General features: G+C 60.2%; 38 protein-coding genes and 1 tRNA gene (1 of these 39 only partly in view). 20 read left to right on the top strand and 19 right to left on the bottom strand.

All coding sequences use genetic code 11. From position 1 onward, the window contains the following. From fdnG to AACY19_RS22590, 7 genes are all read left to right on the top strand, one after another. Positions 1-1,555, top strand: partial view of a formate dehydrogenase-N subunit alpha gene (gene fdnG, locus AACY19_RS22620; protein WP_339453829.1) — the 3' portion only. 1,511 nt of this gene lie to the left of the window's left edge; the window shows 1,555 of its 3,066 coding nt (coding positions 1,512-3,066); the start codon falls outside the window, past its left edge; it ends in the stop codon at positions 1,553-1,555. Beyond that, positions 1,556-2,491, top strand: a complete 936-nt coding sequence (gene fdxH / locus AACY19_RS22615; protein WP_339453828.1) for a formate dehydrogenase subunit beta — start codon at positions 1,556-1,558, stop codon at positions 2,489-2,491. Next, a complete protein-coding gene (locus AACY19_RS22610) occupies positions 2,488-3,153 on the top strand; it encodes a formate dehydrogenase subunit gamma (RefSeq protein ID WP_339453827.1) in 666 nt (221 codons plus the stop codon). Before fdxH ends, AACY19_RS22610 begins: the two co-directional genes overlap by 4 nt. A gap of 3 nt (positions 3,154-3,156) precedes the next feature. Continuing rightward, positions 3,157-4,083, top strand: coding sequence for a formate dehydrogenase accessory protein FdhE (fdhE, locus tag AACY19_RS22605; protein ID WP_339453826.1), 927 nt, complete (start codon positions 3,157-3,159; stop codon positions 4,081-4,083). Positions 4,084-4,131: 48 nt separating this feature from the next. Next, positions 4,132-5,535, top strand: coding sequence for an L-seryl-tRNA(Sec) selenium transferase (gene selA, locus AACY19_RS22600; protein WP_339453841.1), 1,404 nt, complete (start codon positions 4,132-4,134; stop codon positions 5,533-5,535). After that, complete coding sequence (gene selB, locus AACY19_RS22595; protein ID WP_339453840.1) at positions 5,532-7,448, top strand: selenocysteine-specific translation elongation factor; 1,917 nt, start codon at positions 5,532-5,534, stop codon at positions 7,446-7,448. Before selA ends, selB begins: the two co-directional genes overlap by 4 nt. Before the next feature lie 6 nt (positions 7,449-7,454). Then, positions 7,455-7,550, top strand: a tRNA-Sec gene (locus AACY19_RS22590). A gap of 170 nt (positions 7,551-7,720) precedes the next feature. On the opposite strand, the gene AACY19_RS22585 is transcribed toward AACY19_RS22590, so the two are convergent. From AACY19_RS22585 to AACY19_RS22575, 3 genes are all read right to left on the bottom strand, one after another. Then, complete coding sequence (locus AACY19_RS22585) at positions 7,721-8,080, bottom strand: DUF6124 family protein (RefSeq protein WP_339453825.1); 360 nt, start codon at positions 8,078-8,080, stop codon at positions 7,721-7,723. 548 nt (positions 8,081-8,628) lie between these two features. Then, positions 8,629-9,924, bottom strand: coding sequence for an OprD family porin (locus AACY19_RS22580; protein WP_339453824.1), 1,296 nt, complete (start codon positions 9,922-9,924; stop codon positions 8,629-8,631). A 261-nt stretch (positions 9,925-10,185) separates the two neighbouring features. Beyond that, the gene (locus AACY19_RS22575; protein ID WP_339453823.1) at positions 10,186-11,568 is read right to left on the bottom strand and encodes an aspartate aminotransferase family protein; all 1,383 of its coding nucleotides are present in this window, start codon (positions 11,566-11,568) and stop codon (positions 10,186-10,188) included. 157 nt (positions 11,569-11,725) lie between these two features. Here AACY19_RS22575 and AACY19_RS22570 point away from each other — a divergent pair, with 157 nt between their 5' ends. Continuing rightward, complete coding sequence (locus AACY19_RS22570; RefSeq protein WP_339453822.1) at positions 11,726-12,331, top strand: TetR/AcrR family transcriptional regulator; 606 nt, start codon at positions 11,726-11,728, stop codon at positions 12,329-12,331. Positions 12,332-12,349: 18 nt separating this feature from the next. On the opposite strand, the gene AACY19_RS22565 is transcribed toward AACY19_RS22570, so the two are convergent. Continuing rightward, entirely contained in the window at positions 12,350-13,627 is a 1,278-nt protein-coding gene (locus AACY19_RS22565) for an OmpP1/FadL family transporter (RefSeq protein ID WP_339453821.1), read from the bottom strand. Positions 13,628-13,865: 238 nt separating this feature from the next. Here AACY19_RS22565 and AACY19_RS22560 point away from each other — a divergent pair, with 238 nt between their 5' ends. From AACY19_RS22560 to aspT, 3 genes are all read left to right on the top strand, one after another. Beyond that, entirely contained in the window at positions 13,866-14,981 is a 1,116-nt protein-coding gene (locus tag AACY19_RS22560) for an AI-2E family transporter (protein ID WP_339453820.1), read from the top strand. Positions 14,982-15,057: 76 nt separating this feature from the next. Continuing rightward, complete coding sequence (locus tag AACY19_RS22555) at positions 15,058-16,671, top strand: mechanosensitive ion channel family protein (RefSeq protein ID WP_339453819.1); 1,614 nt, start codon at positions 15,058-15,060, stop codon at positions 16,669-16,671. A gap of 24 nt (positions 16,672-16,695) precedes the next feature. After that, a complete protein-coding gene (gene aspT / locus AACY19_RS22550) occupies positions 16,696-18,387 on the top strand; it encodes an aspartate-alanine antiporter (protein WP_339453818.1) in 1,692 nt (563 codons plus the stop codon). A gap of 10 nt (positions 18,388-18,397) precedes the next feature. Here the strand turns inward: aspT and AACY19_RS22545 are convergent, their stop codons facing one another. Genes AACY19_RS22545 through AACY19_RS22525 form a run of 5 tightly spaced genes read right to left on the bottom strand, consistent with a single transcriptional unit; the run spans position 18,398 to position 35,488 of the window. Then, entirely contained in the window at positions 18,398-20,494 is a 2,097-nt protein-coding gene (locus AACY19_RS22545; protein ID WP_339453817.1) for an HlyD family efflux transporter periplasmic adaptor subunit, read from the bottom strand. Next, positions 20,494-21,840, bottom strand: coding sequence for an efflux RND transporter periplasmic adaptor subunit (locus tag AACY19_RS22540; RefSeq protein WP_339453816.1), 1,347 nt, complete (start codon positions 21,838-21,840; stop codon positions 20,494-20,496). Before AACY19_RS22540 ends, AACY19_RS22545 begins: the two co-directional genes overlap by 1 nt. Beyond that, positions 21,837-22,610, bottom strand: coding sequence for an efflux RND transporter periplasmic adaptor subunit (locus AACY19_RS22535; protein ID WP_339453815.1), 774 nt, complete (start codon positions 22,608-22,610; stop codon positions 21,837-21,839). The genes AACY19_RS22540 and AACY19_RS22535 overlap by 4 nt, the downstream gene beginning before the upstream one ends. Next, positions 22,591-24,129, bottom strand: a complete 1,539-nt coding sequence (locus tag AACY19_RS22530) for a TolC family protein (protein ID WP_339453814.1) — start codon at positions 24,127-24,129, stop codon at positions 22,591-22,593. Before AACY19_RS22530 ends, AACY19_RS22535 begins: the two co-directional genes overlap by 20 nt. A 43-nt stretch (positions 24,130-24,172) precedes the next feature. After that, positions 24,173-35,488, bottom strand: coding sequence for a VCBS domain-containing protein (locus AACY19_RS22525; protein ID WP_339453813.1), 11,316 nt, complete (start codon positions 35,486-35,488; stop codon positions 24,173-24,175). Between the two features lie 263 nt (positions 35,489-35,751). On the opposite strand from AACY19_RS22525, the gene AACY19_RS22520 reads away from it, so the two are divergent. Together AACY19_RS22520 and AACY19_RS22515 are read left to right on the top strand one after the other, a co-directional pair. Next, positions 35,752-36,549, top strand: a complete 798-nt coding sequence (locus AACY19_RS22520) for a DUF2092 domain-containing protein (protein ID WP_339453812.1) — start codon at positions 35,752-35,754, stop codon at positions 36,547-36,549. Position 36,550: 1 nt separating this feature from the next. Further along, entirely contained in the window at positions 36,551-37,129 is a 579-nt protein-coding gene (locus AACY19_RS22515; protein WP_339453811.1) for a hypothetical protein, read from the top strand. On the opposite strand, the gene AACY19_RS22510 is transcribed toward AACY19_RS22515, so the two are convergent. Continuing rightward, entirely contained in the window at positions 37,130-37,723 is a 594-nt protein-coding gene (locus AACY19_RS22510; protein WP_339453810.1) for a hypothetical protein, read from the bottom strand. Between the two features lie 60 nt (positions 37,724-37,783). Then, positions 37,784-39,286: a glycine betaine/L-proline transporter ProP gene (proP, locus tag AACY19_RS22505; protein ID WP_339453809.1), complete on the bottom strand. Its 1,503-nt coding sequence runs from the start codon at positions 39,284-39,286 to the stop codon at positions 37,784-37,786. A gap of 239 nt (positions 39,287-39,525) precedes the next feature. On the opposite strand from proP, the gene AACY19_RS22500 reads away from it, so the two are divergent. The 5 genes from AACY19_RS22500 (at position 39,526) to AACY19_RS22480 (ending at position 46,670) form a co-directional block, all read left to right on the top strand. After that, the gene (locus AACY19_RS22500) at positions 39,526-40,815 is read left to right on the top strand and encodes an NAD(P)/FAD-dependent oxidoreductase (RefSeq protein WP_339453808.1); all 1,290 of its coding nucleotides are present in this window, start codon (positions 39,526-39,528) and stop codon (positions 40,813-40,815) included. Between the two features lie 13 nt (positions 40,816-40,828). Continuing rightward, a complete protein-coding gene (locus tag AACY19_RS22495; protein ID WP_339453807.1) occupies positions 40,829-41,386 on the top strand; it encodes a helix-turn-helix domain-containing protein in 558 nt (185 codons plus the stop codon). Positions 41,387-41,407: 21 nt separating this feature from the next. Further along, the gene (locus AACY19_RS22490; protein WP_339453806.1) at positions 41,408-42,754 is read left to right on the top strand and encodes a glutamine synthetase family protein; all 1,347 of its coding nucleotides are present in this window, start codon (positions 41,408-41,410) and stop codon (positions 42,752-42,754) included. A 1,001-nt stretch (positions 42,755-43,755) separates the two neighbouring features. Beyond that, complete coding sequence (locus AACY19_RS22485; RefSeq protein WP_339453839.1) at positions 43,756-45,339, top strand: AAA family ATPase; 1,584 nt, start codon at positions 43,756-43,758, stop codon at positions 45,337-45,339. After that, a complete protein-coding gene (locus tag AACY19_RS22480) occupies positions 45,336-46,670 on the top strand; it encodes an McrC family protein (RefSeq protein WP_339453805.1) in 1,335 nt (444 codons plus the stop codon). The genes AACY19_RS22485 and AACY19_RS22480 overlap by 4 nt, the downstream gene beginning before the upstream one ends. A gap of 39 nt (positions 46,671-46,709) precedes the next feature. On the opposite strand, the gene AACY19_RS22475 is transcribed toward AACY19_RS22480, so the two are convergent. Beyond that, positions 46,710-47,606: an EamA family transporter gene (locus AACY19_RS22475; protein ID WP_339453804.1), complete on the bottom strand. Its 897-nt coding sequence runs from the start codon at positions 47,604-47,606 to the stop codon at positions 46,710-46,712. Then, complete coding sequence (locus AACY19_RS22470; RefSeq protein ID WP_339453803.1) at positions 47,603-48,886, bottom strand: MFS transporter; 1,284 nt, start codon at positions 48,884-48,886, stop codon at positions 47,603-47,605. Before AACY19_RS22470 ends, AACY19_RS22475 begins: the two co-directional genes overlap by 4 nt. Before the next feature lie 132 nt (positions 48,887-49,018). On the opposite strand from AACY19_RS22470, the gene AACY19_RS22465 reads away from it, so the two are divergent. Both AACY19_RS22465 and AACY19_RS22460 read left to right on the top strand, forming a co-directional pair. After that, a complete protein-coding gene (locus tag AACY19_RS22465; protein WP_339453802.1) occupies positions 49,019-49,477 on the top strand; it encodes a winged helix-turn-helix transcriptional regulator in 459 nt (152 codons plus the stop codon). A 321-nt stretch (positions 49,478-49,798) separates the two neighbouring features. Next, positions 49,799-51,658 carry an ABC transporter ATP-binding protein gene (locus tag AACY19_RS22460; protein ID WP_339453801.1) on the top strand — a complete coding sequence of 620 codons (1,860 nt, stop codon included), beginning with the start codon at positions 49,799-49,801 and terminating at the stop codon, positions 51,656-51,658. 61 nt (positions 51,659-51,719) lie between these two features. Here the strand turns inward: AACY19_RS22460 and AACY19_RS22455 are convergent, their stop codons facing one another. The 6 genes from AACY19_RS22455 to folE all read right to left on the bottom strand — a co-directional run bounded on the left by AACY19_RS22455 (position 51,720) and on the right by folE (position 57,532). Continuing rightward, a complete protein-coding gene (locus AACY19_RS22455) occupies positions 51,720-53,018 on the bottom strand; it encodes a carbohydrate porin (RefSeq protein ID WP_339453800.1) in 1,299 nt (432 codons plus the stop codon). A 104-nt stretch (positions 53,019-53,122) separates the two neighbouring features. Then, positions 53,123-55,528, bottom strand: coding sequence for a glucose/quinate/shikimate family membrane-bound PQQ-dependent dehydrogenase (locus tag AACY19_RS22450; RefSeq protein ID WP_339453799.1), 2,406 nt, complete (start codon positions 55,526-55,528; stop codon positions 53,123-53,125). A gap of 329 nt (positions 55,529-55,857) precedes the next feature. Then, positions 55,858-56,160: a DUF6482 family protein gene (locus AACY19_RS22445; protein WP_339453798.1), complete on the bottom strand. Its 303-nt coding sequence runs from the start codon at positions 56,158-56,160 to the stop codon at positions 55,858-55,860. A 14-nt stretch (positions 56,161-56,174) separates the two neighbouring features. Further along, on the bottom strand, positions 56,175-56,354 hold the full coding sequence (locus AACY19_RS22440; RefSeq protein WP_339453797.1) for a hypothetical protein: 180 nt from the start codon (positions 56,352-56,354) through the stop codon (positions 56,175-56,177). After that, positions 56,351-56,893: a DUF3833 domain-containing protein gene (locus tag AACY19_RS22435; protein ID WP_339453796.1), complete on the bottom strand. Its 543-nt coding sequence runs from the start codon at positions 56,891-56,893 to the stop codon at positions 56,351-56,353. Before AACY19_RS22435 ends, AACY19_RS22440 begins: the two co-directional genes overlap by 4 nt. An 81-nt stretch (positions 56,894-56,974) precedes the next feature. Further along, positions 56,975-57,532 (bottom strand): GTP cyclohydrolase I FolE, encoded by a 558-nt coding sequence (gene folE / locus AACY19_RS22430; protein ID WP_339453795.1) that lies wholly within the window; start codon positions 57,530-57,532, stop codon positions 56,975-56,977. Positions 57,533-57,671: the final 139 nt, after the last annotated feature.

Genomic DNA, 57,671 nt, shown 5'->3' with positions numbered 1-57,671 from the left:
CAAATTCCACGTCAGCCTGATGAAATCCTGGTACGGCGCCAACGCCACCGCCGAGAACAATTGGTGCTACGACCATTTGCCGAAACTCGACATCCCCAACTACGACGTCCTGAAAATGTTCGACCTGATGAGCCAGGGCAAGGTCAACGGCTACATGTGCCAGGGCTTCAACCCGATTGCGGCGCTGCCGGACAAGAACCGCGTGATGGGCGCACTCGCCAAGCTGAAATGGCTGGTGGTGATGGACCCGCTGGCCACCGAAACCTCGGAGTTCTGGCAGAACGTCGGGCCGTACAACGATGTGAAAACCGCCGACATCCAGACCGAAGTCATTCGCCTGCCGACCACCTGTTTTGCCGAAGAGGACGGCTCGCTGGTCAACAGCAGCCGGTGGCTGCAATGGCACTGGAAAGGCGCTGACGGCCCCGGCGAAGCGCAGACCGATATTCGCATCATGAGTGAATTGTTCCTGCGCCTGCGCAAGCGCTATCAGGCCGAGGGCGGTAAGTTTCCCGATCCGCTGTTGAAGCTGTCGTGGCCGTACAAAATTCCCGACGAGCCTTCGCCGGAGGAGTTGGCCAAGGAAATCAACGGCAGCGCCGTGGCGGATTTCACCGATGCCACGGGCGTCACGATCAAGGCCGGCTCGCAACTGGCCGGGTTCGGTTTGCTCAAGGACGACGGCAGCACGGCATCCGGTTGCTGGATCTTCGCCGGCAGTTGGACCGAAGCCGGCAACCAGATGGCCCGGCGCGACAACAGCGATCCGTTCGGCATGCACCAGCATCAAGGCTGGGCATGGGCCTGGCCGGCCAATCGGCGGATTCTCTACAACCGCGCCTCGGCGGATGTCGCCGGTAAACCGTGGGATGCGAAAAAACGCCTGGTGTGGTGGAACGGCAAGACCTGGGGCGGCACCGATGTGCCGGACTACAAGGCTGACGTAGCGCCAGAAGCGGGGATGAACCCGTTCATCATGAACCCCGAAGGCGTCGCGCGATTCTTCGCCGTCGACAAGATGAACGAAGGCCCGTTCCCCGAGCATTACGAGCCGTTCGAAACGCCGATTGGCATCAATCCTCTGCACCCGCAGAACAAGAAAGCCACCAGCAATCCGGCGGCGCGGATCTTCGATTCGGTCTGGGAAACCCTCGGCGAGGCCAAAGACTTCCCCTACGCGGGCACCAGTTACCGGCTGACCGAGCATTTCCACTTCTGGAGCAAGCACTGCAAGTTGAACGCAATCGCCCAGCCAGAGCAGTTCGTGGAAATCGGCGAAGTGCTGGCGAAAGAGAAGGGCATCGCTGCCGGGGATCGCGTGCGGGTCAGTTGCAAGCGCGGTTTCATCGAAGCGGTGGCGGTGGTGACCAAACGCATCCGGCCGTTGCAGGTCAACGGCCAGGTCGTGCATCAGATCGGTATCCCGCTGCATTGGGGGTTCACCGGCCTGACGCGTCACGGTTACCTGACCAACACCCTGGTGCCGTTCCTCGGCGATGGCAACACCCAGACCCCGGAATCCAAGTCATTCCTGGTCAACGTGGAGAAACTGTAAATGGCCAGCCAAGACATTATTGCCCGCTCGGCCACCACGACTGTGCCGCCGTCGGTGAGAAATCAAGAAGCGGTGGCCAAGCTGATCGACACCACCAAATGCATCGGCTGCAAGGCCTGCCAGGTCGCCTGCTCGGAATGGAACGAGTTGCGCGACGAGGTCGGCCACAATCACGGCACCTACGACAATCCTCAGGATCTGAGCGCGGAAACCTGGACGTTGATGCGCTTCACCGAGCACGAAACCGACGCCGGCAACCTTGAATGGCTGATCCGCAAGGACGGCTGCATGCATTGCGCCGAGCCCGGTTGCCTGGCGGCGTGCCCGAGTCCAGGCGCGATCATCAAGCACGCCAATGGCATCGTCGATTTCGATCAGGACCATTGCATCGGTTGCGGTTACTGCATCACCGGTTGCCCCTTCAACATTCCGCGCATCTCGCAGAAGGATCACAAAGCCTACAAGTGCACCTTGTGTTCGGATCGCGTCGCGGTCGGGCTCGAGCCGGCCTGCGTGAAAACCTGTCCGACCGGCGCCATCGTCTTCGGCACCAAGGAAGACATGAAGGAGCACGCCGCCGAACGCATCGTCGATCTGAAGAGCCGGGGTTTCGAAAATGCCGGTCTGTATGACCCGGCAGGCGTCGGCGGCACCCACGTCATGTATGTGCTGCATCACGCCGACACACCGACGATCTACGCTCATTTGCCGCAAGATCCGGCCATCAGTCCGCTGGTGGGGCTGTGGAAAGGCATCAGCAAACCGCTGGGCTTGCTGGCGATGGGCGCGGCCGTGCTGGCCGGGTTCTTCCACTACGTGCGCATCGGGCCGAACCGGGTTGAAGAAGATGAGCATCCGAGCACGCCTGACACCTCGGTGCACGTCGTCGATCCGGCGGTGCACACCTATGACCCACGCGGGGAGGACCGGCCATGAGGAACAAGACGATCCTGCGTTACACCGCCAACCAGCGCACCAATCACTGGCTGGTGGCGATCCTCTTTTTCATGGCCGGCCTGTCCGGGCTGGCGTTGTTTCATCCATCACTGTTCTGGCTGAGCAACCTGTTTGGCGGCGGGCCGTGGACGCGGATTCTGCACCCGTACATGGGCATCGTCATGTTCGTGCTGTTCCTTGGCCTGGTGTTCAGCTTCTGGCGCAGCAATTTTTTCATCGCCAATGACCGGCAGTGGCTGCGGCGGATCAATCGGGTGATGGTCAACGACGAAGAAAGCGTTCCGCCGGTAGGCAAATACAACGCCGGGCAGAAGCTGCTGTTCTGGACTTTACTGCTGTGCATGCTCGCGTTGCTGTTCACCGGGCTGGTGATCTGGCGTGCCTGGTTCAGTGCGTATTTCGGCATCACCGTGATTCGCTGGGCAATGCTGCTGCACGCGCTGGCCGGGTTCATTCTGGTGCTGAGCATCATCATTCACATCTACGCCGGCCTGTGGATCAAGGGGTCGGTGGACGCCATGATGCATGGCTGGGTCAGCCGCGCCTGGGCGAAAAAACACCATGAACTCTGGTATCGCGACATCACCCGCGATGAACGTCAACCGGACGTGCCGGAGCGACCGATCACCAAAAAGGGCTGACTTTTGCCGACCATTCTTGAACCAGGGGAAATTGAAGCGGCGGCCAGTTCGCCGCCGTTTCTGCATCTGCCGCCGCTTGACCTGTTCACCTTGCGTGCGCAACGGCTGGAGCAATTGGCCGAAGGGCATCCGCTCGCTGAGTATCTGCGCTTGATCGCTCAATTGTGCCGGGTTCAGCAGCAGGTATTCGACGATCCGCCGCTGACGGCGCCGGTCGATCAACAGCGAATCGAGGCCTGTCAGCAGCATGGTTTGCCGCCGTTCGCGGCTGATACCCTGGTGCGGGAAGAAGACTGGCAGGCGTATCTCGGCGCTTTTCTTCAGCGTTACGAGCCTTTGGGGCAACCTGCTGTGGTTGAAGCGGTGGACACGCTGCGCGCCGCCAATCCCGGCCAATTGCGTTCGTGGGCGGTGGCGTTGGTCAGCGGTCAATATTCGATGGTGCCGGCGCAACTGGTGCCGTTTCTCGGCGCAGCGCTGCAAACGGCGTGGAGTCACTGGTTGCTCAGCGCGCCAGACCTGAAGCTCAAACCCGGCGACAGCCTCAGTCAATGCCCGGCCTGCGGTTCTCCGGCGATGGCCGGGGTGATCCGCCATCGCGGCAAGCACAACGGTTTGCGCTATCTGGTGTGTTCGTTGTGTGCTTGTGAATGGCATGTGGTGCGGGTCAAGTGCGTGTATTGCGAGTCGAGCAAAGGTCTGGATTATCTGAGTGTCGAGGATGATCGCCACGCGGCGAATCAGGCACCGTTAAGGGCGGAAGTTTGTCCGGGCTGCAACAGTTATCTGAAACTGGTGTATCTGGAAAATGATGCCGAGGCCGAGGCGTTGTCGGCAGATTTGGGCAGTTTGTTGCTCGATATGCGCTTGGCTCAGGATGGTTTTCAGCGACTGGCACCGAATCTGTTGCTGGCGCCGGGAGACGAATGACCGGCAGCGTCTACACTCTTGGGCGATAGCGGTTGTCTCCAGGAGTGACTGATGTCCCTGCGGTTACCTTCCATTGATGGTTTGTTGCGTCACCCGGCGTGCGTGCCTTTGCTCGAACGTCACGGGCGTGAGTCGCTGCTGGCGAGTTTGCGGTGGTTGCTGGATGAACTGCGGCCCGGCGTGGTGAACGGGCAATTGTCTGCGATAGAAATCAGTCCCGAAGTGTTGGCCGGGCGTGTCGGTGAACGCTTGGCCCAGCATCAGCGCAGCCACGTTCGCCGGGTTTTCAACCTGACGGGCACCGTGCTGCACACCAACCTCGGTCGCGCGCTTTTACCCGATGAAGCCATCGACGCCGTGCAAATGGCCGCGCGTTATCCGCTCAACCTGGAATTCGATCTGGCCAGCGGCAAACGCGGGGATCGCGATGATCTGATCGAAGGCCTGATCCGCGAACTGACCGGCGCCGAAGCCGTCACCGTGGTCAACAACAATGCCGCCGCCGTGCTGCTGACGCTCAACAGTCTGGGCGCGCGCAAAGAAGGCATCATTTCCCGAGGAGAACTCATCGAGATCGGCGGCGCGTTCCGCATTCCCGACATCATGGCCCGCGCCGGCGTGCGTCTGCACGAGGTCGGTACGACCAATCGTACCCACGCTCGCGACTACGAAGCGGCGATCAGCCCACGCAGCGGTTTGATCATGCGTGTGCATGCGAGCAACTACAGCATCGAAGGTTTCACCGCTCGCGTGCCGACTGCGGAGTTGGCCGAACTGGCCCATCGGCATGGTTTGCCGCTGCTGGAGGATCTGGGCAGCGGCAGTCTGCTCGACCTGACTCGCTGGGGCTTGCCGGCGGAACCGACGGTGCGTCAGGCGCTGCTCGACGGTGCGGACATCGTCACGTTCAGCGGCGACAAATTGCTCGGCGGCCCGCAGGCCGGGTTGATCGTCGGGCGCAAAGAGCTGATCGCGAAGATCAAGAAGAATCCGTTGAAACGTGCACTGCGCGTGGACAAGCTGACCTTGGCGGCGCTGGAGGCGGTGCTGGGTTTGTATCGCGATCCGGATCGTCTCGCTGAGCGCTTGCCGAGTTTGCGCCTGCTGACGCGCCCGCAAGCTGACATCTTCGCGCAGGCCCTACGTTTGCGGCCCTTGATGACTGAGTTGTTGGGTGAGCGCTGGCAGGTCAGTGCGGTCGAAGCCTTGGGCATGATCGGCAGCGGCAGCCAACCGGTGGCGCGACTGCCGAGTGCGGCGTTGTGCTGTCGCCCGCAAGTTTCAAAGCGACTGCGCGGGCGTTGTCTGTTGAATCTCGAAGCGGCGCTGCGCGGATTGCGGATCCCGGTGCTCGGTCGTATTGACGACGACGCGCTATGGCTCGATCTGCGCCAACTCGACGACGAACCCGCGTGGCTCGCGCAATTGCCGCTGTTGCAGGTCGATCAGTGATTGTCGGCACGGCGGGGCACATCGACCACGGCAAGACGTCGCTGTTGCAAGCCCTGACCGGGCAAACCGGCGACCGTCGCCCGCAGGAACGAGAACGCGGGATGACCATCGACCTTGGTTATCTGTATGCCGAACTTGAACCGGGCGCCGGTTTGACCGGATTTATCGATGTACCGGGGCATGAGAAATTCACCCACAACATGCTTGCCGGAGCGCAGGGCATTGATCTGGTGTTGCTCGTGGTCGCCGCAGATGACGGCGTGATGCCGCAGACGCGCGAGCATCTGGCGATTGTCGAATTGCTCGGCATTCCGCGAGCACTGGTGGCGATCAGCAAATGTGATCGGGTCGAGGCGGGCAGGGTGGAGGAGGTACAGCGGCAGGTTCTCGATTTGCTGGAACCCGGGCCGTTTGCCGAGGTGCCGGTCATAGTGGTCTCCAGCGTGAGCGGGCAGGGTATCGATGGGTTGCGCGAGGCGTTGTTGCAGACGCAACGTGAAGTGCTGGAACGCAACCGCGACGGCGGTTTTCGTTTGGCAATTGATCGGGCCTTCAGCGTGGCCGGCGCGGGGATTGTGGTCACCGGGACGGCGTTGTCCGGGGTGGTTTCTGTTGCAGACAAACTCACCCTCGGGCCTTCCGGAAACTCGGTCCGGGTTCGCGGCTTGCACGCGCAGAATCAACCTGCCGAACAGGCTTTCGCCGGACAACGAGTGGCGCTGAATATCAGCGGTGAACGTCTTGAACTGGCGCAGATTCATCGCGGCCAGTGGTTGCTGGCGCAATGGCTGAATGCACCGACCCAGCGCATCGACATCGACTTTCGACTGTTACCCGGCGAGCGTACCTTCGAGCACTTTCACCCGGTGCATGTGCACCTTGGCACACAGGATGTGATTGCCCGCGTCGCGTTGCTCGAAGGCCCACGTTTGAGCCCCGGTGAACGCATGTTCGCGCAATTGCTGATCAATGCGCCGGTACATGCAGTGAAGGGCGATCGCTTGATCCTGCGCGACTCAAGCGCCCAACGTTCTCTCGGCGGCGGGCGCGTACTCGATCCCTTCGCCCCGGCGCGCCAACGCCGCAGCCCCGAGCGTCTGGCGCAACTGGCAGCGCTGGCGCGTAGCGAGAGTCTGGAACAAGCGCTGCCCGTGCTCCTCAATCACAGCGCCGGGGGCCTCGACCCGCAGCGACTGGAACGCCAATTCAATCGCCCGCGCTCGAGCTGGTCGTTGCCAGAAAACGTAAGGTTGATCGACACCCGTCAAGGGCCGGTGCTGTTCAACCTGCAGCGCTGGGGCCAGCTGAAATTCACTTTGCTGGAGCAACTGGCGAAGTTTCACGAACTGGAACCCGACCAGATGGGCCCGGATCGTGATCGACTGCGGCGCTTCAGCGGTCTGGCGCTGGAGCGTTCGATATTTGCCAGCCTGCTCGACGAATTACGCGAAGCGGGTGTGATCACCAGCACTGGCCCGTGGCTGCATCTGCCCGATCATCAGGTGCGCCTGAATACGCAAGACGAAAGCCTGTGGTTACAGATACAGCCGTTGTTTGAAAACGCAGGATTCGACCCGCCGTGGCTACGCGATGTGGCGAAAATGCTCGGTCAGGACGATGCCGTTGTGCGCCTGCTGTTGCGCAAATTGGCGCGACTGGGATTGATGCACCAGGTTGTGCGCGACCTGTTTGTCAGCGACACGGTGTTGCGGCAGATGGCCGCCGTCTTGTTGAAACTGGCCAAGGAAAATCCGCCGATCCAGGTGACAACCTTCCGCGATGCGCTAGGCTTGGGACGCAAACGCTGTATTCAGTATCTGGAATACTTCGACCGCATCGGCCTGACCCGACGCCTCGGCGAATCCCGCCAGATCCGCCCCGACAACGCGCTGGCGAACGCCTGCGCACACTGAGTTCAAGGAAGGCAATCGCGCCCGGTGGCGCGGCCGGGCTTCAAACCCGGTTGGGGACGGCATCCGTTCCCGGGCAGGTTCGACTCCGGCTGCCTTCCGCCATTTCTTCTACACGACGACCGCGATCCATTGTGGGAGCGAGCCTGCTCGCTCCCACAAAATCGGCGGTGGAACCGCAGCCTCGTGAGCGACACGAATCCCTGTGGGAGCGAGCCTGCTCGCGAAGGCGTCGGCACTGCCAGCGCCTTACTCAGAGTCCGTCGCGAGGCCCGCTACTGCGGCAACTCCAGATTATCCATCACCCGATTCACCGCCAGTTCGCCGAGCATGATCAACTGCGCGATACCCAACAACGTTCTGCGCTGCGACGCGGGGATGAGATGAGCAAAGTCATGGGCGATGGTTCTGGCCGAAGCGAGTGTTTCGCAGGCATCGACCAGCAGTTCCTCGTTTTTGAAGTCGGCGGTGACGGCGTACATTCGGCGGGTTTTACGCGGCGGTGGCGTGGATCCGGGTGGGCAGAGATAGTGATCGAGCGCGCGTTCAGCGGCGTCGTTGAGCTTTTTTGAATCTAGGGATTCGTAGGGGGAGGCGAGGTCGGATTCGGGTGGGTTGGGTGTTGGTTTGATCATCGGTAAAGCCTCTAGAGTAGTGAAGCTGACACCGTTCGCTGCTAACGAAGGGGGTGGCGGCTGTACGCGGGTTAGCAGACCAGGACTCTAGAACCCGGCGCACCGAAGTGCCCCACGCAAAGCCGCCATAACGGCAACGGACTTTGTGCGTCTAGAGTTAACCCGGGCTGCTAAACCCGATCGCTGAAGTAATCAGCGACCGACCCACAATAGAACCCGACCCCAAGGCGCACAAGCCGGCGGATTCTGGCGTAGCTGTAGGCAATGGCGCAAGGATGTGTAGCCTTGAAGGCGTGTCTGGAGGTGTCTTTTAAACACCTGAGTTTAAAAGGCGATTTGCGCTGATCTCACTGGCCCCTTCGCGAGCAGGCTCGCTCCCACAGGTTCGGCGGTGTAAACACAGCCTGATGATCGACGCAGAAACCTGTAGGAGCGAGCCTGCTCGCGATAACGGTGTTTCAGTCAGCGTGAATGTTGCTGAAAAGACGCTATCGCGAGCAGGCTCACTCCTACAGGGGATAGCGTTTCAAATCGGGATGGGCGGTGGGTTAGAGACCCAACGGGTACTGGATCACCACGTAGATCCGGTCAATGTCATCGCCGGCCTGCGCCTCATTCGCCCGGTGTGAAACATGCGAGAGCTGCACCGTCAGATCCTTCGCCGCGCCCGATTGCACGACGTATTTCAAATCGACATCGCGTTCCCAATGCTTGCCGCCGTCGCCTTGCTGCGGCTGGTAACGGCCGCTGTCAGGATCGAACGGGTTGTAAGCGCCGCCCTTGGGCGCGTGGGTGCCGTCGATGTGGCTGCCGGTGACGTAGCGGGTCATGAAGGTCAGGCCGGGGATGCCGAAGGCACCGAGGTCGAGGTCGTAGCGCGCTTGCCAGGAGCGTTCGCCAGCGCCGTTGAAGTCGGCGTATTTGATCGAGTTGGCGAGGTAGATCGAGTCGCCGCCGACGAAATCGAACGGCGTGTTGCCATTGATCCGTTGCCAGCCGAGCATCACGCCGTGTGGGCCGAACGTGTATTTGCCGCTGAGGCTGAACGCGGTGTTGTCGATGGCGCCGGCCAGTGCCCGACCGGTATCGCGGGTGCGGTAGAGGTTGGCGTCAAGCAGTACGCCGGATTGCTTGAAGTGCAGATTGCCGTAGTACTGATGCCAAGCGTCGCTGAGTTCCGATGCATACAGCGAACCGCCGACGGGGCTGTCGCCAAACAGATCCGCGCCGAGGAAGCTGATCCCGCCGGCTTCGGTATTGGCGCCATAGCCATAGAAGTCGCCACGACCGGAGGAACTGTCCTGGTTCTTGAAGGCGGTGAAGTGTCCGGCGACGAGATTCACGTTGTCGATTTCACGGCTGTTTAATAAAAGTCCGGTGGCGTATTCCGGTTGCAGGCGTTTGTCCGAGGTATCGAAAACGGGCGTTTCCACGGTCATTTCACCAAAGGCGAGGGTGGTGCGCGAAACCTTCAATTTGAACGCGCCGCCTGCGTCGGAGTAATTCGATTCGCTACGACCGCTGCTGTCGACCGGTAACAATCCGGTGCCGGAATGTCCTCTGCCACCATCGAGTTTCAGGCCGAGAAAGGCATGGGCATCGACGCCGAAACCGACGCTGCCGGGCGTGAAGCCCGAGGTGAAGGTGCCGATAAAACCTTGCGCCCATTCCTGTTTGTAGTTTTTGCCGGCGGGCGATGGCGAGCGGTAGTCGTTGCTCAGGAAGAAATTGCGGCTGAGCACTTCGGTTTTCGAATCGTCGAGAAAACCACTGGCGCTGGCGGTTGCCTGCATACCGCAGAGCAACGTGAGCAAGCTGAGACGCGATGGGGTGCGGTCGATCATGGTCGTTGGCCAGCAATTGAGTTGGCTGAATGATCGAGGGATATCGGGCAACAAGATTGAGCCGATGTGCTGAATTGCACTGACGCCATCGCCAGCAGGGCTAGCTCCCACAGGGTTTTGTGTCGGTCACACAATCCGGGGGCAACTCGGATCACTGTGGGAGCTTGCCCTGCAAGCGATGGCGGTGGGTCATTCAACATCCATGTCACAGAACCACCGCTTTCGCGAGCAAGCTCGCTCCCACAGGAGATGGAGGGTGGTTTACAGGACGCCGTACTCACGGGCGGTGCGATCCACGGCGATGCGCGTCTTGTCGATCAACTCATCCAGCTCCGCGCGGGTCGCGACCAGCGCGGGGGCCATGATCATCCGCCCCAGCGTCGAGCGAATGATCAAGCCCTCCTCAAATCCAATCGTGCGGCAGCGCCAGGCGATGTCGTTCTCGTTGGCAAAACGCTTGCGGGTCGCCTTGTCTTCAGCAAACTGCAACGCCGCCACCAGCCCCACGCCCTGTATCTCGCCCACCAACGGATGGTTGCCGAACACTTCGCGCAGACAGGTCTGCAGATACGGGCCGGTGTCGTTTTTTACCTGTGTGACGACGCCTTCATCGCGCAATGCCTTGAGGTTGGCGATGGCCACCGCTGCGGCAACCGGGTGACCGGAATAGGTGAGGCCATGGGCAAACACGCCACCTTTTTCCACCAGTGCCTGGGCCAAGCGCCGCGACAGAATCAAGCCGCCCATGGGGATGTAGCCGGAGGTCAGGCCCTTGGCGATGGACAGCGTGTCCGGCTCAAAGCCAAACGTCTGATGGGCGAACCATTCGCCGGTGCGACCAAAGCCGCCGATCACTTCGTCAGCACACAGCAGCACGTCATATTTACGGCAGATGCGCTGAATTTCCGGCCAGTAAGTGGCGGGCGCAATGATCATGCCGCCCGCGCCCTGGAAGGGTTCGGCAACGAACGCGGCGACCTTGTCGGCGCCCAGTTCAAGGATTTTGTCCTCCAGTTGCTGCGCAGCCTTCAGGCCGAATTGTTCTGGAGTCAGATCACCTTCGTGGGCAAACCAGTACGGCTCATCGATGTGCGCGACATCGGGAATGGTGCCGCCCATTTCATGCATGAACTTCATGCCGCCCAGCGCCGTCGCGGCAAGCGTGGAGCCGTGGTAGCCGTTCCAGCGGCCAATCATGATTTTCTTTTCGGGCTGGCCCATCACTTGCCAGAACTTGCGCACGGTGCGGATCAGCACTTCGTTGGCTTCGGAACCGGAGTTGGTGTAGATCGCGTGGCTGTAGTGGTTGGGCAGCAGGCTGAACAGCAGCTCCGACAGTTCGATCACCTGCGGGTGAGTGGTGTGGAAGAACATGTTGTAGTAAGGCAGTTGCTCCAGCTGCGCACTCGCGGCGGCGGCCAGATCCTTGCGCCCATAGCCGAGGTTGGTGCACCACAGGCCAGACATGCCATCCAGATAACGATTGCCGTCGTTGTCCCACAACGCCAGACGATCCCCGCTGACCATCACCCTCGGGCCTTCTTCGTTGAGGGCTTTCTGGTCGACGAAAGCGTGAATGTGGTGGGCGGCGTCGGCGTCCTGATAGTCGCGGGTGCTGCGGTTCGGGTCGAATTCGGCGGGCATGACTGATCTCCAGGGGAAATGGGCAAGCAGGTGCGTTCATTCCAGCGGTGCACGGCCAATATTTGTCACTTAAAAATATTTTTGTAAAGAAAATATTTGTCGTTGAAAAAAGATATCCGTAGGCTGAGCAGCATTGGCAAGGATCATCAGAGGCAACATGAGCGGACTCAGAGAGCGGCAGAAGGAACAGCGCAGACAGGTCATTGCCGAGGCGGCGCTTGAGCTGTTCAAGACCAACGGTTTTGCCGCGACGACGCTGGATCAGATCGCCGTCCAGGCTGGCGTGTCCGCGCCAACGGTGGTGAATTACTTTGGCGGCAAACAGGACATTTTGCTCGCCCTGCTCAAGCAACCTGACGAACAGGCCATGCGCGAAGCACGGGCCAATCTGGACGATGACAGCGATCCGCTGGAGGCGCTGTGTGAGTTCGAACAGTTGATGACGGATTACCAGTTGCAAGCGATGCCCGCCTCACTGTGGCGCGAGTTGGCGCCGTTTCTACTGACGGGGGAGTTGGCCGAGGCATTGAGTCCGTGGAACGCGGCGGTGGTGGAGGAAACGAGAGCACTGGTTGAACATTTTCAACGGGCGGGAAAAGTGCGTGAATCGATTGAGGTCGATGTGGTCGCGACGCTGTTCAACCAGTACGCGAACATGGCGTTTATTCGTCTGGCCACCCAGGAAACGCCCGACAGAGCCGCCCATGCACTGCACATGCGCGGCGTCCTCAACCTGTTATGTAACGGCATGCTGAAGCACTGACGGCGATCACGCCATCAATCAGAATCGCCAGGTCACGCCGCCGCCGACAATGTGCAGGGCGCTGTTTGGGTAGCTCCCGGACAACGTCTGGCCGTTGCGCTTGGTTTGCTGCACGTCCATATCACCCAGCCAGACCAGCGTGTAATTGAGGTTGATGTCGGTGTCTTCGGCCAGTTTGTAGCTCAGGCCGGTCGCCAACCGCCAGGTCTCGTTCATCGGGTTGTCGACGGTGCGATCCTTGTCTTTGACGGCGGTGCTGTCGTAACCGATGCCCATGTTCCAGCGCAGTTTCGGGCTGATCTGGTTTTGCGCCCCCAACGAAAAATGCCAGGTGTCCTGATATTTGCGATTGACCGAGCGCGAGGCATTACCTGCCGCTGTGTCTACATTGACGCCGATGTCGGCAAAGTCGCTCCAGTCCTGCCAGTTCACGGAACTGAGCAGGGTCCATTGTTCGTTCAACTGGTGGACGATGCTCAGGGTTGCGGTCTGCGGAATGTTCATGTCGATTTCCAGCTCGTCGACATCCAGCCGCGACAGGGCCAGATTGAGCAGCGGATTACGCACCCCATGGGTGGAAGGCGAGTCCTTGAACTCCATCTTGACCTTGCTGGTGTAGGCAAAACCGACGGTGGTGCGAGGGTCCAGTTGATAGCGCAGACCGAGGTTGATACCGACCCCTGTGTCGGTGTCCTTGTATTGCAGGTTGCCATCCTCCTGAAACGGCTCGCCGGGCAGGAAGGCGTTATTGTCGATGGCCATTTTGGTGTAGTAGTAGCCGTAGACCAGGCGCGGGCCGATGCCCATCGACAGGTCGTCGGTGATTTTGTAAGCGAAGGTCGGCTGCATCGAGATGCCGATCAATGTGGATTCCTGAGTGAAGTAGCGCCCGGCCCAGTCATCGTCGTACTTCACGCTCAGACCAAAATTACCGTACACGCCGAAACCGACACTGGCGCGATCATTGACCTCATGGCTGATAAAAAAGCTGCTGCCCGGCAGGATCGGCAGCGGATTGCCGCCTTCGTTGCCGGCAAAATCATTGTCGCCATCGCGTTCAAAACCCAGACCACCGAACACCGCCTGACCGGTCAGGGTGATTTGCGTACCTTTGAGCGCCGCGATGCCGGCCGGGTTGCTCATCAGCACGCTCGGATCAGTGGCCAGTGCCGCCGAGCCGGCATTGGCCAGCCCGGCGCCTTCCTGACCCGCTTCATACAACTGAATGCCACCGGCCAGAGCCTGGCCGACACTTCCGGTCAAGGCAAGAATCATCAGTGAATGCGTGGATCTCATCCGGAACTTCCTTATAAACGGAGACTTGCATCAGGTTTAGACGCGAATCGGCAATCCCACCAGCCACTGATGCCATTCAAGGGTGTCCACCTGCAGGCGATCAGGTTGTTCCCGAGCATTTTGTCGGCGGCGTTATAAACCGTCAGCGACCAGAGCCGGGGCTGAAAACAAGACGACTGTGCAGATGTGTTCTAGGCTCAGCGCATCGCCGAAATTCGGCATCGGGGAGATATCCGAAATGGAAGAAAAGCCGCTCATTGCCTTCAACAGTTCCAGGGCTTTGCTGGATGTGCTGATTCGCGCCGGGTTGATCGCCGCCCTGGTGCTGTTTTGCTTTGACATCTTCCATCCGTTCCTCAACGTGATGCTCTGGGCGCTGATCCTGGCCGTCACCCTGTACCCATTGAATCAAAAACTCGGGGCCAAACTGGGCCATCGCTATGGCTGGGCAGCGATTGTACTGGTGTTGCTTGGCTTGCTGATTCTGATGGTGCCGTTGAGCCTGCTGGGGGCGTCGGTCGCCGACTCGGTGAAAGCCGGCATGCACACGATGGAGGCGGGGCAGTTCGAGATTCCGCCACCACCGGCCAGCGTCGAGACCTGGCCGTTGATCGGTGCGCCGGTTTTTGGCATCTGGCAGCACGCGTCGCAAGACCTGAGTTGGGCCTTCAAGGAACTGGCGCCGCACCTGACCAGTTGGGGCAAAGTGTTGCTGCACCAGGCCGCCGGCGTCGGTGCCGGGATTGTGGTGTTTGTCGTCGCGCTGATTGTCGCCGGGCTGATCATGACCCACGGCGAACGCGGTCATCGCACCGCCGTGGCGATTACCACACGGATTTCCGGTCCGGTACGCGGCCCGCAGATTGCCGAACTGTGCACCTCGACCATACGCGCGGTGGCACAAGGTGTGGTCGGCATCGCCTTTATCCAGATGCTGTTGATCGGCGTCGCGCTGGTGATCATGGGGGTTCCGGCGGCAGGCATTCTGGCCTTGATGGTGTTGCTGTTGGGCATCATGCAATTGCCGGTGCTGTTGATTACCGTGCCAGTGGTGATTTATGTGTTCGCCCACGATGGCGTCAGCGCCGGTACGATCATTTTCACTGTGTGGACCATCATCGCCGGACTCTCCGACAACGTGCTCAAACCGCTGCTGCTGGGGCGTGGCGTGGCAGTGCCGATGCCGGTGGTGTTGATCGGCGCGCTGGGCGGCATGGTCACCAGCGGCATCATCGGCTTGTTTACCGGGCCAGTGATCCTGGCCGTCGGCTATGAGTTGTTTATCGGTTGGGTGTATCAACCGGCAGATGTTACCCGGGTGCTCGACGCCGGGAGCGAAGAAACCCTGCCGTGATCTGGCATCCATTCATCGCTCGACTACGCTGGCTTACGTATCCCTCTCTGACACCCGGGCGTAAGGAAAAAAGCGCATGCGAAACAGGCTGCTGGCGGTATCGATGGTGGTGTTCGCAGTGCTTTGGAGCGGGCTCGGCTGGGCCGCCGATGAAGCGACAAAAACGGCCGATGAAGCGGTGGAGCTCAAGGTCGCCAACCGCAGCGTCATGTTGTTTCGCGCGACGATCCTTGGTGAAGCGCCCGCCTCGCGAGTCAAACGGGCGAAGAGGGTCATCAGTGAGGCGCTGGAAGAGGACGGTGGGCTGAACATCACCACCGACTCGATCCAGAACAGCTACATGGTGCTGATCGGCGACAAGCGTGCATTCATCGTCGCGCCGCAGGATGTCGACAGCCTGGCCTATTCGTCGGTGCAACAGGCAGCCGAAGGCGCGGCGGAGAAACTGCGTCAGGTGGTCAGTGAAACCCGCGAAGCACGCAACCTCGACATGATGCTGCGCTCGTTGGCGCTGGTGGCCGTGGCCACGCTGATTTACCTGGGTCTGCTCTGGTGCCTGGCCTGGCTGCGGCGCAAGTTGCTGGCCAAACTTCCGGCCCTGATGGATCGCCACACCCAGGCGCTGAAAGTCGGGCGGGTGCAACTGATCGACTCGAATTTTCTCTATCCGCTGGTCAGTCGGTTGCTGTTGCTGCTGCGCTGGCTGGTGATTCTGCTGCTGACCTATGAATGGCTCGGCTTCGTGCTGTCGCGGTTTCCTTACACTCGTCCATGGGGTGAAAGCCTCAATAACTATCTGTTCGAACTGGCCGGTTATCTGCTGCAAGGTATCGTTGGCGCCATTCCCGGGCTGGGCGTGGCGCTGGCGATTTTCTTCATTGCCCGTGGCATCACGGCGTTTACCCGACGCATCCTGCGGCGCATGGCCATGCCGGGCACCTTCAGTTGGCTGAACCACGAAACCCTGCAACCCACCCAGCGCCTGACCGCTTTGGCAATCTGGCTGTTTGCCCTGGCAATGGCGTATCCGTATCTGCCTGGTGCGGGCACCGATGCCTTCAAAGGCCTGTCGGTGTTGATCGGTTTGATGATTTCCTTGGGGGCGACCAGCGTCGTCGGGCAGGCTGCTGCCGGGCTGATCCTGACCTACACACGCACCTTGCGCCCTGGCGAGTTCGTCAAGATTGGCGAATACGAAGGCACCGTCACCGAGCTGGGCATGTTCACCACGCGCATCCGCACCGGGCTGGGTGAAGTGCTGACGCTGCCCAACTCGATGATCACCGGCACCGTCACCAAAAACTATTCGCGCACCGTGCAAGGCCCCGGTTATGTCGTCGATACGGTGGTGACCATCGGTTACGACACGCCGTGGCGCCAGGTCGAGGCGATGCTGCTGGAGGCGGCGCAACGTACACCGGGGATTCTTGAAGATCCGCCAGCGCAGGTATTCCAGACGGCTTTATCGGATTTCTACCCCGAATATCGCCTGGTGGCGCAAGCGATTCCAAGCCAGCCACGCCCGCGCGCGGTGTTGCTGAGCATGCTTCACGCAAATATTCAGGACGTATTCAACGAGTACGGCGTGCAGATCATGTCGCCGCACTATCTGGGCGATCCGCAACAAGACAAGTGGGTGCCACGGGACAAGTGGTACACCGCACCCGCGCAAGAACCGAAGGATCAGTGACCGTCGCTCAAGGGAGTTTGCCCCATGCTGGAATTCATCCTCCACGCTTTACGCACTGATCCTGAAATCGCGGTGTTCCTGGCGATTGCTCTGGGCGTGTTCGTCGGCCGTATCCACATTGGCAGCTTTCATCTGGGCTCGGTGGCGGGCGCGTTGCTGATGGGGCTGCTGATCGGCCAGATCGGTCTGGAAGTGCCGACCGGCCTGAAGTCGGTGTTTTTCGTGATGTTCATCTATGCCGTCGGTTTCAAGAGCGGGCCAGAGTTTTTCGGCAGCCTCAATCGTGGCACGCTGAAACTGGTACTGCTCTCGGTGGTGCTGTGCGCCACGGCGCTGGGGGCGATTCTGCTGATGTACTCGGTGTTCGATTTCGACGCCGGGTTCACCGCCGGGCTCGGCGCCGGGGCGTTGACCGATACGGCGATCATGGGCACCGCAACCAGCGCGGTCAATCAACTCACACTCGACGCGGCCGCCAAGGCGCAGCTCAACAGCCACATGGCGATTGCCTATGCGATCACCTATCTGTTCGGCACGATAGGCCTGATTGTCTTCGTCGGCAGCATCGCGCCGAAACTGCTCGGCGTGAACCTGCGCGAATCGGCGCGAGAGCTCGAACTTGAGTTGGGCATCGCGAAGGAAGAAGACGCGATCACCGTGCCGTACACGCGCATGGTGGTGCGTGCTCATCAGGTTGCGGAGAACGGTCAGGCCGCCGGTTTGCGCATCATCGATCTGGAAAAGCCGCACGAGTCGCTGACCGTCGAGCGCGTCATGCGCGCCGGCAAAATCATCGAGCGCGACGAAGACTTCATGCTCATGGCGGGTGACATTATCGGCGTTTACGCCTTGCGCGATGCGGTGGGCAATCTCAGCCACTGGGTCGGGCCGGAAATCGATCATCTCGATGCCTTGTCTTTTCCGACCCGTCAGGTGGACATCGTTCTGACTTCGGCAGAGTTCGCCGGCAAAACCATCCATCAGGCCAAGATGCACCTGGCCAGCGACGGGCGCCTGGGCTGCTTCGTCAACACCATCAGCCGTCAGGGCTACGACTTGCCGTTGCTGCCCAACACCGTGCTGCGCCGTGGCGATGTGATTACGCTGACCGGGCGCACCGTCAGTGTTGAAATGATCGCCAAACGCCTGGGCCGCATTCGCAAGAACAACTATAAAAGCGATATCGCCATGCACACCCTCGGCATGGTGCTCGGTTCACTGCTGGGATTGTTGTCGACCCACATCGGCATGATCCCGGTGGAGCTGGGCATCGGCGGCGGTGTGTTGGTCGCCGCATTGGTGATCGGCTGGTACAACTCGCGCCACCCCGAAATCGGTGCATTGCCACCCGCGGCGCAATGGGCGTTTTCCGAGTTCGGGCTCACCGCGTTCGGCGCAGTGGTGGGTTTGCTCGCCGGGCCGGCAGCGTTTGCCGCGATGAAAGAGCAGGGCTTGGCGCTGTTGCTGTCCGGCGCGGTGGTGACGATTGTGCCGCCGCTGGTGGCGCTGTATTTCGGCCGCTACGTGCTGCGCCTGCACCCGATGATTCTGTTTGGCGCACTGGCCGGGGCGCAGACCGAAGCGGCGTCGATGAACAAGATCATCGAACAGTCCGGCAGCAACACGCCGGTCATTGGCTTTACGGTGTGTTACGCGATTTCCAATGTGCTGCTGGCGGTGTGCGGGCCGATCATTGTGTTCGTCGCCGCCGGTTAAAAAGCACACATCAGAAGCCACTTTCGCGCATCAACACCGCCAACACATGGGTCGCACCGTCGCCGAGCAAGCTGCGCCGTTCGCCTTCGATCTTCAGATGCCCGCGAGTCTCGCGCAGGCTCGGCAACGGTTCATCCAATTGAATCAACACCTGAAACAGCGCACTGCTGGGGATCAGCGCGTGTTCGGCATTGGTGGTCGGCACCGGGCCGCCGAAGCGTGAAGACAACATGCGGTGTGACAACTGACTGGCGCGGGTGCTGCCGATCTGCACGACACGACCGGATCGCGGCGTGGTCTGGCCGTCCGGGTAGAAGCGCACCTGATCGCCGGTGGCCATGCGATGCACCTGATCCTGCGCCACATAGGCGTCAACCTGCCAACTGCGCGGATCAATCAACATGCCCAGCGATTCCTGCCGACCGACCCATTGCCCGGGCTTCCAGTCCGGATTGACGTCCAGCCACACGCCGGCGAACGGCGTTTGCAGGTTCAACCGGGCGATTTCCGAGCGGGCGGCGCGGGCCTCTTCGAATTGCACATTGAGGCGCTGACGAGTGACGGCGTCTTCGGCCAATCCACCGGGGGCGGCGATCAGTCCGGACAGCCGCGCCTCATAGCTCCGGGCGCTGGCTTCGCTGGTTTGCAGGCGCGAGGCAATGTCCGGTTCGTCAAGGGTGATCAGGGTTTTCCCGGCCTTGACCGGGCCTTCCGGGTGAATCGATTGCAGGCGCGCCGGGTAGGGCGCATACACGCGCAACTGGTGTTCGGTACGGGCCACGCCAACCGCATCGATCTGCGTGCGCCACGGGATCGCCAAGCCCACCAGAATCGCCAGCAGCACGGCATAAAACGCCAGTTTGCGGCGGCTCGGAATCGCCGCGCGGTTTTTCCACCAGTGACCCAATTCGCGCATTACCGGCATCGCGATAAACCACGACAGTTCGACCATGAACAGAAAAATCCCCAAGACCTTGAAGAAAAACAGATAGACCGCCAGCGCGATCCCCAGAAACAGCACCAGCCGATACAGCCAGGTCATGATCGCGAAGGTCACCAGCAAACGCCGCTGGCCGGTCGCAAACGTCTCCGGCCACTCTTCCTGCAAACCCAGCAGATGGCGCCGCAGCGTCACCCGCGCGAGTGCCGAGGCGCGCTCGTGCAGGTTGGGGAAATCCAGCAGGTCGGAAAGGATGAAATAACCGTCGAAACGCATGAACGGACTGGCATTCAGCGCCAGTGACAGCAGCCAACTGGTGGTCGCCAGATAGAGCAGGGCATTGCGCAACGCGCCGGGGTCGCACAACGCCCAGCCCAACGTCGACAAGCCGGCCAGCGACAGTTCGGTGACGATCCCCGCCGAAGCAATCGCCAGGCGTTGCCGCGAGCGACTGAGTTTCCAGCTCTCGCCGGTGTCGGTGTAGAGCATCGGCCACATCACCACAAACGCGATGCCCATGTGCCCGACGCGCAGGCCCAGGCGCGTGGCGACCAACGCATGGCCGAGTTCGTGCAGGGTTTTCGCGACGATCAGCGCCAGGGCAAAACTGAACAGGCCTTCGGTGGAAAACGATTCCACCACGGCACTGGTGAACACGTCCCACTGCTGCAACACCAGAATGATCCCGAGCACGCTCAGGCTCAGCACCATAATCCCGGTCAGTGGATGAAACAGCCAGCCCAGCGCCCGCGCCAGATACTGCAACGGTTGTTGCGGGCGCAGCAGCGGGATGCGGAAAAACAGATAGTGATGCAGCCACCAGCGCCACGTCAGCCAACTGCCTTCTTCGCTTTTGCTCTTGAGGCGCTCAAGGGCGGCAGGGCCGGCGCGCAACAACTGATGCTGTTCGAGAAACTGACGGAAGTCGAGCACCTGTTCGACGTCCGGTTTCAGCGCGGTGCCCTCGGCGATCTGCTCGCTGATGGTGCGTGGCGACTGACCCCAACGCAGCAGGCATTCGAACTCCAGCCAGCCAATGCGATAGAAACGATTGATCACCGTGTCCTGGATCACCCACGCCGGTTCGCCATTGCTGCCATGGGCCGCTTCGCTCAGGCGCAAGTCTTCGCGCAGGGGCGGTACGGGCAGATCGGCCGGGTCGAGCATTACCAGCCACTCCACGCACGCAGCGTCGCCAGCGGTCGACGCAGCAGGTAATAACCGAGCATCACCCGCCCGCCGTAGAGCTTCGCCGTGCCGTGCAGGCCGAGACGCGCATGCTCCGGTGCGCCGTCGATGCTGGCGAGCAGACGATAAGCGACCAGCCCTTCATCGCTGGGGCGTGCCTGATAACTGGTTTCGAGGATCTGCCCCTTGAGCGGCGTCAGCGGATACGCGGTGAGGAACAAGGTGACCTCGGCGCCCGGTTCCAAAGCGATTGCATCGGCCACGGCCAGTTGAATGAGCATCGCCGGTTGTGTCGGGTCGGCCACTTGCATGATCCGCTCGCCGGTGACCACCGGTTTGCCCAGCCAGTCGTTGGGGTCGCTGAACACCGCGACGCCGCCTCGGGGCGACAACACCTGAGTGCGTTTGAGCTGTGCCTGCACTGCCGCCAGTTCCGCCCGGCGTTGTTGAGCGCGACCGGCGAGCAAGGTCAGTTCGCTTTTGCTTTGCGGGTTGTCGAACGCCCGCTGACTGGCCGCTTGCAACTCGGCATCGGCGACGGCGACTTCCTTGTCGAGCACTTCGGCGCGGCTGCGCAGGGTCGTTTCATCGAGCGAGAACAGCGGCGTCCCGGCATCGACGGGTTGATTCGGACGCACCTGAATCTTTTCGATCACGCCATCGATGGGCGAGCTGATGATCTGCGCCTGCCGCGAGACGATTTCCGTCGGAGCCAATGCGCTTTGCCGCACCGGCAACAGCAGCAGCGCCGCGACCACGATCAGCACCAGCAGCCATTGCTTGCGATTGGGCCGCCAGCGACTGAAACGCTTGCGCCGGGTCAGCGCCGACCAGCAATACGCCCACGTGGCGATCAACCCTGTGAGGTGTTGCCCTAACAGCGCCGGGGGTTCTTGATCGAGCAGAATGACCAACAATCCCAGACGTTGACTGTCACGATCCTGCACCGGCACGCACCACAACCCCGACGGCCACCATTCGTTCCAGCCTTCGGCGATGTCGGCGGGCGGATTGGCGGTGTCCTGAGCGATCCACACCGGCTCAGCGTCGGGCACCTGCGCCGCAATCCAGCGACTGGCCCGGCGCAACCAGACCAGATACGGCGAGTCCTCGCTCGGTCGCGACAGCCCCGAGACGTTCAGCAATTCCAGCGACGACTCGCGCTGGGCAAACACCAGTGCCTGATGAAATTGCAGCAACGGGTACAAATCGTTGGCCATGCTGAACGCCAGGCTGTTCAGCGAGTCAGCGGCCAGGGCTTTGTCCCGCAGCGCATCGAGTTCGAGCAACAGGTGAGGGTGCGGCAGCGGCTCGTTCATCGTCATGGGCGTGCGACTTGGTCAAATTGCGCAGTGCCGCTCATGCCCGCCATCAAGTCGGGGTATTTGTTGTCGAGCCGGGCTTCCAGTTCTACGGTTTGCGCCACGGCATCGACCCGAGAATTGATGCCGCTGACATGGGCCGGGTAGGTCTTGCCGGTTTCGTGGATGCTGACCTGCAGCGGCAGACCCGTTTTGAGGTCTTTGAGCAAATTGGACGGCACGTTCAGCCTGACTTTCAAGGCACCGTCGCTGACCAGATCGAACAACGGCGTGCCTGCCGCGACGGTTTGATACGGCTTGACGTAGACCTTGGCTACACGCCCGGAAAACGGCGCGAGCACCTGACAATAACCGCTCTGCGCCGCACCCATGGCCCTTGCGCCGTCGGCCTTTTGCACTTCGGTGTTGGCCATCGACACTTCAATGTCGCCCACCGCGTTGAGCTTGCGCAGTTGCTGTTTTGCCTGCAGGTTCTGTTTCGCCATCGCCAGTTCGGCCGCCGCAACTTTCGCGCGTGCTTCGGCCTCACTGCAATTGAAGCGTGCAAGCAATTCGGACTTGCTGACCTGCTCGCCAAACCCGGCTTTCAACTCACCCAGGGTGCCGGCCATCTGGCTGGAGAGGGTGGTCTCCAGTTCAGCGGCGAGCAGCACACGAATGGCACTGGCACTTTCCAGGGCGGGGGCCGCAGGACTCTCTTCGGCGTGGACGGGCAAGATCAGAGTGGCCAACAACAGGGCCCCGAAACGGGACTCAAGGGCGATTTTGCGCATTCGGCGTTCCTTGCGATGTGGCGGCGAGCAGACGTTGTTGTTCTTGTTCATTCAAGGTGCGCTGGATTTCCCGGGCCAGCGTCTTGATGTCGTGTTGCGCGATTTCCTTGGGCAGCACGTCCAGGCCCACCGAGTTGTACATCCGCCCCCACGCGGCTTGCGCACCGGAAAACGCCGCTTCACGCTGATAGCGCGAGAGCAGATAACGGCCCTCGGAGCGAATCACTTCCAGTTCCGAGCCCAGCGCTCCGGTTTTCGCCGCTTGCGCGTAGTCGAGCAGGCTGCGGTCGACGCGCAGGCTGTCTTCAGCGAATTCGACTTCCTGACGGGCCAGTTGATAGCGCAGTGTGCCGACGCGTACCTGCGTGAGAATCGCCATCGACAGCGCCACGCGCCGGGTGTCATCGGTTTCGCTCTGGGACTTTTGCGCCGCGTTCAACGACGGCAATTGCAGCAGGCGAATGAGGTTCATCGACACTTGCAGGCCGGTACTCATCCAGTCGTTGTTGTAGAGGTATTTGTTGGAGTCGTACTTGTAGCCGAAATCGACGCTGACGTTCGGCCACAGCTGTGCCTTGGCGATTTCCAGATCCTTTTGATTGACGCGTTTGCGATACCACTCCTCCATGATTTCCGGGCGGTTCTCCAGCGACAGCTGTTCCAGCCGCGCCATGCTCTGGCGGACTTCTGGCAGCGGCGGGTCGGGCATGTCGGCGAGGATCATTTTCGAACCGGACGGCAGCGACATCAGCGCCGACAACTCGGCCTGAGCGAATTCGAGATCCTGGCGGCGCACGGTCAGCAGGTAGATCGAGTCGAGGAGGGCGCGTTGATAGGCGAGGATTTCCTGACGCGGCAGCAGGCCTCGGGTCTCGGCTTCACGGGCCGAGGTCAGGGCGGTGTGGGTGCGCATCAGCAGCTTGTCGACTTCCGGCATCAAGCGCTGGGCACCGAGTGCGCGCCAATAAGCGTTGCGCACGTCCTGCAGAACGTTCTGGGCGACTTTGCGCCGGCGTTCTTCGGCCATCAGGATCTGATCGGACTTCTGCTGGGTGCGGTAATAGGCGACGCCGAAATCCAGCAGGCTCCAACTCAAACCCAGGCCATAGACTTCGCGATAACGTTCTTCCGAGGTCGATGGGCGCAAGCTGACCTGACGGTCCTCGATGCCGATAGAGGTGCCGCCGGAGTCGTTGTCACGCCCGGCATACCCGGCGGAAGCGACCAGGCGCGGGAGCATTTCGTGGCTGGAGACATCGCGCAGGTCCGAGGCCAGTGCGCTTTCCATGAGTTTGAGGCGGTAGTCGAGGTTGTATTTCAGCGCCCGCGCCGCCGCTTCGTAAAAGGTGATCGGCGCGGTCACCGGCTCCTGGCCGGAATACATGCGGGACTGGTCAGCGATGATGCGCTGGCGGTTTTCTTCATCGGTGGAGGGTTTGGGCTCCGTTGACGAGCAAGCACTGAGCAACAGTGCAGAAGCGATGGCGGTACTGAGAAGCCGGGTCGCATGTAGTCGCATGTTCATTCCTTTGCATTCTTGAAATTTTTTCAGTTCGACGGCCTTACCGTGGTGCTCGCCGTTGCGCTGCATCACGCAATTGCGCGCTGAAGCCTTTGCCCCGTGGTTTTTCCTGTTGTTTTTCAGCGTGTGCGGGACTGTGCGTCAGGTCTGCCGGGTTCAAGGTGAACAACGACGGATCGCTCAACAGCCCATCGGCACTCAACCCGGTACGACCCTGACGCCCCTGAATCCACAGCAGATCCAGTTCACTCTCCAGGCGACTGGTGCGTACCGCTTGCTGGACGAATTGCCCCGGCACCAGACCCAGACCGTTGCCCACCGAATCACTGGTGAACTCACCGACCGCCGCCAGACGCAGGTTGCTGCCGTCGACGCCCCAGGCCGACAGTTCGGAGATTTCAGCGGCGCGCTCAACCACCGGCGTAACGAAGACCGCCGGCTGCGGATCGGGGAGGAGGAAGTTGCGGTTCAGGGTGTTCGTGTCGCGCTCGAAGTTGTTGCCGCCCGGCGCCGGAATGAACGGTGTGGCAATGTCGAGGGTGATCGCCAGTTCGGCCTGATCGCTGGCGCCGTTACGGTCACTGATGGTGTAGGTGAAGACGTCGCGCAGGATCTGTCCGAGACCGGCAGCCGCCAGCACGGCGGGGTTGTTCTGATCGATGGTGTAGGTGTAGCTGCCGTCGGCGTTCAACACCAATGTGCCGTAGAGGCCAATGATCGGCTGACCGATCAGGCCCGCAGTCCCTGAATCCGCCTCGGCGCCGGTACGGATACCGACCACCACCAGACTGTCGTTGTTGTCGACGTCGCCATCGTTGGGCAACACGTTGCCGGTGGTTTGCGGCGCGGGTGCCTGATCACTGGCAAAACCGCTGTCGTTCTGCGCCACCGGCGCGTCGTTGGCCCCTTGAATCACCACGGTCAGGCGTGCATCCGAGGTCGCCCCGGCGGTGTCGACCATGCGATAGGTAAAGGTTTCGCTGAGGGTTTGGCCTGCCGTGCGCAGGGCTTGCACCACGGGATTGTTGTTGTCGATGACATAGGTGTAGCTGCCATCGGCGTTGAGCGTCAGTTGCCCGTAAAGCCCGATCAATACTTGCCCGGCGCCGGCGGACTGGCCGGCCTGGTTGCTCACGCTTTGCACGTGTTTGCTTTCGCCGTTGGCCACGCTGTCGACGTCACTGTCGTTGTCCAGCACATTGCCCGTAGCATTGCTGCCGGGCGTACCGTTATTGACGCCGCCGGCCTCGACTGCCGTGGCGTTGTCATCCACGGCAACCGGCGTGTCGTTGCGACCATCAACGGTGATGCGCAGCTCGGCGGTGCTGCTGTCGCCCCAGCGGTCGACGATGGTGTAAGTGAACACTTCATTCAGCGTCTGACCGCTCTGACGCAGGGCCTGAACGGCGGCGAGGCTGTTGTCGACGGTGTAGGTGTAGCTGCCGTCGGCGTTGATCAACAGGTCGCCGTACAGTCCGCGCAACGACGTGCCGACGCTGCCCACCGTGCCAATAGCGCTGACCGTGCCGGTGTGAATGCCGATCACTGACAGCGGATCGCTCTCGGCATCGGTGTCGTTATCCAGAACATTGCCGCCGGGGTTGATCCCGGGCTGGCTGTTGTTGCTGCCACCGGCCTCGACCGCTGTCGCCGTGTCGGTGTTGGCGTCCGGCGCGATGTTGCGGCCACGAATGATGATGCGGATTTCCGCCTGATCGCTTTGCCCGCCACGGTCGGTGACCTGATAGGTGAAGCGCTCGTTGAGAAATTGCAGCGGCCCCAGAGCCAGCACCGCCGGATTGCTCGAGTCGAGGTTGTAAGTGAAGCTGCCGTCGGCGCCAATGATCAGTTGGCCGTAGAGGCCGTTGATCAGCGTGCCGTTGCTGTTGTCGGTGCCTGCGGTGACGCCGGCCAGAGTGCCGCCGGCATCTTCAGTGCCGAAACGAATGCCGGTAACGGTCTTGCTGTCGCCCTGATCGACGTCGGTGTCATTGGGCAGCACATTGCCGTTCGGATTGACGCCATTGCCCTTGCCGTTATCGGCCACGGCGAGCGTCGTATCGTTGGCCGCGACCGGCGCGTCCCAGGCACCGTCAATGCGGATGCTCAATTGCGCGGTGTCGGTCGCACCGGCGAGATCACGCAAGCGATAGGTGAAGGTTTCCACCAGCGAATCGCCGACTTTCAATGCCTGCACGGCCGCCAGATTGTTATTGATCACGTAGCTGTAAGTGCCGTCGGCATTGATCGTCAAGGTGCCGTACAGACCACTGAAGGTCTGCGTGACACCAACGTTGGTGAAAGTGCCGCCAGCCGCTTCGCTGCCAGTGCGAATACCCGTGACCCGTTTGACGTCGTTGGCATCGACATCGGTGTCATTGGTCAGCACGTTGCCGCTCGGATTGACCCCCGGCGTGCCGTTGAACGTGCCGCCGGCCTCGACCGCCACGGCACTGTCGTCACCGGCAAGCGGATTGTCGTTGGCCCCGCGAATGGTGATGGTCAGCGTCGCTGTGCTGGTCGCACCAGCGAGGTCGCGGATCTGATAAGTGAAAGTTTCCGTCAGGGTGTCGGCATTGCTGCGCAGTGCCTGGACCTGCGGATTCAAGTTGTCGAGCAGATAGCTGTAACTGCCATCGGCATTGAGGGTCAATCGACCGAATGTGCCGTTGAAAGGACTGCCGATCAGCCCCACCGAAGTACCCTGAGCGACGCCGATCACGCTAAGCACTTCACCGTTGCCATCGACATCCGTGTCGTTGCTCAGCACGTTGCCGCTGGGGTTGGTGCCTGGGATGGCGTTGTTCAAGCCCCCGGCTTCGACGGCGGTGTTGCTGTCGTTCTGCGCGACGGGCGTGTCGTTGCGCCCTTGTATGCTGATGTTCAACGTCGCACGGTCTGTGGCACCGGCAGCGTCGATGACCTCGTAACTGAACGAGTCGAGCAGGGTATTGCCGGCGCGCAGGGCTTGAACCGCCGCCATGCTGTTGTCCAGACGATAGCTGTAGCTGCCGTCGGCATTGAGCGTCAGCCAGCCATACGTGCCGCGCAGTTCCGCGCCGAGGGCGCCGGCCGTGCCGGTTGCCGCTTCGCTGCCGGTGCGCACCGAGAAGACCGAGCGGGTTTCGCCGTAGTCATGGTCGGGCAGGTCGCCGGGAATTTCACCTCCGTCGACATCGCTGTCGTTGTCCAGCACATTGCCGCTCGGGTCCTGACCCGGTTGGGAGTTGTTCAAGCCACCGGCCTCGATGGCCACGCCGGAATCATCACTGGCCAGCGGGTTGTCGTTCTGCCCACGGATCAACACGATGATTTCCGCCGTGTCGGTTTCCGGGGTCGCCCCGACGCCATCGCTGATGGTGTAGGTGAAGCGCTCCAGAAGCAGATCGGCGCCCCGGCGCAAGGCCTGAACATCGGGGTTGCTGTTGTCGACCTCGTAGACGTAGCTGCCGTCAGGGAAAATTGTCAGCGTGCCGTACAACCCGGCAATGACCGTGCCGCCGAGGTTCACCGCGATCGGTGTGCCCGGATCGCCAGTGGCGCCAGACTTGATCAGCGTCACTGTCAACGGGTCGCCATCGGGATCGGTGTCGTTGACCGTGACGTCGCCCGAAGGGTTGACCCCCGGTGTGTTGTTGCCGATCCCGCCGGCCTCAGTGGCGACGGCAATCACGTTCTGCGCCACTGGAGGATCGTTGACGCCATGCACGGTGATGACCAGTTGCGCGGTGTCCGTCAGGCCGCTGGTGTCGGTGACGCGGTAGGTGAAAAACTCGGTCAGGGTCTGCCCCGGAGCCAACGTCTGGACGGCTGCATTGGTGCTGTCGACGTCATAGAAAAACGAGCCGTCGGCACCGATGCGCAAAGTGCCGTAGAGCCCGACCACGACGGTGCCGTTGGCCGAAGTGGTGCCGGTGGCGACGCCACTCAGTACGTCGGTGGCCGGGTTGTAACTGGCCTCGCTTTTGTTGATCACACCGTTGACCAGCAACTGGCTGCTTGGCTGGTCGTTGGCATCGACGTCCTGGTCGACACCATTACCACCCGGTTGATTGATGGGGCCGGGACGGCTGGGGAACTGGATGACGTTGCCCGTTGGATTGCTTTCCGACGCGGAACCATTGGTTGATGCGGCTTGCGCCGAAGCCGCGTCATCACTGGCGACCGGGTTGTCGTTGGCGCCCTGGATGACGATGCGCAATTGCGCAACGTCATCCAGGCCACCGGTGTCAGTGAGCCGATAGCTGAAAAACTCCACCAACTGCTGACCGGCGCTAAGACGCTGCACCGTGGCGTTGCTGTTGTCGACCACGTACCGATAGGTGCCGTCGGGGTTGATGGTCAACGTGCCGTAGAGCCCGGAAATCGCGGTGGCAGCGCTGACAGCCGTAAAGTTGCCGGTGCCCGCTTCAGCCACCGGGCGGATGCCGGTCACGGTGCGGGTTTCGCCATTGGCGGCGCTGTCGACGTCCTGATCGTTGGTCAACACATTGCCGATGGCATCGCTGCCAGGTGTGCCGTTGTTGACGCCGCCCGCCTCGATGGCCACACCGTTGTCATCGATACCTTGCGGCGTGTCGTTGGCGCCTTGAATGGTCACACTCAACGTCGCCGTCGAGGTCGCACCGGCGAGGTCTGCGAGCACGTAATTGAAGTCATCCCGCAGCGTCTGCCCCGACACGCGCAAGGCTTGTACGGCGGCGTTGTTGTTATCGACGACGTATTGATAGGAACCGTTACGGCCGATGATCAACTGGCCGTACAGTCCGTTGATCACGGTGACGTCCAGCACAGGTGTCTGGATGCCGGCACCGGGGCCGACCGAGACCACGTGAAGCTGATCGGCATTGGTGGCGATGTCGACGTCAGTGTCGTTGCTCAGCACGTTGCCGCGCGGGTCGATGCCCGCCGCGCCGTTGTTGGTGCCGCCGGCCTCGAGCGCCGTAGCGCTGTCGTTGACGCCGACCGGATTGTCGTTGACCGCCGCGAGGATGATTTGCAGGGTGTCGGTGTCGCTCAGCGCATCGGTGGCCGTGCCCGGAATGCCGTCACCGTCGGCATCGCCGTAGTTGCCGCGGTCGTTGCTGACCACGGTCAGGGTATCGGTGCCATTGAAATTGGCGTTGCCCAGATATTGCAGGCTGGCCAGGGCGCTGTTGATGTCGGCAAGGTTGCCGGTCAGGGTCAGGCTCGCGGTATTGGCGCCGCTGACCGTAACGCCCGGCACGCTTGCGCCGAGGAACAGCGTGCCGTGGGTGACCGTCAGAATCACGCTGATGTCACGGTCGTTGATATTCGGGTCGCGGCTGGCGTCGACATCGGCAACGCTGATGCCGCCGATATTCAGAACGATGTCTTCCTGGCCGTTTTGCGTGCCGGGAAGGGTATTGACCGGCGCGTCGTTCTGTTCGACGTAACCGGCGTTGGCGCTCTGGGTGTCGGCATCGCCCAAGGTGATGGTGATCTGGCCCAGCGTGCCGGCATCGCTGTCGACGCGCACGCGCAGATCACCCACGGGTTGCGGATAGCTGACCAGCCCGGCGGGCACATCGATGCGGAACACACCCAGGGGCAGTACGCCAAAACGGTATTGGCCGTTGGCGTCGGTCACGGTGGTGAATTGCAGGTTGTCGGCGGTGGTGTCGAGGCGTCCGTCGGTGCCGGCCCAGGTCAGGGTCACGGTTTGTCCGGCCAGGCCTGCGCCATCCGGCGTCGCGCTGGCGGTCGGCGAAGCGGTGTCATTCCACAGCGTACCGGTGATGACGCCGAGCCCGGCATTGTCGCGCAGAATGTACTGGTTCGGGCCGACCGTGCTGCCGGTGCGCTCGCCGGTGGTGCTGCCGTCGACACCGACGCTGTTGCCGCCCCAACTGGTGAAATCCTCGGGCAGGCTGCTCCAGGTCAACGTCGCGTTGCTGCTGGCGACGATGGTCGAATTGGGCAGGTTCACCGAGTAGCGCACCTGAATCTGCGCGCCAACATCCAATTGATCGAAATTGACGCTCAAACCGCCGCTGGTGCTGAAGCTGATCCCCGCCGGCAAATTGCCCGGGCCATATGTCACGCCATTGATGCTGACACTGAGCAGTGTGTAATTGCTGCCGCCGACAAAACCGTCGCTGACCTGCGCATCGAACGCCGGCAGTCCGCCGTTCTGAGTGAAGCTCAGTTGCACCGTGGCAGTGCCGCTGGTGCCGGTCGGGTTTGGATTGAAACTGACGATCTGCTTGTCGAGCCCGCTGAAACCCGGTTCAACCACGCGCTCGAACACGGTGTCGCTGACCGCGCGACCGGCACCGTTGACGACTTCCCGCGCCGTTACGCCCAATTGCGCTCCGGCGACGTTGGCAGCGATGTTGGTCACACGCACGTTGAATTCGATGGAAATGCCTTCGAGGTCGTCATCGTTGCCATTGCCGTTGACCACGGTGCCGAGGTTGAACGTCACCACCTGACTGCCATCGGCATTGGTGACGATGGACAGCCGGCTGGGGTCGAAAATGCCTTGCGGGGCCAGACCGGACAGGTCGGAGGTGATCGGCAGGGCTTGCGGGCTGTCTTCGTTGCCGTCGATATTCAGCGTGCCGCCGACGATCAGGTTGGCGTCGCTGGTCAGCCCGCCGTTGGAGATGAAAGCAATGCGCAGGGCATTCACCAGTGCGTCCGGCGAAATGAACTGCAAGCCGTTGGCCAGGGTGATCTGTATCTGATAGTTGGGGTTATTGCCCTCGGGCACCAGCACCACCACGCGGTAGCGGATCACTTCGCCGACCGTGACTTGTTCGACCGTTGCGGTGGTCGGGTTCGGCGCGGCCGTGTCCGGCAGGCCACCGACGCGAGAGATTTCGATGGCCTGTGCCACCGGAATCAGCAAGGTCGAGAGGTTGCGGTAATCGTTGAGGGTCCCGCCATTGAGCACGCCGTCGACGCCGGTCCGTTCGCCGGCATTGCCGCCGTCGAGGCTGGTCCACTGCACGCTGGCGACGTTGGCGATGTTCGACAACGCGGCGGCACTGGCGTTGACCACGCCACTGAGTTGCAAAACGATGCTGCCGCCCTTGGCGATGTCGATATTGGCGCCGCTGGCAGTGCGCAACTGGCCACCGACGATTTCAAACGCCACACCGCCGTTGTTGGTCGCGCCGTTCTGATAGAGCACGCCGACCAGCGTCACGTTGCTCAACTGGGTCGGCAGGGTGTCGAGGAAACTGATGTCGAACGCACTGAAATCGGTGGAACCATTGCCGTTACTGATGGTGATGTTGAACGTCACCGTATCACCCTGATCGTAACCGCCGAGGCCGGAGGTGGAGGTGATCACCTGATTGACCTGCAACGTCGGCTCGCGCACCGTTACCGTGGGCTGACCACCCGTGAGGGCGACAGTGCGATCCACAGCCACTGTACCGTTCGGGGTGTCGCCGTCCGGGTCGCTGAACAGCAGTTGCGCATTGTTCTGCAGCGAGACATTGGCCTGGTTGGCGATGACGTTGTTGGCCACCAGTTGCAGGCGAATCACGAAGGTGTTGTTGCCGGTCTGGTTGTCCGCCGAAACGCTGGAGACGCTGAACGTCCAGCGCCCGTCGACGCCATCGCCGCCCAACGTGCCGCCAATCCCGGCAAAACCGCTGACCAGCACACTGCCGGCGAAGTCGGCGCCCAGTGCGCCGCTGCCGGCACGGGTGGTGATGATCTGGTAGCCGAGGCCGTTATTGAAACTGGTGTCCAGGCGCATGCCCGGAGGAATCAGGTCTTCGATGCGCAGGTTCTGCGTGGTGCCTTCGGGCAGGGTGATGACGATGTCGTAGCGCATGCTTTCGCCGACCACCAGATCACTGCCGCTGGTGTGGCTGGCACTGGAGTCGCCGTTGTCCAGCGTGCCGTCGGCAAACACTTTGCTGATCACCGGCGCGGCCACTTGCTGAGTGGCCAGGTCGGTGAGATCGGTCGGGGTAAAATCGGTCCCGCCGTTGACGCTGGCGTAATTGCTCAAGGTGGCTGTGGTCTGCAGGTTGCGGCTGGCCTCGATGGTGGCGCTGACCACCACGTCATAGCTGATCACCACGACGTTGGCGCCGCTGGTGTCGGCGGCGGTGCCGCTGCGTCCGGCGAGAAGCGAGGCCTGACCGCCAGCATCGAGGAAAGTGATCTGATTGCCGCTGACGCTGTAATCGGTGCCCAACACCAGCAAGGTGCCGTCGCCACGATAAATCTGCAGATTGGCCGCCGCCAGACTGCCGCCGACAAAGCTCAGGCCAGAGGGCAGGGTGATGCTGGTGGTGACATCGAAGGCGCCGCCACCACCGGTGTTTTCAATCGCAGTGACCAGACGCAAACGGTCGGCGCCGTCGATGTTGCCGATATTGCCGTCCACCGCCGCCAGACTGGTGACGTTGCCATTGAACGGCTTGCCGATGCTGCCCGGTGGATTCCAGCTGCCGGTGGTGCCAGTGACCGTGCCGTTGGAGCCGGAGACCACGCCGTGTTTGATGTTCAGGACAGGCTCAGCGACGGAAACAATCGCCACCACGTCGGAAGAGATCAGCGTGCGATCGGTCAGGGTGGTCTGCTGGCTCGACTGCGCCAGTACATCCAGTGAGCGCTGGTCAGCGAAAGGTTGATCGCCAACCCTCACGGTGAAGCGAATGACGATGCGGCTGCCTGTAGTGGTATTGGTGGCGAAACTGCCGAAATCGAACACCACCGAATTGCCGTTGGCGCTGGTCACGCTGAGTACGCCGCCGGCATTGGTATTGCCGGCGCCCAGTTCCCACTGGCCGACATCACTACCCGAACCCCAGGTAATTGCGCTGACATTGAACAGCGGCAGCGGCAGGTACGCGGTGAGCTTGAATTGCTCGTAATCGCCGGTAATCAAGTCGTAGCTGAGTTCGAAAGTCACCTCATCGCCGGGGCGCAATTCGCCGTTGCCCGGTGGCGCGCCGTTGTTGACCTCAACCAGGCTGATATCGACGTTGCTCGTCGGAATCACGCTGGTGGTGGCCGAACCATCGGTTTCACTTTCGCCGGTCAGGTTGAACTGATCCTGCAACAACGTGCCATCCACTGTGGCGGTGTTGCCGAGTTCATCGCCTTCGTTGATGTCGGGGTGCGGGTCGCCTGATGGTGGTTTGTAGGTCTGGCCGACAATCGCCGAATAGCTCAACACGGCAATCACCGCGCCCTGCAAGGTGTCGTCGAAGGCCAGGTCGCCATTGAGCCAGCCACGAATATTGGAGAACGCGTTTCGCAGCGACTGGGCGATATCGAACACCATCGACGTAGTGCCATCAGCGTTGTTGACCACGCTGGTGACCAGGGTGATGGTCTGCGCCACACCGTTGATGGTCACGGTAATGGTCGGCGTGCCGCTGAGGGTCTGGCCATCGCTGAGTTGATCGCGGATGACCAGTTGGCCTTCATTGAAGAAGTCCTTGCCGAAGGCAAAGTAGTCGGAAATCGCCAGGTTGAGGGTGTATTGCAGGGTGTCGCCGGGGCTGATGCCGGTGTGGCCGACGTCGCTCTGCATCGTCGCGGTTTTCAGCAGGGTGATCGATTTGGCGATGAACTGCGTGCCTTGCCCGGTGCCGCTGAAGTCGATGGTGGTGTTCGGCGCGGTCAGGTCACGCGGATCGAGTGGCACCCATTGGCCGGAAGCGGTTGGCGGCCCAAGGGTCACGGTGACCGCATCGCCCGTCACCGGGTTGATCACGGGCTGACCGTCGGCGTCGAATTCCGGCACATAGAAGGCCACCACGGTATCGGTCTTGCCGGTCAGGCTGTCGTAGGCGACGGTAAACGAATTGATGTAGACGTCGTTGGCCGCAATCAACACGGCAATTTGCGCCGGACTGGTCACCACGGTGCCGTCGTGCAAGGTGATCGAGGTCAGCCGTCCGCCAGGACCGGGGGTGATGGAATTGACCTGGATGTTGTCCGGCAGCGGTTGAGTGATGACGATATTGGTCAGCGTCTGGCCGGGGGCTGGCGTGGCCGACAGGGTCAGCGTGCGCACATAGTTGGGGCCGGTGGCGGTTTCGCCTTCCGGGGCATTGATGGTTTCGCTGACGGTAATCACAGTCGGATGCACGACGAAGGCAACAGTGCCAGCCTGAATCAGGCTCGGATCGTTGGTCGGGTTGTCCAGCGCATCGTTGCCGAACTCGAAGCCGCCACTGGCGCGGATGGTCAGATCAGGCGATCCGTTGGAAAACGACGTGTCCGCCAGATTGCTCAGGCTGGCAGTGACCTGCACACCGATCACCGGTTGCTGGTTGGTCACGCTGGCGAACGGCAGTTCGATGACCACCAGTTTGTCGCCGGCGCGCATGCCGTAAGTCGCGGCGTTGATGATCAGGAAATTGCCGTTGGCGTCCTTGGCCAATGGATGGGTCGCGTTGCCGTTGGCATCGAACGTCACCACATGGCTGATGAGGTTTTGCCCCAGGTACGTGGCCGAAATGAAATTGACGCCGTCGTCACCGTCCTTGCCAGTGGCGGGCATTGCCAGGTTGATGAACGGCGCGAAACCGACCTGGGTCGAGGTGTTGCTGAAATTCACGGTAAAGGTGAAACGGTCGCCCAGCAGCACATCGCTGCCAGCGGTGGAAACCGAGGCGGTCGGCGCGGCGTCGGCGAGCAGACCGTCGAAGTGCTCCATCGCCAGACTGCTGATGGCGAGCGCCTTGTCGATGTCGCCGATTCGGGTTTCCAGCGTCCAGTCGCCTCCTGCGCGGGTGCTGCCGGTATCGTTGCTGGAGGCGCCGACATCGGCACCGGTCCAGCGTGCCAGTTCGCTGACCAGGGTTTGCCCGGCAGCGCCGGCACCGACGTCGCAGCCGTAGAGTTGAATGTCTGCGCCCTGGGTCAGGTTGCCGCGCCATTGTTCAAGGGTTTTGCCCAGGGAATCGATGTTGTCCGCGGTGACCGTGCGGTTGCCGAGGGTGAATTGCCCGGCAGCGCCATGGGACATGATCTGGATCGAGTCGACCTTGCCCAATTGCGCCAGCGCGGCAGAGATCGCCGCCAGGCCATCTTCACCGCCATTGACCACAATCGCCGTGACGTTGCCGGGTAATTGCGCGAGCAACTGGTCACGGTTTTCGATGCGACTGTCGATCACCAACAGGCTGCGTGCCGCAGACGGCGCCTGCTCGGTGGCGGCTCGGCCTTCAGTCGGTGTGGCGTGAGGCACTTGCGCATCTACCGCAGCAGGCGGGGCAGCGGGATCGCTGTGATGTTGATCGGCCGCCGCAGACGCCGCGGCGCCGTCGAAGAGAATTCTTGGCTCCAAAGCCAGTGCCTGACGCTGCGGACGCAGATGCGCACCGCCGAATCCATTCCGTGAACCTTGCATGACCAGCCCTCGTACTACCTGCTGAATCCTTCCAATGAGCGCCGACGTCAAGCGACGGACAAATTCAGCGTAGGCCGTTTCTTACGGTTTTCCAGCGCTGCGGATGCCTTTGCAGGGACTTGGATCGGAGCGCGATAACAGCCTTTGGCCATCAATGCACAGGGGGTTCGTGCACATTGGCGTGCCCCGATACTGACGTCTAGGCTGGACAGTCAGTCGCCCACTCGGGCGTCACGCCCAACACAGGAACAGGAGCGGAGCCGATGAAAGCCCCAGTCAGTATGGTCTGCCTGATGTTCACGCTGGTTTTCGCGCCGGGCGTCCGCGCCGATGATCCACCCGCGGCACCGGCCGCACCCGCCACCGATGCGGCGGATGACACGCCACTGGTCAATCCGCAAGTGGTCGACAAGCTTATCGACATGGGCGATTACCTGCGCAGCCTGCCGAAATTCCAGGTCGACGCGCAGGTCTCGCGGGACACGGTTCTGGAGTCGGGGCAAAAGATCAAGACCGAGTCGTTCAACACCCTGAAAGTGGTTGGCCACGACCGTTTGTACGCCAAGAGCGAAGGCGATGTGCGCACCCGTGAATTTTTCTACAACGGCAAAAAACTCACTCAGTATTCGCCCTATCTGAAGTACTACACGACAGTGGACGCCCCGGCCACCGTCGCGCAAACCCTGCACAAGGTCGAGAACTACTACGGCGTGCAGGTGCCGATGGAGGATCTGTTTCTGTTCGGCAGCGATCAGGCACAGATCGATGCGTTGAAAGCCGCGCTTTACGTCGGGCCGTCGATCATCAAGGGTCAGCTCTGCGACCACCTGGCGTTCCGTCAGGAAGGCATCGACTGGCAGTTGTGGCTGACCCGTTCCGATAAACCGTTGCCGTGCAAACTGGTGATCACCACCACTGACGACAAGACCTATCCCGAGTACAGCGCGGTCTACCAGTGGAACCTCAAACCGACGATCCCGGACAGCCAGTTCACCTTCAAACCGGGCAAGGGCGATGTGGCGATTGCGATGAAAAACACCAGCGATCAGGGAGGGCAGTGACATGCACAAGTCAATGACGTGGAGTCTGTTGATCTCGCTGGCCACCGCAATGCTGTTGACCGCAGGTTTGGTCGCTGAGGCGGACGCCCGGGGGCAACGCGCCCAGGGCCATGCACGCGCTAACGTCAACCGTGCGCCGGCGCCCCATGCGCAACGGGCGCAGCGGATCAATGCGCCGCAGCGCGCCAATCATGTGAACGCCGCCAATCGGGTCAATTCGGGCAATCGGCTGAATGCCGGCAACAACGTCGGCAATCGCGCTTACGTCAATAACAGCAATCGCAACGTCAACCGTAACGTGAATATCGACAATCATCGCGACGTCGACATTGATGTCGATGGGCATGGCCGTTATGGCTACGACGATCACTATCATCCGATCGCAACGGCTGCGGCGGTGACCGCGACGGTAGCGGTCACCGCCGCAGTGGTCGGCTCGATTCTGACGCCGGCACAAATGCCCAGCAGTTGCGTGCAGGTGATTCGCTACAACGTCGCCTACATGCAGTGCGGTTCGACCTGGTACCAGCCGCAATACCAGGGCAGTGATGTGACGTATGTGGTGGTCAACGCGCCATGATCAGGCTTTCGGCACCCAAGGCTGGATCAGCGCAAGCATGCCGCGACCGCCACGGCGCAACCCGGTGGCCAGGGTCAGCCACGACAATTCGGTGACAATCACTTCACTGGCGGGCACCAGCCGGACTTCACCGGAGGTGCCACCGGCAGGGCCGCCGTCGGGCATGAAGATCGTCAACCAGTCATCGATGCTTTCGACGATCAGGCACGGCCTCCAGCCTTCGCCTTCGGCAATGATGCCGACCCTGGAGCCGTCCTCATTCTCCAGCCCGGCAAAACGCGCGGTGGTGTCCTTGAACAACTGGTAGCCCGGCAAGTTGCTGAGCAGCTTGTTTTCCGTGGCCTCCATGGCCCGGGCCGCCGCTGAAGTGCGTGCCAGCAACCCGGCGAGAAAACACAGCACGATCAGGCCGATCAACGTCGCCAGACTGATCAGCGTGACGCCGGCCACGTCGTAGTTCTTGAACATCGGTAGCAGTTTTTCCACCGGCCCGCGCAGCAGGTGAATGGCTTTTTCGACCAGCACGACGATCAGCACCAGCGGCAGGATGAACAGCAGACCACCGATCACGGTGGTCTTGATGAACTTGAACATGACGGCTCCTTGAATGACGTGCGATGCGCATTCAAGGCTAGCTGATGCTCTGACGGTGTGTCAGTCGATCCGCGGATGCTGTTGCGCCAGTTCCTGGCGCTTGGCTTCCAGTGCCGCGATTTCGGCGTCGATGTCTTCGATTTTCTGTTCGATGTTGTCGTGGTGTTCCTGCAGCAGTTCCTTGGCTTCTTCGATATCCGACGCCGCCGGGGCTGCGCCACGCAGGGGTTTGTTGGCAGTTTCCTTCATGGTCACGCCCGTTACCAGGCCCACCACGGCGATCACCATCAGGTAATACGCCGGCATGTACAGGTCGTTGGTGCTTTCCACCAGCCACGCCACGGCGGTCGGAGTCAGACCGGCGATCAGTACCGATACGTTAAAGGCACTGGCCAGCGCGCTGTAGCGGATGTGGGTAGGGAACATCGCCGGCAGCGTCGAAGCCATCACGCCGATGAAGAAGTTCAGCAGCACGGCGAGGATCAGCAACCCGGAGAAAATCAGGCCGATGCTGCCACTGTTGATCAGCATGAACGCCGGAATGGCGAAGATGAACAGACCAACGCTGCCGACGACGATGAAAGGTTTGCGGCCGATCTTGTCACTGATGAAGCCGATCAGCGGCTGCACGAACAGCATGCCGACCATGATCGCGATGATGATCAGCACACCGCGGTTTTCGCTGTAGTGCAGGTTGTGCGAGAGGTAACTCGGCATGTAGGTCAACAGCATGTAATAGGTGACGTTGGTCACGGCCACCACACCGATGCAGGTCATCAGGCTGCGCCAGTGCTTGGTGGCGACTTCCTTGAACGATACTTTCGGGCCGCCGGCGAGGCCTTCGCGGTCGCCTTGTTCGAGTTTTTCCACGTGCTGCTGGAACGCCGGCGTTTCTTCAAGGGCGTGACGCAGATAGAGGCCGATCATGCCCAGGGGCAGGGCGAGGAAGAACGGCAGGCGCCAGCCCCATTCTTCAAATTGTTGCTCGCCGAGGGTGGTGGAAATCAACACCACGACACCGGCACCAAGGACGAACCCGGCGATTGAGCCGAAATCCAGCCAACTGCCGAGGAAACCGCGTTTGCGATCCGGCGCGTACTCGGCGACGAAGATCGACGCGCCGGTGTACTCGCCGCCGACCGAGAAACCCTGGGCCATTTTCGCCAGCAACAACAGGATCGGCGCCCAGATGCCAATCGAGGCATACGACGGAATCAAACCGATGGCGAAGGTGCTGAGGGACATGATCACGATGGTCGCGGCGAGCACTTTCTGGCGTCCGTATTTATCGCCCAACGCGCCGAAGAACAGCCCGCCCAATGGCCGGATCAGGAAAGGTACGGAAAACGTCGCCAGCGCGGCGATCATCTGGATGCCCGGGTCTGCACCGGGGAAGAACACCTTGCCGAGCACGTAGGCGACGAAGCCGTACACACCGAAGTCGAACCATTCCATGGCGTTGCCGAGGGCGGCGGCAGTGATCGCTTTGCGCATCTTGGCGTCGTCGACAATGGTGATGTCGTTCAGGCCAATGGGTTTGATGGTTTTCTTGCGTGATTTCATTGCGGTTTTCTCTGCTACTGATCCATGTCTCCGCGCAGGTGCCATCTATTTGATGGCGCTGCTCTTTTGGGTCAGATACATCAGGACACGAAATAATTCACTGCTCGCCGCTTTTTTCCCGACACACCCGCATGACGGCGCGATATGACGTTTGACTGGAGCAACCGCTGGTTGCCTGCGTGAAATTATCTGTGTAGATTTTCATGAAATTATAAAAAGATAATTTCACGAGGTCGCGAATGTTTCAGCAGTCCAGCCAGCACGTCGACAGTTATTACGCCCACAGCTGCGCCGATATCCTGCGTCATCGACTGCCGCTGGAAGGCGCACACGACACTGACGTGGTGATCATCGGCGCCGGTTTCAGCGGGCTGCACAGCGCATTGCGCCTGGCACTGGCTGGCAAGCGCGTGACGCTGCTGGAAGCCAGTCGCGTGGCGTGGGCTGCTTCGGGTCGCAATGGCGGGCAGGCGATTCTCGGTTGGTCGTGCGATATGCCGCCGCTCGAGGCAGCGTTGGGTCATGAACGGGCCAGGCGCCTGTGGGACGGCATGCGCTGGGCGGCGCAGGAATTGCGCGCACTGCCCGGGCGCCATGGGTTTGACTGTGATTATCGCCCCGGGCATTTGTGGACATCGGTGATGCCGCGCCGCGTCAGCCTGTTGAGTGAATGGCAACACGAGGCCCGCCACAAGTGGGGCCACGATGCCTTGCAGTTCATCCCCCGCGAACAACTGCCGGAATGGGTCGCCACGGATCGTTATCAGGCCGGGCTGTATGACCCGGAAGGCGCGCACCTTAATCCACTGAAACTCGCCTTGGGCCTGGCCGCCGCCATCGAACAGGCGGGCGGGCGCATCCATGAACAAAGCAAAGCATTGAGTTATCGGCAGGAGGGCAGCGGTTTTCGCGTCGACACCGAGCGCGGATCAGTGCGCGCCGATGTGCTGGTGCTGGCCTGCAATGCCTATCTCGACGAACTCGACCCGCAACTGTCTGGCTGCATCTTGCCGGTGGGGACTTATCAGGTTGCCACCGCACCGCTGACGCCGGAGCAAGCCAGCGCCCTGTTGCCGAGCAATGTTTGCGTGACCGACAACCAGTTCGTCCTCGATTATTTCCGGCGCACGCCGGACAACCGTTTGTTGTTCGGCGGCGGCTGCACTTACCTGGGCGGCATGCCCAAGGACATCGCAGCCGCCACGAGGCCGTTTCTTGAGCGGGTGTTCCCGCAACTCCAAGGGGTTGCGCTGGATTTTGCCTGGGGCGGGCACATCGACCTGACGCTCAATCGCACGCCGGATATCGGCGGCGCCGACAATCGTTATTGGCTGCAAGGCTATTCCGGCCACGGCGTGCTGCCGACGCTGGCCGCCGCGCGTGCGGTATCCGACGCGATTCTCGGCAACCCGGACGAATTGGCGCTGTATCAGGGTCTGAGCAACGGCCGCTTCCCAGGGGGCAAACACTTCGCGGCACCGCTGGAAGCCATCGGCAAAGCCTGGTATCGACTGCGCGACAGCATCTGATGAGACGTAAACCATGAACAAGCAAGAAGAAATCGCCGCACTGGCGATCCTCATCCACGACCTGCGCAAGCACAAGAAGTGGACCTTGAAGGAACTCGCCGACAAGATCGGTCGCTCGGTGGGGTTTGTGTCGCAGGTCGAGCGCGGTTTGTCGCGACCGACAGTGGCGGATCTGACCGCGATCAGCGAAACCTTTGGCGTGCCGACCACGTATTTCTACAGCCTGCTCAAGCCCAAAGAGCTGCCGTGGGTCACCCGTCCCGACGAACGCCGCACGCTGTATTACGCCAACGGCATCACCGACATTCTGGTGTCGCCGCAGATCCGCGCATCGTTCTCCATGCTCGAAAGTCATCTCGACGCCGGCGCCAGCAGCGGCGACCGCCATCTGACCGACAGCTCGGAGCAAGGCGGCTACGTCCTCGAGGGCGAACTGACGCTGTGGCTGGGCGACAACGAAGACCCGGTCACGCTCAAGGCCGGCGACAGCTTTCAGTTCGACAGCCACACCCGCTGTCGTTACGGCAACCTCACCGAGCAGCTCACCCGAGTGCTTTGGGTCTACACCTGAGAACAATAAAGGATGAACACCATGGACGCTGTCTGCGCTGATCTGCTCGCTGAAGTACGCGCGTTTCGCCAACACTACCCTGAAGTGCGGTATGTCGACCTGATTTCACTGGACATTCCCGGGCACTTCTATGGCAAACGCTACCCGGTCGACATGCTCGAAAAAGTCGCCGCCGGCAGCGCCCTGAAACTGCCGCAGAATTGCGTGCTGTTAGGGGTGCAGGGCGGCTTGTTCAAGATTGGCGATTATTGCTTCAACGACGGCGACCCGGACGCCGTGCGCCGACTGGTGCCCGGTACACTCAAACCGGTCACGTGGGAAGCGCAGCCACTCGGGCAGATGCTGATCACTTCGGACGGCACCGAAAATCCCATTGAATTCGAACCCCGCGAAGTCCTTGCGCAAGTGCTCAATCGCCTGGCGCGCAAAGGCATTCACCCGGTCGTGGCGTTTGAGCTGGAGTTCTACCTGTTCGACAAAACACTGCGTGACGGCTTGCCACAGTTCCCCCGCGATGAACTGACCGACGACGCCGACGATCAGCCCAACATGCACATCGAACGCCTCTCACGCTTCGCCCCGGTGCTCGACGAAATGGTCGAAGCCACGCGAGCGCAAGGCATCGACGCCACCGTGATCACCGCCGAACTCGGCCCCGGTCAGTTCGAAATCAACTTCGGTCACCTCGACGACGGTTTGCGCGCAGCCGACTGGGCCGCCTTGTTCTGCCGCAGCACCCGTGGCGTCGCCCTCAAACACGGCTACCGTGCCAGCTTCATGGCCAAACCGTATCTGCAGCATCCGGGCAGCGGCATGCATGTGCATGTCAGTGTGTACGATGCCGACGGCAACAACCTGTTGGCCGCCAACGAGCAGCAGCCGTTGCGCCACGCTGTCGCCGGCTGCCTGGAATTGCTGCCGCACAGCATGCCGATCTTCGCCCCGAACCAGAACGCCATGCGCCGCCTGGGCGGCACCGTGAACACCGCGACCAAAGCCAGTTGGGGCTATGAGGACCGCGATGCGTGCTTGCGCATCCCGGAATCAGACGCAAAAAACCTGCGTATCGAATACCGGCTGGCGGGCGCGGATGCCAACCCCTATCTGGTGTTGGCGGCGATTCTGGTGGGGCTGGAGCATGGATTGGAGTCAGGCCACGAACCGATTGCGCCGTTGAATGAAGATCGCAGCAGCGGCATTGATTTCCCCAAGGAAATGTTCGAAGCCGTGCGTGCGATGCAGCAGCAGCCGCAGTTGCGGGCGGGGTTGGGCGGGGAGTTTGTCGATGTGTATTGCGAGAATAAACGGCAGGATCATCTGGCGTTTATGCAGGAGATTGGGGCGCGGGAGTATCGGTGGTATTTGTGAGGGGGGATGCTACGGGAAGAGTTTCGCACCACTGAACATGACGCCTATTCATCGTGGCAGAATGATATTTTGCGGCCTGAACTCAAGGCGCAATACCGCCTGCGCTTATCCCCGCGAGAAGTATTGCGATAATTGAAGGTTACTCACAGGAAGAGTTTGGCGCGACCGTCCAGGCACCCGTGCGTCCGGAAGAACGCCAATTCGACTCCGCGACACCCTCTTACCCAATGGTTCTTCGGTCAGTTAAATCTGCCGGAGGCTCAAACAATGCTGGAGAAAGCCCCGTGAGCGATGCGCAAGGAAAGCTGTTTAAAGATTGGTTGATCAGCAAGGGAATGACGAGTAACACCGCTAACAATTATCTATCCGGGGTTAATACGGTCACCAAGCACTTTGGCAGCAATGTTCTGCTGACCAACGACCTCGAGGCCTTGGAAGAGCTGAACCGTGATTACGGTCCTGCCGGTGAGCACGCCAAAATTGGTGGGAGCAACAGTAACAACGTCCAAAGCGGACTGCGGCAGTGGATGGAATACCAGCGCTACCTACATCAAGGCGCAATTGAAGGCTATGCCGATAAGCGGGTCCTTCAGTTAGTAAGCAAGGGGACGCCGGAAGAGCAGGTATGGTTTTGGACGTTAGTGGGGTATTTCCGCGAACGGTACCCACGGGCTGACCACTGGACGGTGAACATTAATCCTCCGGATATCCGTATTGGTGTTCGAGAGCAGGACAGCCTGAAAGGTAAACCTGCGTTCACACTGTATTGGTACGGGGGGGAAATTCGTTGCTCGTTGCGGGGGATTGCGGATCATCGTGCATTGATGGAAGCAAAAGAGCAGGACTGGGAAATTGACTCGACTCGATATCCCACATTGGCGGACATGGTCAAATGGTTTGACTTGGTAGACGAAGCACTCAAGGGCAAGCATCTGACCCTGAATGGAACGGGGCTAGTACCCCGCAAATATGGTCAAGCCGAACAAGAAGAGTCCGATGCTATGACAACTGATCAAACGACAGAGCACGCCCTTAATCAAATTCTTTTTGGTCCGCCTGGCACCGGAAAAACCTACGCCACCATTAACCAGGCGCTGGCTATTCTTGCTCCGGAATTTTTAGCGCAAAACAGCGGCAGTGACTTCGAGACGCGCGAACGCTTGAAGAAGGAATTTGATCGATTCGTAACTGCCGATCGCGTGCGTTTCGTTACCTTTCATCAGAGCTTCAGTTATGAAGATTTTGTAGAGGGGATTCGAGCAGATTCTGACGCTGAAACCGGTCAGTTGAGATACCCGATTGAAGCCGGAGTGTTCAAGCGTATTTGTGATGACGCAAGAACCCAGCCGGCGACTGATCTTGGTGTTCGAGCCAACCCGGCAATCTGGAAAATCTCCATTGACGGCACAGGGGGCTCTCTAAGCAAGAGCTATTGCATGGCTAATGGCGAAGCACGCATTGGTTGGGGAAAGACCGGTGATCTGCGAGAGGATTACGAACAGAACCCCTATTACCAAGACTTGGGTGCAGGCGATAAGGGCACTCTCAATTATTTTTCCGAGCAGATGGCCGTGGGGGATATATTGTTGTGCATCCATTCGGCTGAGCAAATCGGTTCGATTGGCGTGGTAACAAGCGAATACCGCTATGAAAAACAAGTACCTGCCGGGGTGATTACAAACTATCAGCATGTGCGTTCGGTGCGCTGGCTATACCGCGATATTAACTTACCCATTCTACCGCTCAACGATGGCCGGCAATTCACCCTGAAAACTGTGTACGCCATGAACCGTTTCACTTGGGCAGATTTGCTTTCCTATCTGCAGCAGCAGGGTGTACAGCCAACGGAACCGACAGTGGTTACCGCCAGTACGGACGTTCCTTATGTGCTTATTATTGATGAGATCAACCGAGGTAACGTCTCACGTATTTTCGGTGAGCTGATCACTCTGATCGAACCTTCTAAGCGCGAGGGAGCAGAAGAGGCGCTTAGCCTGAAACTGCCGTATTCGAAAAAGCCTTTCAGCGTGCCTAAAAATGTCTATCTGATCGGCACCATGAACACCGCCGACCGATCACTCGCAGGTTTAGACATCGCTCTGCGCCGACGATTTACGTTTAAGGAAATGTTGCCCCAACCGAAGCTACTGGATGGTGTATTGGTGGAGGGCGTGGAGATTGGTCAACTGCTTAGGGTAATGAACCAGCGGATTGAGGTTTTATTGGATCGCGAACATTGTCTGGGGCACGCCTACTTTATGCCGTTACTGAAAACCCCAACCCTGGCGAAGTTGGAACTCATCTTCCGTAATCAGGTACTCCCTTTATTGCAGGAGTATTTCTTTGAAGATTGGCAGCGCATCCAGTGGGTATTCAATGATCATCGTAAGCATGAAGACGACTGCTTTGTGCTTCGTAAGAAACTTAACCTCAACTCGTTATTTGGCGAAAAGGTTCGCGCGGAGGATCAGGTCTGGCGTATTAACGGGCCGGCATTTAGTCGTGTCTCTGCTTATGCAGGCGTAATTGAGTGTAAGACCGACGCGGAGGAGTCTGTCGAGTCGCGCGAGGGGATGGAGGTTTGAATGTTCACGTTACCGTTCGTGAGTACGCGAGGCTCACAACAACTGCGGTTCCGCCTGGTGATCTCGACTGTGCTCAGATATCCGAAACTGCCTTCGACTGGCTATGCGAACTGAGCGCAAGCTTTCGGAAGGGTGGCGCAACCTTGCTCCAGGTCGAAGGCCGACGCTCGCTAAAGTGGGACAGCTACGTGGGTGTGATCGAAACGCCCTGTGGCACAGTTCTGGAGATATTGCCTAAGCATTTTGAAAAGCATGGCTGCAAAGCCAAAAGTCGAAGCCTGCTGCGCAAATTAATTCAAGTGGCGTTATCGCTGAAACCGCGCCAGGTTTCGGAGGCAGGGTTGGAGCTTTTCAATGCCCCAATTACGGAATGGGTAATGGGGCAGTTCTTAGGTGAGCTGGAGCACCTGGTGAAGCGTGGTATTCGCTTCGACTATCAGCGCATTGAAGAGGACCAGCGATTTTTGCGCGGCCAACTTAACCTGGCGGCACAAATTCGCCAGCCGCCGGGGCGGCAGCATAACTTTCAGGTCCGCCACGATGTGTTCCTGCCGGACCGGGCGGAAAACCGCTTACTTAAACTCGCATTGGAACGTGTGGCAGAGAGCACTAAGGACGCCGCCAATTGGCGATTAGCGAGTGAACTGCGCACCCTGTTGGCTGAGGTGCCTGTAAGCCGGCAGGTACCACGAGACTTGCGCACCTGGAGTCGTGATCGCCTGATGGCTCATTACCAGGCAATCAAACCTTGGTGCGAGCTGGTCTTGAATCAGAATATGCCGATTGCCGTGAGCGGCGAATGGCGGGGGATGAGCCTGCTATTTCCTATGGAAAAACTTTTCGAGCGTTATGTTGAGAACTGGCTGGGAATCCAGTTAAAGCCGATTGCCAAGTTAAAGCCTCAGTCGGCTAGCCAATTTCTGTGCAACCACGACAACGCTCGTATGTTCTGCTTGAGACCGGATTTGCTCATAGATACGCCGGAACAGCGCTGGATTCTGGACATGAAGTGGAAACGCCTCGATATGTCCAGGCGTGAGAAGAACTACGATTTGAGCCAGAGTGATTTCTATCAGCTTTTCGCCTATGGCCATAAATATCGCAAAAGCACAGGTGTCCCGAGACTGGTACTGATTTATCCATACTGGTCAGGGTTGCAAAGGGCGTTACCGGTTTTTCAATACGGTGATGGCATGAGCTTGTGGGTATTGCCCTTTGATCTGGATAATGATCGTTTGCTGGGAGCGGGTCCTACGGGTATTCCTCTGAAACAAGAAACGCTCAAAGCAGCCTGGGGGATAAGCGAACAAGCCATTATCAGCCCCCCGTGACCTGCCCACAGCTGGATGGAATCAGTAGCCGGTGCTACATCACGATGCGCATCGGCCAGAGCGCTTGAACAACACGCTGAAGATGCGCTGTCCATATAAGCCGACGCCAAGACCCGACACGATGAGCAAGACCGCAATGATTTTGTTGGCTGACAGCGTCTCGTCGAAAATCATCACTGAACCGAGCAGTCCGAATACTGGAACCAGCAACGACAATGGCGCTACCGTCGACACTGGGTATCGTTTTAATAGTGAATTCCATACCCAATAGCCGAACAAGGTATTGGGATAGACCTGAAACAGGATCGACAAGATGACGCGGTCGTCGAGTTGATGCACCAATGCGCTGTAACCGACCGAGCCGTTAATCGCGTAATCAAGACCGAAAAGCGGGATGGGTGAGAACGCGCTGGACCACACCAGAAAAGCGAAGACCTGAGTGGTCTTGGCTTTTTTGTTGATCACGTTCGCCGCACTCCAGGCGATGGCTCCAAGCAGCACGAGTAATAATCCGGCCATCGTGACTGTTCCGTCAGCGATCAAGATAATGCTTAACAAACCGCAACAGGCGAGCCCCATTCCCGCGAGTTGGTAGCGGGAAATAGTTTCGTTGAACATCCATGCACCCAGCAGAATAGTAAAAAACGCGCTGAACTGAAGTACCAGCGAAGCGATGCCTGCTGAAAGACCAGACTTGATGCCAATATTGACGACGGCCCAAAGTCCGATGCCGAAAATCAGCCCGTAACCAATAATATAGCGCCACTGAACATCAGGTTTCGGGATGAAAAAGATCGCTGGAAGTGCGCAAAGCGTGAAGCGAATCCCTGCAAGAATGAGCGGGTCGACGGTGGTCAGACCGAGTTTGATAACTGAGAAATTCACGCCCCATATTGCAGTAATCGATATGGCGAGAACAAAGTGCCGGAGCTTCATGCTGATCTTCCTTGAATGTTCGTGGAGAAATGACGCATAAGCACCCACAGCACTAAAGCTGTCGCGCTGATCGTAACGCCCAGCAGGTTGACGGCCATCCAGCCACCGAGTGAATAAGCCTGGGTCGCGGCTGCCGCGCCCAACGCACTACCCACCGAGTAGAAACACATATAGGCGCCGACCATGCGGCTTTGGGCGTCGGGTCGTGCAGCGAAAATGAAGCTCTGATTGATGACATGGACGGATTGCACCGCGAAGTCGAGCAAGATCACTCCACAGACCAGTGCTATCAAGGACGTCTCGGCAAGCGCAATGGGCAGCCAGGACAGCGTGAGGATACACAGCGAAATACCGGTCACTCGTTGCCCCTGACCTTGATCGGCCCAGCGACCGGCTCTTCTGGCAGCGAGGGCTCCCGCGACGCCGGCCAAGCCAAACAGGCCGATGGCCGTGTGTGAAAGCGATAGCGGCGGAGCGCTCAACGGCAACACCATGGCTGTCCAGAGCACGGAAAAAGCGGCGAAGATCAGCAGGGCCAACAGGCCTCTAATCCGCAAAACCGGTTCGGTCATGAACAGCTTGAACAACGACCGGATGAGAACCGGGTAAGAATGTTGATTGCGTGAAGACGCTACTGCAGGAACCATTTTCCACAGCACCGCCGCGACGATCAGCATCAATCCTGATGAGACGAAATAAACGGCGCGCCAACCCGCCAGATCGGCGATCAACCCGGCGGTGAACCGCGCCATAAGAATGCCCAAGACAATTCCGCTGGTTACGGTTCCGACTGCCTGCCCACGTTGAGAGGGTGTTGCCAGCATGGCGGCATAGGCCACCAGCACCTGAACGACCACGGCCAACATGCCCATCACGCTCATCGCGCCCAGCAGCGTCAGCCAATGCTGCGATGCGCCGACTGCGGCCAGAGCAATTGCAGAAAAACTCACTTGGGTCAGAATCAGCCGTTTACAGTTCACCCTGTCGCCCAGTGGAACGATGAACAGCAACCCCAGCGCGTATCCAGCCTGAGTGGCTGTCACCACCACCCCGATCAATCCTGAGGACACGCCCAGGCTTTCAGCGATAGAGGCGAGCAGGGGTTGGGCAAGGTAAACATTGGCAACTGCAAGCGCGCAGGTGACCGAGAATAACAAGGTGAGCAAGGGAGAAAGCCCCGCAGAACGATCAAATTTGCTGCTTTCTGCGGCATCGACCTGTTGCAATAGCGAAGTCTGACGGGATAAACGTTGCTCGGCTGTGTCGGCATCTACTGTCATGCGTGCCTCCAGAAGGCTAAACTGGTTTCAATTAAAAACTAGATTTATTAATTGCAAATTCGGTTTCAAATTGCAACCACACTGATCCAGATTGATCCGCCCCTTGGCAATTCTGTGCAAAAGGTAAATACGATGGCCGAAATTTCATCCCCAAAAAGCAGTGAATGCCCGGTAGCCAGAACCCTTGAGGTCATTGGCGATCGCTGGTCTCTGATGATCATCCGCGACGCCTTTGACGACATTCGCCGATTCAGCGAATTTCAAAAGAACCTGGGCGTGGCCAAAAACATTCTGGCGTCGCGACTGAAGACTTTGGTTGAGGCCGAAGTTCTCGATGTCCGGCCTGCGTCAGATGGCAGTGCCTACAACGAGTACGTCCTCACGGAAAAAGGCCGGGAGATATTTCCAGTTGTGGTCAGCATGAGGCAATGGGGGGAACGTTTCCTGTTCAAGCCAGAGGAGGCACGTTCTGTGCTGCTGGACAAGGAATCGGGACAGTCTGTGATGCCCATTGAAGTTCGCTCATCAAGCGGTAGAAAGCTCGGGCCGTCTGACTGTCACCGGGTGAGACTTGCTGCTATCGGAGAGTGATATGACGCAGGAGACTCAGTGGCTGCCCATCGCTCTTTTCCGTACCCAATTAATCAACACCTTGGCGAGCAGGCGAATGCGATACAGCTAATGCCTCATGATGGCCGCTGCCATAGCGTGTCTACCGGATGCCCGGCGAGGAAATCCGAAATGGCTCCGAGCGGCTCGTCGACGGTCGTCAGCGGCAGGTCTGTATGGCGCAGCACTTGGGTTCGACATTTGCCAAAACGCCTGCGCTAAACACACACACTTTTTCACAAAGACCTCCAGCCCACCGATCAATGGCAGAATCCCCCTAATTTGATCGGTTTGGAGAACACCATGCTTCGTCTATTCGAACGAAGACTCGACCCATTTCCTCCTGACGAGGTACCGCCACCGCCCAACGGTCTGGCGCGGTTTCTCTGGGCCTGCACGCGCGGTGCGCGTGGGTACATTCTGGCGCTGGCGGTGCTCAGTGCCGGGGTGTCGATTTATGAGGCGTGGCTGTTTTCGTTCCTCGGGCAGGTGGTGGATTTGCTCTCGACCTGGCAGGCCGGAGGTGACGCGGCGGCGCAGGAGAGTCGGGTGTTGTGGGGCATGGGCATTGTCATGGTGACCAGCGTTGGTCTGGTCGCGCTGCGCACGATGGTGCAACACCAGATTCTGGCGATTAACTTGCCGCTGCGGCTGCGTTGGGACTTCCATCGGCTGATGTTGCGGCAGAGCCTGTCGTTTTTTTCCGATGAGTTTTCCGGTCGGGTCACGACGAAGGTGATGCAAACCGCGCTCGCGGTGCGCGATGTGCTGTTTACCCTGATCGAGATCATTCCCGGGATCGGCGTTTATTTCATTGCGATCATTGCGCTCGCCGGCGGTTTTGCCCTGAAGCTGATGCTGCCTTTTATTGCCTGGGCGGTGTTGTTCGGTCTGGCGATGGTGTATTTCGTCCCGCGTCTGGGCAAGGTGGGGCAGGAGCAGGCGAATGCGCGGTCGATGATGACCGGGCGGATTTCCGATGCGTACACCAACATCACCACGGTGAAGCTGTTCTCTCACTCCAACCGTGAAGCGCATTTCGCGCGGGCGGCGATGGAGGATTTCAAGCTGACAGGGTTTCGCCAGATGCGTCTGGTCAGCCTGTTCGAGATCGTCAATCAGGCCCTGGTGGTGGGGTTGATCATGTCGGCCGGCGGCTATGCACTGTGGCTATGGCATCAAGGTGACGTCGGCGCCGGTGCGGTGGCGGCCATCACGGCCATGGCGTTGCGCATCAATGGCATGTCGAACTGGATCATGTGGCAGATGACTTCGCTGTTCGAAAGCATCGGCACGGTGCAGGACGGCATGGCGACGCTGACCCAGGGCGCCAAGGTGCAGGACGCGCCGGATGCCGGCGTACTGAAGACGTCCGGCGGCGCGGTGACGTTCGACAAGGTCAGCTTCAACTACAACGGCGAACGTCAGGTGCTCGATGGCTTGAGCCTGAGCATCCGCCCTGGCGAGAAAATCGGTCTGGTAGGGCGCTCCGGTGCCGGCAAGTCCACGCTGATCAACCTGTTGCTGCGCTTCTATGACATCGACAGTGGCGAGATCCGTATCGATGGCCAGAACATCGCGCACGTCACCCAAGACAGCCTGCGCAGTTGCATCGGCATGGTCACGCAGGATACGTCGCTGCTGCACCGTTCGATTCGCGACAACATTGCCTATGGCCGGCCCGATGCCAGCGACGCGCAGATTCGCAGCGCAGCGGCGAGTGCCCAGGCCGATGAGTTCATCAGTCAGCTCAGCGACCGCCAGGGCCATACAGGTTACGACACGCTCGTCGGTGAGCGCGGTATCAAGTTGTCCGGTGGCCAGCGTCAGCGTGTCGCGATTGCCCGGGTGATGCTGAAGAACGCGCCCATCCTGTTGCTCGACGAGGCCACCAGTGCGCTGGACTCCGAAGTCGAAGTGGCGATTCAGGAGAGCCTCGATCAAATGATGCAGGGCAAGACCGTGATTGCGATTGCTCACCGTTTGTCAACGATTGCAGCGATGGACCGTCTGATCGTGATGGACGAAGGGCGCATCATCGAACAGGGCACCCACAGCGAACTGCTGGAACGGAACGGCGTGTATGCGCGGCTCTGGCAACACCAGAGCGGCGGGTTCCTCGGCGAGGATCAGGGGATAGTGGAGGCTTTGGATCAGGCCTGATGTTCGCACACAAAAAAACCGGCGATTGCGCCGGTTTTTTTGTGCCTGGAAACCCGAGGGTTTACAGCGACGCTTTCACCTGCAGACCCAACACCAGCGCATTGTCGATGTCCTGCCCGGAGAACGCGCCCGGCTCGATGATGTATTGCATGTTCGGGCGCAGGGTCAGCCACGGCGTGGCTTGGTAGCCGTAGCCCAGCTCGATCAATTGCTCGGCGCTGTCCAGGTTCGGGAACGCGGCACCATTGTCCAGCGCGGCGTCTTGCAGCACGTCGCGGCTGCGCGGGTTTGGCACGGCGCGGCCATAACCCAAGGCAACGGTGTCGCGCGGGCGGCCCTCGAATGGTTTGTACAGCACTACGCCGGTGCCGTACCACTTGCTGAACGGCGAGGCCGCTTCGCTCGCCGCCGAGTATTGGCCGAAGGCATGCAAACTGCGGCCTTCGGACGACGCCGAGCGCCACACGGCTTGATCGACCAGCAAATAATGACCGCCGCGACCGGACACTTCTTTATTGCTGCCGATGCGTTTGACGTCGGAGCTGTCGTAGTAGTAGCCCACCTTGTATTCGCCCGGCAGCTCGCCGGCGTGCTTGTACACCAACTCGATCGGCACCACGGTGCCGGTGGTCTGTTTGGGGCCCAGGTGCCAGGCACGGCTGGAATTGCCGTTGCTTTGCGGATCGACGTTGAACGCCGCGACGCGCAGTTGCCACGACGGCGACAGGTCGTATTTCAGCCGCACACCCAAGTGAGCGTTGGGGTAGTTGGTCCAGCCGCTGCCGCCGGACATGTTCAGCGGGTGACCGCAGAAACCGGCGTTCATGAAGTTGCAGAGAATGCCGCTGTCGAGGCCGCCGAGATCGTTGCCCATCGCCATGTAGCCGAGTTTGACGTTGAGCGCGGGCGTGAACAGGCTGCGCTCATAACTCAACTCGGTCAGGCGCGTGTACAAGCCACCGTAGTTTTCCTGGATCGGCAGGCGGTTGCCGACGAGGTCTTGCGAAGCGCTGTTGCCGCGACGGTCGTTGATGGTCAACTGGACTTTGCCGGCGTTGTCGAAGCCATACAGTTTGCTCAGATCGAACTGCACGCCGAGCTTGATGTTTTGCGAATAACGCGCCGAGCGATGCAGTCCGCCGTCAGCGTTGTAGGCGGTTTCGCCGCTGTAGTCGCCGGTGAACTTGACGCCTTCTTCATCCATCTGGTGACGCAATCCACCCCAGTCACCGGTGAGGGTGCTGCGGGTCAACAGGTCGGAATCGTTGTCGGCCAGCGCGGGGAGGGTGGTGGTGCACGCGACACCCAGCAACAGGCCTTTGAACAGGTCGGAACGGGAAAAACGAACAGCCGATAGCATGTAAATCTTCCTGCAGAAAACTTGAGCAATAGGGGAAAAGCAGCGCGGCACCCGAAGGTGCCGCGCTCAAGGCAAGCGTCCGCGCTTAACGTGGACGCAGGGGATTACGGCAAGGCGTAAGCCATCACGTAGTCGCCACGATCGGTCGACTGGCGAGCGCCGCCGGCGGTGATCACGATGTACTGCTTGCCGGTTTTCGGCGAAACGTAAGTCATCGGGCCGCCCTGGCTACCGACTGGCAGACGCGCTTTCCAGACTTCTTCACCGTTGCCGCTGTTGAAGGCGCGCAGGTAGAAGTCCTGGGTGCCGGCGATGAAGATCAAACCACCTTGGGTCGACAGGGTGCCGCCGAGGGTTGGCAGACCGATCTTGATCGGCAGGTGCATGCGGATGCCCAGTGGACCGGTGTCTTCAACGGTGCCGACCGGAACCTGCCAGGCGACCTTCTGGGTTTTCATGTCGATGGCGGTCAGCGTACCGAACGGCGGCGCCTGGCAAGGAATGCCGGCGACCGACAGGAAGCGGTTCTTGTTCACGGCGTAAGGCGTGCCTTTCAACGGAACGGCGCCCATGCCGGTGTTCAGCGCTTCACCACCGCCAGCGGCCTGGCCTTTGTTCTGCGACGGGATCATCTGAATCCACAGCCCCAGACGCATGTCGTTGACGAAGATGAAACCGTGTACCGGGTCAGTGGAAATACTGCCCCAGTTCATGCCACCCAGCGAACCCGGGAAGCTCAGCGATTTATCGGTGCCTGGCGCGGTGTACAGGCCGTCATAGCGCATGCCTTTGAAGTCGATGCGGCACAGCAGTTGATCATATGGAGTGGCGCCCCACATGTCCGATTCGGTCAGGTGCTGAGCACCGATTTGCGGCATGCCCACCGATTTCGGCTGGGTTGGCGAGTACGGTTCATTCGGGATGTTCGCCGCTTTGACCGGGACTTCTTTGACGTCGGTCAGCGGTTTGCCGGTGGCGCGGTCGAGCACGTAGATCTGCCCGGCCTTGGTGCCGATGACCACCGCAGGCACGGTTTTACCGTCCTTGGTGAAGTCGATCAGGCTCGGCTGCATCGGCAGGTCGAAGTCCCAGAGGTCGTTGTGCACGGTCTGGAACACCCAGCGTTCTTCACCGCTGGTGGCGTCCAGTGCGAGGATCGAAGCACCGTAGGTGTGATCCAGCTTGCTGCGCTCGACACCATAGATGTCGGTCGACGAACTGCCCATCGGCAGGAATACCGTGTTGGTTGCCGGGTCGTAGGACATCGGCGCCCAGCTGTTCGGTGTGCTGCGCACATAGGTGCTGCCGTCGGCCGGTGCCTTTTTATCCTGCGGGTTGCCCGGGTCGAAGGCCCAGCGCATGGCGCCAGTCATCACGTCGAAGCCGCGAATCACACCGCCCGGCATATCGGTTTGTACGTTGTCAGCCACGCGACCGCCGACCACAACAGTGGTGCCAGCCATCAACGGGGCGGAGGACAACTGATAGTAGCTGTCCGGCACATTACCGAGACCCGCCTTCAGATCAACCTGGCCGTTGTTGCCGAAACCCTGGCAGAACTCGCCGGTGTCGGCATCGACCGCAATCAGGCGTGCGTCGATGGTGTTGGTCAGCAGACGACGCTGGCAGTTGGCCGCCGGCGCTGGCTTGGCTTCGATGATGGTCGAGTTGCCGGGCTGAGCGATGGCGGCCGTGGCGTCGAAATACGCCATGCCACGGCAGCGCTGCCAGACTTTCGACTGGGCGTTGATCGCGTTCTTCCACAGTTCTTTGCCGGTGTCGGCATCGAGGGCGATCAAGTTGTTGTGCGGGGTGCAGATGAACACTTTGTTGCCGACTTGCAGCGGGGTCAGCTGATCTTCGGCGCCGTTGCCATCGCTCTCGGCGACGTCGCCGGTGTGGTAGGTCCACGCGACTTTCAGCTTGTCGACGTTGTTGCGGTTGATCTGGTCCAGCGCGGCGAAACGGCTGCCACCTTCGGTATTACCGTAGTGCGCCCAGTCTTTCTGCGCCTTGTCCGGCTCGACCGGGGTGACACCCGGGCCTGTGCCGGTTGCCGCCACGGTAGGGTGGGCGACGAACATGTTACCGGCTGCCACCACCACGCCGACCGCCAGCACCGCCGCCACGGCGTAAGCGCCACGACCGGCAACGCCACCGTTGGCACGCTTGAGCAGCGGATAGACCAGCGCCACGACCAGACCGATCACACTGAACATGAACAGGCGCGAGAACACCGGCCAGAACACCAGGCCCGCATCGCTCACGGCCCAGATGGCGGTGCCGACCAGAAAGGCAGCGAACAACCACGCACCGGCCGTTTTGAGTCGGGCAATCAGCAGACCGGAAACGGCCATCACCAGACCGCCCAGCAGGAAGTACCACGACCCTCCCAGGCTGACCAATTTCACGCCGCCCGCAGCCAGCGCCAAGCCGAGCAGGGCGATGACGACGCCCAGCCCCACCAGAATGAATTTTGATATGCCTGAGAGGCCTTGACTCTGCTTCACGTTGAATGTCCCGTTGAAATGAGGCGGGCATTATATAGTTAGGTAACTACCTAGTTAAATCACTAATTCAGTAATAAAGCGTTGTTGCTTCTTTGATAACGCGCCTGAGCCGAAACTCGCGCTCTTCGGGGGTTGAGCAAAGCTGTTGAACGCCTGCAAACAGGCTGTTCTGTCAGGAAAAATGGTGGTTATGACAGTTTTCCTGTTGAGCACTGTTCAGCCGGCCATCAACGCGTCAACTGACACACGGCAGTAAAAACAGCTTAGCGGGTGATCGACAAACAGGTCGGCGCCCTTCATCAGAGCGTTGAAGGACGCCGTCCGACTCATCAAGGCGTGGTGAGCGAAAACGGAATGCGCAGCTCTTCCACAGGGCCTGCATCCCGGCCGCACATTTCGTCGTGCACGCATTGCTGCACCAGTACGCAAGGAAAGGCCGGCACGGTCTGCAGCAAGTCACGCAAGTGGGTGATCGAGCGCAGGTGCATCGGCTTGGCCGTCTCATCCAGCAAGGTGAACTGGCCATGATCCAGGCGAATCCGCGCCAGATAAAAACCTCCTTCAAGTGACAACAGCTCCAGCTCGCGAATTTCACTGTTGGCCGCACGTTCGGTAAGGGCTTGCAGGTTCATGCTTCACTCCTTGCCTACCGGGGTAGGCGTTGTCCATCGCAGGCACAGAAATGGCCGCACTCGGCCGGTATCAGCGGGTGAATCCAGGTCAATAGCTGTTCAGCGGCAACGTTCGCCAAATGGGCGCCACTGGCGCCGATCACCCGCGCGCGATAACCGCCAGCGAACGAGGCCATGATCAATGCGCGACTCATTCGCTGGCGCCGGCAGCCTGGCGACGGAAGAACAAGGTCACCTGGCCGACCTCGACCCCGAACTTGGACATGCTGGTGCGGTTGATCAACGTGTCCTCGTCCATCAAGTACATCCAGTCGTCCATGCTCATTTCGTAAGTCGAATCATCGACCGGCAGGTTCAAGCGATAACGCCAGTGCAACGTGTTGCCCGCGACCTCGCCCTTGGCGACACCCACCACGTCATCCGCGCGGCCGCTCCAGCGCCCCGGGCCTTCGGGCGTGAGGGTCCAGACACGGCGCTGGCGGGTGCCGTCGCTGTACAGGAAACGCTCGTCGAGAATGAGGTTGTTGCCCTCACGCCGGCTGACGATGTTGACCTCGAAACGTTTGACCACCTCACCGCTGCGTTTTTGAAACATCCCCCAGGCTTTGACGGGCTGGCTGAAAAAGCGCTGCAGGTCCAGAGTCGGTTGTTGATCCGCGTAACGAGCGACATCCACATTGCCGCAGCTTGCGACGCTGAGTGCCAGTGCCAGTAACAGCACAAATCGGGTCATGGCCTTACTCCCTGAATCGAACCGGTGACGGGGTGAAGTTTTCAGTGGCTGGCTTGTACAGTGAACAGGTGCTGTATAGCTTTATCGCCGTCCAATCAGTTGCAGGAACTCCTGCCGCGTCGTCGAACTGTCACGGAAGGCACCCAGCATGACCGAGGACGTCATGACCGAGTTCTGCTTCTCAACGCCGCGCATCATCATGCACATGTGCCTGGCTTCGATGACCACGGCCACCCCGGCGGCATCGGTGATCTGCTGGATGGCCTCGGCTACCTGCCGGGTGAGGTTTTCCTGGATCTGCAGGCGCCGCGCGAACATGTCCACCACCCGCGCGACCTTCGACAGCCCCAGCACCCTGCCGGCGGGGATGTACGCCACATGCGCCTTGCCGATAAAGGGCAGCATGTGGTGCTCGCACAAGGAATACAGTTCGATGTCGCTGACGATGACCATTTCATCGCTTTGCGATTCGAACAAGGCCCCGTTGGTGACATCTTCCAGGCTCATCGTGTAGCCATTGCACAGGTACTGCATCGCTTTGGCGGCACGCTTGGGCGTGTCCAGCAGCCCCTCGCGTTCGGGGTTTTCACCGACGCCGACGAGAATTTCACGGTAATGGCTGGCTAATAGTGGGTTCATTCAAGGCTCTCGCGGCGGTGCTGTACGTGGGGCTGATCCCTAGCGTAAAAGTTGTACGCGCATAAGTTATCTGTATAGGTTTATTCAAGATAGGCTGAAAAAAATCACCTGACAATGAATCGGCAATCTTTTTCTGCAG

The sequence above is a fragment of the Pseudomonas sp. EA_5y_Pfl2_R50 genome, from assembly GCF_963970475.1.
In the GTDB taxonomy this organism is placed as follows: Bacteria; Pseudomonadota; Gammaproteobacteria; order Pseudomonadales; family Pseudomonadaceae; genus Aquipseudomonas.
This window is presented reverse-complemented; position numbering and strand designations above follow the sequence as displayed.

Bases quoted from the DNA above. Each gene is read 5' to 3' on its own strand.
- fdxH (WP_339453828.1), top strand. From the start codon at position 1,556: ATGGCCAGCCAAGACATTATTGCCCGCTCGGCCACCACGACTGTGCCG.
- AACY19_RS22610 (WP_339453827.1), top strand. From the start codon at position 2,488: ATGAGGAACAAGACGATCCTGCGTTACACCGCCAACCAGCGCACCAAT.
- AACY19_RS22585 (WP_339453825.1), bottom strand. From the start codon at position 8,080: ATGATCAAACCAACACCCAACCCACCCGAATCCGACCTCGCCTCCCCC.
- AACY19_RS22580 (WP_339453824.1), bottom strand. From the start codon at position 9,924: ATGATCGACCGCACCCCATCGCGTCTCAGCTTGCTCACGTTGCTCTGC.
- AACY19_RS22575 (WP_339453823.1), bottom strand. From the start codon at position 11,568: ATGCCCGCCGAATTCGACCCGAACCGCAGCACCCGCGACTATCAGGAC.
- AACY19_RS22570 (WP_339453822.1), top strand. From the start codon at position 11,726: ATGAGCGGACTCAGAGAGCGGCAGAAGGAACAGCGCAGACAGGTCATT.
- AACY19_RS22565 (WP_339453821.1), bottom strand. From the start codon at position 13,627: ATGAGATCCACGCATTCACTGATGATTCTTGCCTTGACCGGAAGTGTC.
- AACY19_RS22560 (WP_339453820.1), top strand. From the start codon at position 13,866: ATGGAAGAAAAGCCGCTCATTGCCTTCAACAGTTCCAGGGCTTTGCTG.
- AACY19_RS22555 (WP_339453819.1), top strand. From the start codon at position 15,058: ATGCGAAACAGGCTGCTGGCGGTATCGATGGTGGTGTTCGCAGTGCTT.
- aspT (WP_339453818.1), top strand. From the start codon at position 16,696: ATGCTGGAATTCATCCTCCACGCTTTACGCACTGATCCTGAAATCGCG.
- AACY19_RS22545 (WP_339453817.1), bottom strand. From the start codon at position 20,494: ATGCTCGACCCGGCCGATCTGCCCGTACCGCCCCTGCGCGAAGACTTG.
- AACY19_RS22540 (WP_339453816.1), bottom strand. From the start codon at position 21,840: ATGACGATGAACGAGCCGCTGCCGCACCCTCACCTGTTGCTCGAACTC.
- AACY19_RS22535 (WP_339453815.1), bottom strand. From the start codon at position 22,610: ATGCGCAAAATCGCCCTTGAGTCCCGTTTCGGGGCCCTGTTGTTGGCC.
- AACY19_RS22530 (WP_339453814.1), bottom strand. From the start codon at position 24,129: ATGCGACTACATGCGACCCGGCTTCTCAGTACCGCCATCGCTTCTGCA.
- AACY19_RS22525 (WP_339453813.1), bottom strand. From the start codon at position 35,488: ATGCAAGGTTCACGGAATGGATTCGGCGGTGCGCATCTGCGTCCGCAG.
- AACY19_RS22520 (WP_339453812.1), top strand. From the start codon at position 35,752: ATGAAAGCCCCAGTCAGTATGGTCTGCCTGATGTTCACGCTGGTTTTC.
- AACY19_RS22515 (WP_339453811.1), top strand. From the start codon at position 36,551: ATGCACAAGTCAATGACGTGGAGTCTGTTGATCTCGCTGGCCACCGCA.
- AACY19_RS22510 (WP_339453810.1), bottom strand. From the start codon at position 37,723: ATGTTCAAGTTCATCAAGACCACCGTGATCGGTGGTCTGCTGTTCATC.
- proP (WP_339453809.1), bottom strand. From the start codon at position 39,286: ATGAAATCACGCAAGAAAACCATCAAACCCATTGGCCTGAACGACATC.
- AACY19_RS22500 (WP_339453808.1), top strand. From the start codon at position 39,526: ATGTTTCAGCAGTCCAGCCAGCACGTCGACAGTTATTACGCCCACAGC.
- AACY19_RS22495 (WP_339453807.1), top strand. From the start codon at position 40,829: ATGAACAAGCAAGAAGAAATCGCCGCACTGGCGATCCTCATCCACGAC.
- AACY19_RS22490 (WP_339453806.1), top strand. From the start codon at position 41,408: ATGGACGCTGTCTGCGCTGATCTGCTCGCTGAAGTACGCGCGTTTCGC.
- AACY19_RS22485 (WP_339453839.1), top strand. From the start codon at position 43,756: ATGACAACTGATCAAACGACAGAGCACGCCCTTAATCAAATTCTTTTT.
- AACY19_RS22475 (WP_339453804.1), bottom strand. From the start codon at position 47,606: ATGAAGCTCCGGCACTTTGTTCTCGCCATATCGATTACTGCAATATGG.
- AACY19_RS22470 (WP_339453803.1), bottom strand. From the start codon at position 48,886: ATGACAGTAGATGCCGACACAGCCGAGCAACGTTTATCCCGTCAGACT.
- AACY19_RS22465 (WP_339453802.1), top strand. From the start codon at position 49,019: ATGGCCGAAATTTCATCCCCAAAAAGCAGTGAATGCCCGGTAGCCAGA.
- AACY19_RS22460 (WP_339453801.1), top strand. From the start codon at position 49,799: ATGCTTCGTCTATTCGAACGAAGACTCGACCCATTTCCTCCTGACGAG.
- AACY19_RS22455 (WP_339453800.1), bottom strand. From the start codon at position 53,018: ATGCTATCGGCTGTTCGTTTTTCCCGTTCCGACCTGTTCAAAGGCCTG.
- AACY19_RS22445 (WP_339453798.1), bottom strand. From the start codon at position 56,160: ATGAACCTGCAAGCCCTTACCGAACGTGCGGCCAACAGTGAAATTCGC.
- AACY19_RS22440 (WP_339453797.1), bottom strand. From the start codon at position 56,354: ATGAGTCGCGCATTGATCATGGCCTCGTTCGCTGGCGGTTATCGCGCG.
- AACY19_RS22435 (WP_339453796.1), bottom strand. From the start codon at position 56,893: ATGACCCGATTTGTGCTGTTACTGGCACTGGCACTCAGCGTCGCAAGC.
- folE (WP_339453795.1), bottom strand. From the start codon at position 57,532: ATGAACCCACTATTAGCCAGCCATTACCGTGAAATTCTCGTCGGCGTC.